Source organism: Blastopirellula marina (assembly GCF_002967715.1).
GTDB lineage: Bacteria > Planctomycetota > Planctomycetia > Pirellulales > Pirellulaceae > Bremerella > Bremerella marina_B.
Genome location: NZ_PUIA01000016.1, coordinates 288,358 through 346,028, shown reverse-complemented (window position 1 = coordinate 346,028; position 57,671 = coordinate 288,358). Strand labels below are relative to the sequence as shown.

At 55.3% G+C, this 57,671-nt stretch carries 46 protein-coding genes and 1 tRNA gene (2 of these 47 only partly in view); 20 read left to right on the top strand and 27 right to left on the bottom strand.

The annotated features are described in order from the left end of the window. The 15 genes from C5Y96_RS03275 to C5Y96_RS03205 form a co-directional block, all read right to left on the bottom strand. Positions 1–804, bottom strand: partial view of a DUF1552 domain-containing protein gene (locus C5Y96_RS03275; protein WP_105350106.1) — the 5' portion only. Its footprint begins 558 nt before the window's first position; the window shows 804 of its 1,362 coding nt (coding positions 1–804); it begins with the start codon at positions 802–804; its stop codon lies beyond the left edge, outside the window. Between the two features lie 4 nt (positions 805–808). Next, a complete protein-coding gene (locus tag C5Y96_RS03270; protein WP_105350105.1) occupies positions 809–3,172 on the bottom strand; it encodes a DUF1592 domain-containing protein in 2,364 nt (787 codons plus the stop codon). Positions 3,173–3,517: 345 nt separating this feature from the next. Next, positions 3,518–4,984: a sulfatase gene (locus C5Y96_RS03265; protein WP_105350104.1), complete on the bottom strand. Its 1,467-nt coding sequence runs from the start codon at positions 4,982–4,984 to the stop codon at positions 3,518–3,520. Between the two features lie 90 nt (positions 4,985–5,074). Then, complete coding sequence (locus tag C5Y96_RS03260) at positions 5,075–6,259, bottom strand: alpha/beta fold hydrolase (protein ID WP_105350103.1); 1,185 nt, start codon at positions 6,257–6,259, stop codon at positions 5,075–5,077. Between the two features lie 381 nt (positions 6,260–6,640). Continuing rightward, positions 6,641–6,901, bottom strand: a complete 261-nt coding sequence (locus tag C5Y96_RS03255) for a hypothetical protein (RefSeq protein ID WP_105350102.1) — start codon at positions 6,899–6,901, stop codon at positions 6,641–6,643. 12 nt (positions 6,902–6,913) lie between these two features. Continuing rightward, entirely contained in the window at positions 6,914–7,942 is a 1,029-nt protein-coding gene (locus tag C5Y96_RS03250) for an FAD:protein FMN transferase (protein WP_233198750.1), read from the bottom strand. 36 nt (positions 7,943–7,978) lie between these two features. Further along, positions 7,979–9,202, bottom strand: a complete 1,224-nt coding sequence (gene nqrF / locus C5Y96_RS03245; RefSeq protein ID WP_105350101.1) for an NADH:ubiquinone reductase (Na(+)-transporting) subunit F — start codon at positions 9,200–9,202, stop codon at positions 7,979–7,981. 64 nt (positions 9,203–9,266) lie between these two features. Next, the gene (nqrE, locus tag C5Y96_RS03240; RefSeq protein WP_105350100.1) at positions 9,267–9,881 is read right to left on the bottom strand and encodes an NADH:ubiquinone reductase (Na(+)-transporting) subunit E; all 615 of its coding nucleotides are present in this window, start codon (positions 9,879–9,881) and stop codon (positions 9,267–9,269) included. A 3-nt stretch (positions 9,882–9,884) separates the two neighbouring features. Further along, on the bottom strand, positions 9,885–10,517 hold the full coding sequence (locus C5Y96_RS03235; protein WP_105350099.1) for an NADH:ubiquinone reductase (Na(+)-transporting) subunit D: 633 nt from the start codon (positions 10,515–10,517) through the stop codon (positions 9,885–9,887). Next, on the bottom strand, positions 10,510–11,304 hold the full coding sequence (locus C5Y96_RS03230) for a Na(+)-translocating NADH-quinone reductase subunit C (RefSeq protein WP_105350098.1): 795 nt from the start codon (positions 11,302–11,304) through the stop codon (positions 10,510–10,512). Before C5Y96_RS03230 ends, C5Y96_RS03235 begins: the two co-directional genes overlap by 8 nt. Further along, complete coding sequence (locus tag C5Y96_RS03225; protein ID WP_105350097.1) at positions 11,294–12,529, bottom strand: NADH:ubiquinone reductase (Na(+)-transporting) subunit B; 1,236 nt, start codon at positions 12,527–12,529, stop codon at positions 11,294–11,296. The genes C5Y96_RS03230 and C5Y96_RS03225 overlap by 11 nt, the downstream gene beginning before the upstream one ends. A gap of 2 nt (positions 12,530–12,531) precedes the next feature. Beyond that, the gene (locus tag C5Y96_RS03220) at positions 12,532–13,881 is read right to left on the bottom strand and encodes a Na(+)-translocating NADH-quinone reductase subunit A (protein WP_105350096.1); all 1,350 of its coding nucleotides are present in this window, start codon (positions 13,879–13,881) and stop codon (positions 12,532–12,534) included. Positions 13,882–14,457: 576 nt separating this feature from the next. After that, entirely contained in the window at positions 14,458–15,222 is a 765-nt protein-coding gene (locus C5Y96_RS03215) for a HisA/HisF-related TIM barrel protein (protein ID WP_158261073.1), read from the bottom strand. Continuing rightward, on the bottom strand, positions 15,206–16,702 hold the full coding sequence (locus C5Y96_RS03210; RefSeq protein ID WP_105350094.1) for a prenyltransferase/squalene oxidase repeat-containing protein: 1,497 nt from the start codon (positions 16,700–16,702) through the stop codon (positions 15,206–15,208). The genes C5Y96_RS03215 and C5Y96_RS03210 overlap by 17 nt, the downstream gene beginning before the upstream one ends. Before the next feature lie 179 nt (positions 16,703–16,881). Next, positions 16,882–18,399, bottom strand: coding sequence for a prenyltransferase/squalene oxidase repeat-containing protein (locus C5Y96_RS03205; RefSeq protein WP_105350093.1), 1,518 nt, complete (start codon positions 18,397–18,399; stop codon positions 16,882–16,884). A 513-nt stretch (positions 18,400–18,912) separates the two neighbouring features. Between C5Y96_RS03205 and rpmG the strand changes: the two genes are divergently transcribed. The 6 genes from rpmG to C5Y96_RS03170 all read left to right on the top strand — a co-directional run bounded on the left by rpmG (position 18,913) and on the right by C5Y96_RS03170 (position 25,525). After that, entirely contained in the window at positions 18,913–19,077 is a 165-nt protein-coding gene (gene rpmG, locus C5Y96_RS03200; RefSeq protein WP_105350092.1) for a 50S ribosomal protein L33, read from the top strand. 216 nt (positions 19,078–19,293) lie between these two features. Beyond that, entirely contained in the window at positions 19,294–21,063 is a 1,770-nt protein-coding gene (gene recJ, locus C5Y96_RS03195; RefSeq protein WP_105350091.1) for a single-stranded-DNA-specific exonuclease RecJ, read from the top strand. Between the two features lie 76 nt (positions 21,064–21,139). After that, positions 21,140–21,213: transfer RNA gene (locus tag C5Y96_RS03190), tRNA-Pro, on the top strand. A gap of 153 nt (positions 21,214–21,366) precedes the next feature. Then, a complete protein-coding gene (locus tag C5Y96_RS03185) occupies positions 21,367–22,893 on the top strand; it encodes a tyrosine-type recombinase/integrase (protein ID WP_105350090.1) in 1,527 nt (508 codons plus the stop codon). Between the two features lie 984 nt (positions 22,894–23,877). Next, complete coding sequence (locus tag C5Y96_RS03175; RefSeq protein WP_105350088.1) at positions 23,878–24,903, top strand: hypothetical protein; 1,026 nt, start codon at positions 23,878–23,880, stop codon at positions 24,901–24,903. Between the two features lie 73 nt (positions 24,904–24,976). Beyond that, positions 24,977–25,525 (top strand): hypothetical protein, encoded by a 549-nt coding sequence (locus C5Y96_RS03170; RefSeq protein ID WP_105350087.1) that lies wholly within the window; start codon positions 24,977–24,979, stop codon positions 25,523–25,525. Between the two features lie 105 nt (positions 25,526–25,630). Here C5Y96_RS03170 and C5Y96_RS03165 read toward each other — a convergent pair whose 3' ends face one another. From C5Y96_RS03165 to C5Y96_RS03155, 3 genes are all read right to left on the bottom strand, one after another. Next, positions 25,631–26,815 (bottom strand): DUF5131 family protein, encoded by a 1,185-nt coding sequence (locus tag C5Y96_RS03165; RefSeq protein WP_105350086.1) that lies wholly within the window; start codon positions 26,813–26,815, stop codon positions 25,631–25,633. 198 nt (positions 26,816–27,013) lie between these two features. Next, on the bottom strand, positions 27,014–27,433 hold the full coding sequence (locus C5Y96_RS03160; RefSeq protein ID WP_105350085.1) for a hypothetical protein: 420 nt from the start codon (positions 27,431–27,433) through the stop codon (positions 27,014–27,016). Between the two features lie 484 nt (positions 27,434–27,917). After that, positions 27,918–28,739 carry a hypothetical protein gene (locus C5Y96_RS03155; protein ID WP_105350084.1) on the bottom strand — a complete coding sequence of 274 codons (822 nt, stop codon included), beginning with the start codon at positions 28,737–28,739 and terminating at the stop codon, positions 27,918–27,920. Positions 28,740–28,872: 133 nt separating this feature from the next. On the opposite strand from C5Y96_RS03155, the gene C5Y96_RS03150 reads away from it, so the two are divergent. The 8 genes from C5Y96_RS03150 (at position 28,873) to C5Y96_RS03115 (ending at position 37,642) form a co-directional block, all read left to right on the top strand. After that, positions 28,873–29,097 carry a helix-turn-helix domain-containing protein gene (locus C5Y96_RS03150; RefSeq protein WP_105350083.1) on the top strand — a complete coding sequence of 75 codons (225 nt, stop codon included), beginning with the start codon at positions 28,873–28,875 and terminating at the stop codon, positions 29,095–29,097. 199 nt (positions 29,098–29,296) lie between these two features. Continuing rightward, positions 29,297–30,523, top strand: coding sequence for a winged helix-turn-helix domain-containing protein (locus C5Y96_RS03145; RefSeq protein WP_105350082.1), 1,227 nt, complete (start codon positions 29,297–29,299; stop codon positions 30,521–30,523). A gap of 802 nt (positions 30,524–31,325) precedes the next feature. After that, complete coding sequence (locus C5Y96_RS03140; protein WP_105350081.1) at positions 31,326–32,138, top strand: hypothetical protein; 813 nt, start codon at positions 31,326–31,328, stop codon at positions 32,136–32,138. Between the two features lie 87 nt (positions 32,139–32,225). Beyond that, a complete protein-coding gene (locus C5Y96_RS03135) occupies positions 32,226–32,549 on the top strand; it encodes a hypothetical protein (protein WP_146115499.1) in 324 nt (107 codons plus the stop codon). Continuing rightward, entirely contained in the window at positions 32,542–33,063 is a 522-nt protein-coding gene (locus tag C5Y96_RS03130; RefSeq protein WP_105350079.1) for a hypothetical protein, read from the top strand. Before C5Y96_RS03135 ends, C5Y96_RS03130 begins: the two co-directional genes overlap by 8 nt. 447 nt (positions 33,064–33,510) lie before the next feature. Next, positions 33,511–34,899: a PrsW family glutamic-type intramembrane protease gene (locus tag C5Y96_RS03125; protein WP_158261072.1), complete on the top strand. Its 1,389-nt coding sequence runs from the start codon at positions 33,511–33,513 to the stop codon at positions 34,897–34,899. Further along, positions 34,892–36,070 (top strand): DUF4339 domain-containing protein, encoded by a 1,179-nt coding sequence (locus C5Y96_RS03120; protein WP_105350077.1) that lies wholly within the window; start codon positions 34,892–34,894, stop codon positions 36,068–36,070. The genes C5Y96_RS03125 and C5Y96_RS03120 overlap by 8 nt, the downstream gene beginning before the upstream one ends. A 165-nt stretch (positions 36,071–36,235) precedes the next feature. Then, positions 36,236–37,642, top strand: coding sequence for an IS4 family transposase (locus C5Y96_RS03115; RefSeq protein WP_409994410.1), 1,407 nt, complete (start codon positions 36,236–36,238; stop codon positions 37,640–37,642). A gap of 298 nt (positions 37,643–37,940) precedes the next feature. Here the strand turns inward: C5Y96_RS03115 and C5Y96_RS03110 are convergent, their stop codons facing one another. Together C5Y96_RS03110 and C5Y96_RS03105 are read right to left on the bottom strand one after the other, a co-directional pair. Continuing rightward, the gene (locus C5Y96_RS03110; RefSeq protein WP_105350075.1) at positions 37,941–38,609 is read right to left on the bottom strand and encodes a DUF429 domain-containing protein; all 669 of its coding nucleotides are present in this window, start codon (positions 38,607–38,609) and stop codon (positions 37,941–37,943) included. Between the two features lie 121 nt (positions 38,610–38,730). Next, the gene (locus C5Y96_RS03105) at positions 38,731–39,168 is read right to left on the bottom strand and encodes a hypothetical protein (protein WP_105350074.1); all 438 of its coding nucleotides are present in this window, start codon (positions 39,166–39,168) and stop codon (positions 38,731–38,733) included. Positions 39,169–39,284: 116 nt separating this feature from the next. Here C5Y96_RS03105 and C5Y96_RS03100 point away from each other — a divergent pair, with 116 nt between their 5' ends. Together C5Y96_RS03100 and C5Y96_RS03095 are read left to right on the top strand one after the other, a co-directional pair. Further along, positions 39,285–39,740, top strand: a complete 456-nt coding sequence (locus C5Y96_RS03100) for a transposase (protein ID WP_105350073.1) — start codon at positions 39,285–39,287, stop codon at positions 39,738–39,740. Next, a complete protein-coding gene (locus C5Y96_RS03095; RefSeq protein WP_233198749.1) occupies positions 39,671–40,069 on the top strand; it encodes an IS5 family transposase in 399 nt (132 codons plus the stop codon). Before C5Y96_RS03100 ends, C5Y96_RS03095 begins: the two co-directional genes overlap by 70 nt. Before the next feature lie 411 nt (positions 40,070–40,480). Here C5Y96_RS03095 and C5Y96_RS27240 read toward each other — a convergent pair whose 3' ends face one another. The 7 genes from C5Y96_RS27240 to C5Y96_RS03060 all read right to left on the bottom strand — a co-directional run bounded on the left by C5Y96_RS27240 (position 40,481) and on the right by C5Y96_RS03060 (position 45,741). Further along, positions 40,481–40,645, bottom strand: coding sequence for a hypothetical protein (locus C5Y96_RS27240; protein WP_158261068.1), 165 nt, complete (start codon positions 40,643–40,645; stop codon positions 40,481–40,483). A gap of 60 nt (positions 40,646–40,705) precedes the next feature. Then, a complete protein-coding gene (locus tag C5Y96_RS03085) occupies positions 40,706–42,016 on the bottom strand; it encodes a hypothetical protein (RefSeq protein WP_105350071.1) in 1,311 nt (436 codons plus the stop codon). A gap of 94 nt (positions 42,017–42,110) precedes the next feature. Next, positions 42,111–42,281, bottom strand: coding sequence for a hypothetical protein (locus tag C5Y96_RS27235; RefSeq protein ID WP_158261067.1), 171 nt, complete (start codon positions 42,279–42,281; stop codon positions 42,111–42,113). Between the two features lie 360 nt (positions 42,282–42,641). Next, on the bottom strand, positions 42,642–43,577 hold the full coding sequence (locus tag C5Y96_RS03075) for a hypothetical protein (protein ID WP_105350069.1): 936 nt from the start codon (positions 43,575–43,577) through the stop codon (positions 42,642–42,644). An 81-nt stretch (positions 43,578–43,658) separates the two neighbouring features. After that, positions 43,659–45,140: an AAA family ATPase gene (locus C5Y96_RS03070; RefSeq protein WP_105350068.1), complete on the bottom strand. Its 1,482-nt coding sequence runs from the start codon at positions 45,138–45,140 to the stop codon at positions 43,659–43,661. A 41-nt stretch (positions 45,141–45,181) separates the two neighbouring features. Then, positions 45,182–45,370: a DUF2997 domain-containing protein gene (locus C5Y96_RS03065; RefSeq protein WP_105350067.1), complete on the bottom strand. Its 189-nt coding sequence runs from the start codon at positions 45,368–45,370 to the stop codon at positions 45,182–45,184. Between the two features lie 2 nt (positions 45,371–45,372). Beyond that, the gene (locus C5Y96_RS03060; protein WP_105350066.1) at positions 45,373–45,741 is read right to left on the bottom strand and encodes a DUF1257 domain-containing protein; all 369 of its coding nucleotides are present in this window, start codon (positions 45,739–45,741) and stop codon (positions 45,373–45,375) included. Positions 45,742–46,151: 410 nt separating this feature from the next. Here C5Y96_RS03060 and drmD point away from each other — a divergent pair, with 410 nt between their 5' ends. The 4 genes in view from drmD to drmA are tightly spaced (at most 29 nt apart) and all read left to right on the top strand, a layout consistent with a single transcriptional unit that may run on beyond the window. Beyond that, positions 46,152–49,415 (top strand): DISARM system SNF2-like helicase DrmD, encoded by a 3,264-nt coding sequence (drmD, locus tag C5Y96_RS03055; protein WP_105350065.1) that lies wholly within the window; start codon positions 46,152–46,154, stop codon positions 49,413–49,415. A gap of 6 nt (positions 49,416–49,421) precedes the next feature. Beyond that, positions 49,422–53,990, top strand: a complete 4,569-nt coding sequence (locus tag C5Y96_RS03050; protein WP_105350064.1) for an Eco57I restriction-modification methylase domain-containing protein — start codon at positions 49,422–49,424, stop codon at positions 53,988–53,990. Beyond that, the gene (locus C5Y96_RS03045) at positions 53,959–55,899 is read left to right on the top strand and encodes a hypothetical protein (protein ID WP_105350063.1); all 1,941 of its coding nucleotides are present in this window, start codon (positions 53,959–53,961) and stop codon (positions 55,897–55,899) included. Before C5Y96_RS03050 ends, C5Y96_RS03045 begins: the two co-directional genes overlap by 32 nt. Positions 55,900–55,928: 29 nt before the next feature. Next, positions 55,929–57,671 carry the 5' portion of a DISARM system helicase DrmA gene (drmA, locus tag C5Y96_RS03040; RefSeq protein ID WP_105350062.1) on the top strand. The gene runs 1,656 nt beyond the window's last position, so the window shows 1,743 of its 3,399 coding nt (coding positions 1–1,743); the start codon lies at positions 55,929–55,931; the stop codon falls past the right edge of the window.

Sequence of the window (57,671 nt, the reverse complement as noted above, 5' to 3'; positions counted from 1 at the left end):
CGGAATCGCGTGATCGAGTTCGGCTCGCTCGTCGCCGGACTGCTCAGCTTCCTGCTTCTTCTGCTGAGCCATTTCGGCCTGCAGTTCAAGCTCGACCTTCCGCACCATTTGCATGTGCGTATCAAGTAGCTGGCGGTCTTCGACGCTGATCAGCTTCTCGACCTTTTTGAAGTCGTCGGTCAGGTCATCGAGCACGCTGGCCAGCATGGCCCGGTTCTTGGCCTGGCCGTACATCTTGTCGAACATCTGGTACGGATCGTCGATCGGAGCGACCGGCTGGTTCGGCCCGGCGTACGACCAACGAGTCCAGGTATCGGCGCGGTCGGGAACCATCACGCCAAACTCAAGCGAACCGAATCGGGTGGCCGTGTCGGCGTTGGCTTGCAGTTGGTTTTTCAGGTACTGATCGACCGAGATCCCCATCGCCCAACCGGCCGGCGTATCGGAACCACCCTGGACGTCGCCGGGGAACAGTTCGATCCCCGTCAGCAGACATCCCATGCCGCGCATGTGACCGTCGCCGTCCCCCTTGATCAAGTTGCCGATGCCCTTGATGGTCATCGTCTTTTGCTTGAAGGGTTCCAACGGCTTCAGGATCCGCTGCATATCGTAGTCGGAGCCGAGCGTCTTGGGCCAGAAGTGATCTGGAATCACGCCGTTGGGGCTGAAGATGAACACCAGACGCTTCTTCGGCGCAGCTTGGGATGCCCAGCCGAGGCTTGGCAGACCCGCCAGCAGATTGGCAGCGGCAAAGCTAATGCCGGTCTTCTGCAGAAAGTCACGTCGTGATAGTTGATGCACCATTACTTCATCCTGCGATCTTGGTGTTGTGGGGTTCCATGGCCGCGATCACTGCGATCTCGACCAAGAGGGCGCGGATGTTATATCCACTATTTTTGAACTTCTCGGTCAGTTCGTCCAGCTTTTCAGGCCCGTAAGCGGCCACCGGCTGTTTGACGAAATGTTGAAAAGCTCGACTGACGAACGCTCGGTGGGCGTCGTCACTTTCGGCCAGAAACTTGGCCAACTCTTGTTCGTTTTGGAAAGTCACTTCGCGGCCGTCCCGCGTGGTGTATGTTCCCTGGGCGTTCACCTGGCGTTCCCGTTCGGTGTCGCGGAAACGTCCGACCGCGTCAAAGCGTTCGAGCGTGAACCCAAGTCCATTGATCCGCGAGTGACACACCTGGCAGCTTTCCGGACTGGTTTGCAGCGAGACTCGCTCGCGCGTCGTCAGGTCGGGATGCAGGTCAGGGCTCAGTGGCGAGAACGCTGCATTCGGCGGACGGAGCGTACGACCGAGCATGTACCGAATCAGGAACACGCCGCGGTGAATCGGAGACGAAGCATCCGTATAGGCCAGCCCACTCATCAGGTAAGGATGCGTGAGCACACCCAGGCGATGCGCGTCACCACCGGCAGTCTTACGCAGCTGCTGTGGGCCTGGGCCGCGCGGCAGCTTGTCGGCTTCCGGCTTGGCAGCTTCCTCAGGCTTCCACTGGTCGCCGTAGAACTCGGCCATGCGGTCGGTCGTGTAGGCCCAATCGGCGGTGAACAGTTGGCGGTAGTCGCTCTTCTCGCTCCAGACGATGTCGTCGAGGAACTGGTCGAGCGAGGCCCGCATGTCGGCGATCAGCTCAGGCTCGAACCCCGGGAAGCGGGCTTCGTCCTTGGTGATCTCGCCGAAGTGACCGATGTTGAGCCACTCGTGCAGCATCTCGCGGGTTTTGCCGCGGGTACGGAAGTCGTTGACCATCCGCCAGGCCGCTTCGCGAATCTGTTGTTCGTTTTGCAGCTGATCGCGCTGAATCTTTTCCAGCAGCCACTTATCCGACGGAATCGAATCGTAGAAGGTCAGCGACAGACGGTTGGCTACCTGCTGCGAGAGGGAATCGGTCGCATCGGCTTGCGGATACAGGAAACGTGGCGACTTGAGGGTCATCAGCACGACGCGGCGAATGGCTTCATGGTCGTCAGGGCATTCGGCAACCTGCTGATCGATGTACAACTGCTTCGTTTCGTCGGAGAGCTTCGTACGGAAGGCCGTTTCGATGAACTCCGTCAGGAACGCCTTCAAGCGAGCACGATTCTCTTCGGGAATCTTTTTATTGCGTTGGCTGTAGTGGGGCCACAATTCGTCGGCGGCAACAATGCCGAATTCGATCGCGGCTGCCGTGGTCGAGTCGTCCCACTGGCGATCAACCGCAATCCCGCGTTCGAAGCCGTAGCTGCGATCGTCCGGGGGCAACTTGGTTTGCAGCGAGTAGGTCGGCTCGACCGTCCAGGGAATGATGTTTCGCTGTGGGATCAGCTCTTCGACCCCGTGGGGTGGTACCCACGAAAGCGAGATGCTGGCCGGCGGCTGTTCGGTTTTCCGCTTCCGCTGGATGTAATCGATTTTGAACGGATAGGCACGGCCAGCCGTCAGACGCACGACCTCGCGGAACTCGGTCTTGTCGCCCGACTGAACGTGGTTGTCGATCAGCGTGCGGCCCATCTTGCCGAAGTCCATGGTGAACGAGACGGTGCTGCGGACAACGATTTCGTAGTCGCCGGTTTCCTCAGCGATGATGCTGCCGTTCCAATGAATGAAGAAGTCTTCCTTGGTGATCCCTTCGCCAGGGCTTTCTCGGCCGAAGTCGAAGTCGATCGTAGGATCGACGCGTTCGATCTTTTTGTTTTCGTTCTTCCAGCGCGATCCGGTGAAGTAGACCCCCTTCACGCCGCGGTCGTCGGTGTAGCCGGGGCTGCCGTGAAAGTGGCTGTACAGGTCGGCCAGGCTTTGGCGAAGCTGGTTGCCGGTCAGACGGGCCAGCGAGATTTGTGGCGGACGATTCCGAATGCGGGCCGCTTCACTGTAAAACGCATAGTGCATGAACGCGGCGACCGCTTCGGCATCGGGGCCCACACATGCTTCGGCGTCCCCTTCAGGCATCGTTTTGGTGATCTGGTGGGTCAGCTCGCCCAAGCTGGCATCGCCAATCAATGGGGTTTCGTACGCACCGACAACTCCTTCCCCTTTGTCGCCGTGGCATTCAGCACACATCGAGGTGTAAATCTGTCGCCCCTTTTCGCGCGTAGCGTCCTCGTCGGCCAAACAAGTTTGGCCATATCCAACAAGTGCCAACAGCGCAAGCGGCAGGTAGGTACGAACGAACTGTGGATGGAAGGTCATAGGCTCGTAGAGCGTGCTTTGCAGACTTACAGGAATTTCCCGTCCGACGTTCCTTCGCGGAATCAAACGTCGTGGTTCTACAATAGCTAGCAGGTGGGGAAGTAACGGTAGGCGGGATGTTACCCACGGCAGGTCGACTAGGTTCTTACATCGTCGCCCAATGCCAAGGGGTTTTCCTGAAATGTTTCAGGTCGTTTTATTTTACACGAGAGCAGCGGGGCAAGTCCAATAGGAAAACCCTTTGATAGCCATAACTTGCGGCCACTCACCTGCACCCCCAGTGGGTGGCATGGTGCAGGTTTCGCTGGATATCAAGCCGATTCGCAGGCCGTAGAGTAGTCAAGCTTACTTTTTCTTCTTACCCTTCCCCATTTTAGCAGGGCCTGGAGCGTACTTCGGATTCGGCTCGGTCGGGATCAAAGCCCCGACACTTTTGTGCCAGCGAAGCACATCGGCCAACAGTTCGTCGCGCTTCTCGGGGCTGGAAGCGGCCAGATCGTGACGTTCGCCGATGTCGTTCCGCAGATCGTACAGTTCGACAGCCCCATTGCCGGGCAGCTTATCGGCACCACCATCCAGCACCCACTCTTCGTGAAACAGATGCAGCTTCCAGTGGTCTTTGTTGATGACGGTTACCGGTCGCGAACGAAATCCAGTACGAACATCGAGTGGACGTCCCCGCGTGACCGGTCGATCCAAGTAGCCAGGAAAGTGCCAGAAGATCGCCGTCCGGTCGAGTTGCCCTTCGCCGGTCAGCAGCGGTAAGAGACTTTCGCCATCGAGGACCTTCCCCTGGGGTACGTCGATACCGGCAGCGGCGAGGATCGTGGGATAAATATCAACTTGAATGACCGGCACGTCACACGTGCTGCCTGGCTTCACCTTGCCGGGCCAGCGAATGATGAACGGCTCGCGAATGCCTCCTTCGTAGTAGCCACCTTTATTGCCTCGCAGCGGTTCCTGCAGCGACTGGGGCGTTGCGCCGTTGTCGCTGGTGAAGATGACCATCGTTTTGTCGGCCAGCTTCAACTCGTCGAGCTTGGCCAGCAGTCGTCCGACACTTTCGTCGAGGTCATAGGTACAGGCCGCGTACATGGCCGACTTGTGGTTTTCCCCTTTGGGCTTCGCTTCAAAATGAGCGACCGTTTTCGGCTGACCTTGCAGCGGGCCATGGATCGCATGGTGCGGCAGATAACAGAAGAAAGGACGATCGCGATTCTTCTCGATGAACGCACACGCTTTGTCGGTCAAGGTGAAGACCCCCTTAGGATCGCTCGGCGGACCGGCCTTATTGGTTTCGGTTCCTTCCTTCAACTCGCCGTCGCCGAACGAGTCGTACGATTCGTCGAAGCCTTGCTCGGTCGGATCGGCACCGTCCTTGCCTGAGAGATGCCACTTGCCGAAATGACCTGTCACGTAGCCAGCCCCTTTGAGGGCTTCGGCCAGCGTGAGGTTATCAGCACTCAGACCATCGTGGTTAGGAATCGGATTCAACCGCATCTCGTTCTTCGCGCCACGGTTGGTGCTGCCGACGGCATACAGATGATGCCGCGGAGTGTACTGCCCCGAAAGCAAACAGGCCCGGCTCGGGGCACAGTTGCCAGCACACGCGTAGCCAGCGGTAAAGGTCATCCCTTGCTTGGCCAGCGAGTCGATCACAGGCGTTTCGTAGAAGTCGCTTCCTTGATAGCCGACATCCTTCCAGCCGAGGTCGTCGGCGTAGATCAACACGAAGTTGGGGCGGTCGTCTGCATACGAAGGGGAGGCAACCGCGCAGGAAATCAGCAAGGCGAAAAGTATCAGGCGAAGCATAGCAAACTCTACGAAAAGGGCCGACGTGTCAGGTCTGACTGCGTCGGCCCAGTATAGTTCATCCGTCGTACGATTGCACGCAAGATCGGGTTATTCGTTACCGCGGCGCTGCATGGGGCGTTGTTGCGGACGACGCTGCTGTCCCTGCGCACTTTTGATCGGGGCATCGCTTACCTCGACCTCCTTGCCCAGCAGAATCTTGCCGAGGAACGCCTCGACGCGCTCGTTCACTTCCTGCCCGGCAAAGCCGTGACCGGCACCTTCGACAGGGACAAAGGTCGAGTCGACGCCCGCCTTGGTGAGAGCTTCGTGGAAATCGACCGACTGCTGAAACGGAACCGTACCGTCCTTGGTGCCGTGCAGGATCAAGATCGGAGCATCCCCTTTCGAGACATGGAACTGCGGCGAAGCAGACTTGGCGACTTCGACGTTCTCTTTCGCCGTACCGCCGAGCAGCTTGCTCTCAGGCGAGTCAGGGCTGTTATGTCGTTCGAAGCCAGGACCATCCCCCATCGTCAGCATGTTAGCCGGGCCAAAGAAATCGATCACGCCAGCGACCTTCAGCGATTGATCGGCATGCGGTCCCAGCTTGCCGTCGAGTTCCGGCACGTCGGCCGAAACACCGAGCATTGCCACGAGATGACCACCGGCGGAGCTCCCCCAGATCACGATCTTATCGGGGTCCCAATTGTACTTTTCCGCATTGGCCTTCACCCACCGCAGACCGGCCTGACAGTCGTGAATTTGCGTCGGCCAGCTGGCCACGTCGGTCAAGCGATAGCCAATCGAAACCGCAGCGAAGTCGCCAGTGCGGACCAGCGGAATGGCTCGGCTGAGAAACGGACCGTGCGTTCCTCCTTGCCAGCCGCCGCCGTGAATCAGCACGATCACCGGCAACGGCTTGTCGGTCGAAGGCTTCTCAGGCACGGCGATGTCGAGCTTCTGGCGTGGGATGTTTTCATCGGCGTAAGGAATGTCGCGGGTGATTTTCACGCCGTCGACATTGTCGCCTAGCTGCGGTCGTTGGCCATCGCGTTGGCGTTGCATTTGTGCCCGTCGTTTTTCAAAGGCATCGAATTCTTCCTTGGTGACACTCCCATCCGAATCGGCATCGAGCCGACCGAACAGTTGCTGAACACGCTCCGGCAGTTCGTCCTTTTCAATCTTGCCATCGCTATTGCGATCGAGCCGATCGAAGGAAGGTGCCTGGGCGAGTGCCCCGGACACAAGAAATAAAGACGTGAACAAAGCAAAAAGCCGCGCTGAGCATTTCATGGCCAGACCCTTGGGATGCCGGGTTGCGAAAAGTAAAGGTTCCTACGTTTAACCCCCAGGGTCAACGTAAAGTTTCGCAATCGCCGAGAAATTGGGCTCCGAAACGGATGGAGCCATCGATGGGTGGAGGTCGCCGGGGGAAGGGTTTTTAACCGCGGATTACGCGGATGATCGCGGATAAGAATCCAAGTGCCCAGGTGCCGGGTGCCACGCCCAAGTCTTCTTGGGCGTGCAAATCGGGTTCCCATGATCTAGGGCGCTCGCGCGAGGCCCTAAATCAACTTCACACGCCCAAGCAGACTTGGGCGTGGCACCCGGATTTCTTTCTCATCCGTGGTTGCCTTCGCTTCCTCTCGACTGGGTGTGCTCTGTGGCTAGATCTTAGCGGTGCGAGACTTCGTCTTGGGCTGCGTGGTCGCTGCAGTCGGTCGGTTCCTGGCAGCGTTCTTCTTCGGGAATGCGGCTGCACGATGGCGAGGGGTTGCTACAGGCATCGCAGATGGGGTTGCCGACTGAGTCCTTGAACTTGTTGAGCCCGCCGCAGCTTCCTTTGATTTCGCGATTGCTGAGGATCACACCAATTGCCATCCCAACCAACACAAGCGAAAAGACGCCGATGGTAATCAGCAAAATCATAAACATGGCGGATGTCCTCTAATTCGATTGGTACTTTTGCCAGGCAGTGGTGGCCTTGGTCTCAACGGTGCCGTCCTCTTTCCTCATCTGGAAGAAAACGGCCATGTTGTGCTCTTGTGCGAAATTATATCCTTCGATCGGCCCCAAGACCAAAAATGCGGTCGCGTAGCCGTCGGCCAGCATGCAGTTTTCAAACAGCACGCTCGCCGAAGCCAGGTCGTGCGTGACGGGGCGGCCTGTCTTCGGGTCGATGGTATGCGAGTAGCGTTGGCCATCGTGCTGGAAGAAATTGCGGTAGTCGCCGGAGGTCGCCAACGCACGATCGTGCAGGCCCACGACCAGATCGTACTGGCGAACCTCATCGGCAGGCGTTTCGATCCCGATCTTCCACGGATCGCCGTTGGGCTTCAGCCCTGTCGCGCGGACCTCGCCACCGATCTCGACCATGAAGTCGGTGAAGCCTTCTTCGCGAATCAAATCGAAGACGGCATCCACGCCGTACCCTTTGGCTATCGCCGACAGATCGACGTAGACGTTGTCTTGTGACTTGCGAAGGGCGGGCGGATCGGATTGGATTTCGACCTGCTGGTAACCGACTAGCTGGCGGGCCTCGTTCACCTCGTCGTCGGTCGGGAACGCTTTGCGTTTCTTGTCGGGACCGAACCGCCACAAGTTCACCGCCGGTCCGACCGTGACGTCGAACGCACCGTCGGTGGCATCACTGATTTGTTTGGCCGCATGCACGACCTTCAGCAGTTGCGGCGAGACCGGGAACCACTCGCCGGCCGGAGACTTGTTGAAGCGCGACAACTCTGACTCGGGGTCGTAGGTCGACATCTGCTGGTTGACCTCGGCCAGTAGCGCATCGACTTTCGTTTGCAGCCTGGTCAGCCGCCGCGGCCCCTCAGGCCCGGACACCGCGGCGATGTGATACGTGGTGCCCATCGTCCGACCTTGGATCTTCGCGACGGGGTCTGGCGGGGCAGCTTGCTGGCATCCAAGGAAAACGGCCAGCCATAAAAGGCTGGCCGTGATGTAGTTTTGCATGATCTTCGCGAGCCGCACCGGCTCGCCACTGGGGGCTTAGCCGCCGAAGTCGTCGAAGCGGATGTTTTCTGGTTCGACACCCAGATCGTCCAGCATCTTGAAGACGGCCTGGTTCATCATCGGAGGACCGCACATGTAGTATTCGATGTCTTCGGGTGCGGGGTGATCCTTCAGGTAGTTTTCCAACAGCACCTGGTGGATGAAGCCCTTGTACCCGGTCCAGTTGTCTTCCGGCAGCGGATCGGACAACGCAATGTTGAACTTGAAATTCGGGAACTGTTCTTCGATCTCGCGGAACTCTTCCACGTAGAACAATTCGCGAAGACTACGACCACCGTACCAGTAGGTCACCTTGCGGCCGGTCTTGATGTTCTTGAACAGCTCGAAGATATGACTTCGCAGCGGAGCCATACCGGCACCACCACCGATGTAAATCATTTCGGCGTCGCTGTCGTTGATGAAGAACTCGCCGTAAGGACCACTGATGGTCACCTTGTCGCCGGGCTTGCAGTTAAAGATATAACTGGAAACCTTGCCCGGCGGTGTCCCTTCCGGGGCACGCGGCGGTGGCGAAGCAACACGGACGTTGAGCATGATGATGCCCTTTTCGCCCGGGTAGTTGGCCATCGAGTAAGCACGAATCACGGGCTCGGTCACCTTGCTGGTGTAACGCCAGAGGTTGAACTTGTCCCAGTCTTCGTGGTATTCCTCTTCGATGTCGAAGTCTTTGTAGTTCAGTTCGTGCGGCGGAACTTCGATCTGAATGTAACCACCGGCCTTGAACGGAACCGATTCCCCATCAGGAATCTTCAGCTTGAATTCCTTGATGAACGTGGCGACGTTGCGATTCGAGATGACTTCGCATTCCCACTTCTTGGTTTCCAGGGCTTCGTGCGGGACTTCAATTTCCATGTCCTGCTTAACGGCAACCTGGCAGGAAAGGCGATAGCCTTCCCGGGCCTGACGCTTATTGATGTGCGAGCGTTCGGTCGGCAGGATGTCGCCGCCGCCACTCTTCACGCGGACGATACACTGAGCACAGGTACCACCGCCACCGCAGGCCGAGGAGACGAACACGCCCTGGTCGGCCAGTGCGTTGAGCAGCTTGCCGCCGGCGGGAACACAGATGTCCTTGGTGTGTTCGTTGATGTCGATCTGCACATCACCCGACGGCACCAAAGCCTTCTTGGCCAAGAGAATGATGACCACCAGGAGCAAAACCACCCCTGTGAACATGCCCACGCCGAGAATAATTGCCATGATTAACTTCTTCCTGATACCAGGATTTTGCTAAGTAAATTCGATGCGACGCCGCGGGGTGTTGTTACTTGATCATACCGCCGAAGGACATGAAGGCCATGGCCATCAAACCGGCGGTGATGAACGTGATTCCCAGGCCCTTGAGGCCATCCGGCACGTCGCTGTATTTCAGTTTCTCACGAATACCAGCCAGCGCGGCAATGGCCAACGCCCAGCCGAAGCCAGCGAAGATACCGTACACCACGCTTTGACCGAAGTTGTAATTACGTTCGACCATGAACAGCGAACCACCGAGGATGGCACAGTTCACGGTGATCAGCGGCAGGAAGATACCCAGGGCCGCGTACAAAGCGGGAACGTAGCGATCCAGCGCCATTTCCAGGATCTGCACGATGGCCGCGATCACGCCGATGTAGCTGATCAAACCGAGGAAGCTCAGGTCCATGTCGGCCAGGCTCGGGCTGATCCAAGCCATCGCACCCTTCTTCAGGAAGAAGGAGTACAGCAGCTGATTGACAGGAATGGTGATGGCCATAACGGCGATCACGGCAGCACCCAGCCCCAAAGCGGTTTTCACGTTCTTGGACACCGCCAGAAACGTGCACATCCCCAGGAAGAATGCGAGGGCCAGGTTTTCGCTGAAGACCGCCTTAAGGGCGATGGTCAAATAGCTTTCCATTGATTAACCCTCCGATTCAACTTGATCTGGGTTGAACGTACGTACGACCCAGATGATGAAACCGATGATAAAGAACGCACTGGGGGGCAGCAGCATCAAACCGTTGGGTTGATACCAGCCGTCGTTCTTGGTGAGCGTAAAAATGGTGATCCCGAACAGCGAGCCGTTACCGAACAGTTCGCGGAAGACACCGACGACCATCAGGATCATCGAGTAACCCAAACCGTTGCCGATACCGTCGAGGAAGCTGATCCCCGGCTTGTGTTTCATGGCGAACGCTTCGGCGCGACCCATCACGATACAGTTGGTAATGATCAGACCGACGAACACCGACAATTGCTTGCTGATGTCGTAGGCGAAGGCCTTGAGGAACTGATCGACCACGATCACCAGCGAGGCGATGATCGTCATCTGCACGATAATACGAATGCTGCTGGGAATGAACTTCCGCACCAGGCTGACGCCCAGGTTCGAGAACGCGGTCACCGCGGTCACCGAGAGGGCCATCACGAAGGCCGTTTTCAGGTTAGAGGTCACGGCCAACGCGGAGCAGATACCCAAGACCTGCAAAGCGATTGGGTTGTTATGCACGACAGGATCGAGCAAAACATCCTTCGGAGATTGCGAATCAGCCATCGGACTTCTCCTTCGATTCGAGGTTCTTGAGGTAAGGGCCGAAGCCTTCTTCACCTAGCCAGAAGCGGACGAAGTGATCGACGCCCTTGGTGGTAATGGTTGCACCTGAGAGGCCGTCGACTTGCGAGTCGCCGCTGCCAGCGCCTTTGACGACTTCGATCAGCACGTTGCCTTCGTCGTCGCGGACCTTCTTACCGGGCCACTGGGCTTTCCAGTTGGGGTTATCGACTTCACCACCCAGACCCGGCGTTTCGCCGTGCGAGTAGAAGGTGATCCCCTTGGCGGTCTTCAAATCGGCGTCGAGAGCCAAAAAGCCGTACATGGTCGACCACAGCCCTTTGCCGTAGATCGGTAGCACAATGCCTGTCAGCTTGCCGTCATCCGACTTCACCAGGTAGACGTCAACGAACTTTTCCGTCTTCACCAGCCCTGGCAAACCTTCGACCGAATGATTCAGCTTCGGGTTGTCGCGGGCTTCGGCTGGATCGTAGGTCGCAGGATCGACCACGCCAGCTTCTTTGAGTTGTTCATCCGAAACGACTTCGCCTGTTTCCAGGTTCACGAAGTGCTTCTCGAAGTTCTTTTTGAACTTGGCTTCGATGTCGGCCGTCGTATCCTCAGGCTTGAGGAGGTCGGCGGCGGCCAACACGTTACGCTGCTTGTCGAGCTTGGAATTGGCTTCCTGGAAGCTCTTCAGCCCAACGGCTGTTCCACTCACGATGACGGAGCAGACCACGCATAAAACTGCGGCAACCAAAATGGTTCCGGCAACACTATCACGTCGCATAGCGGGCCTTTCTCCGTTTGATGTTAGCTTGCAGAACAAAGTAGTCGATCAGCGGCGCCATGACGTTGCCGAACAAGATCGCCAACATGATCCCTTCCGGGAAGGCCGGGCTGACACCACGAATCAGAATGGTCACAACACCAATCAAGATGCCGTAAATCCATTTACCGGTGCGAGTCATTGCGGCGGAGACAGGGTCGGTCGCCATGAAGACGGTACCGAACGCGAAACCACCAACAACCAGGTGCCACCAAGGAGCCATGCCGTACAGGACGTCGGTGCTCATCATGTGGAAGATACCCGAGAGGCCCATCGCACCGATCAAGCAGCCAAGCATGATTCGCCACGAACCAATGCCAGTGGCGATCAGGAAGGCCGCACCGAGCAAACAAGCCAGCACCGAGGTTTCGCCCATCGAACCCTGCATCACGCCCAGGAAGGCTTGATTCCAGGTAATGCCGTGGCCGTCAACGTGCGAGAGCGCTTGTTCCATGGTCGTGCCGGCCGGAGCCGAAGCAACCACACCCAAGGTCGTAGGACCGCTGAAACCATCTGGCGAAACGGCCGACCAGATCTTATCGCCGGTCAGGTCGGTAGCGTACGAGAAGTACAAAAACGCACGAGCCGTGAGGGCCGGGTTCAGGAAGTTCTTACCGGTACCACCGAAGACTTCTTTACCCACCAGCACGCCGAAACCAATCCCCACGGCAACTTGCCACAGTGGAATCGTTGGCGGCAGGATCAATGGAAAGAGCATCCCTGTGACCAGGAAGCCTTCGTTGATCTCGTGCTTTCGCACGATGCTGAAGATCAGTTCGATCGTACCACCGACGGTCATCGTGACGATGTAGACCGGCAGGAAGAAGATCGCCCCAAGCACCACGTTGGCAATCCAGCTAGATGGGTCGTGGCTGAGACCGGTCATCTCGAAGATGGTCTCGTGCCAGTCCGCCATGGGCTGTGCGCCGTTGGAGATCTGCAGATTGGCCTGGTAGCCGGTGTTCCACAGGGCCATGTAAATACATGGCAGAAGCGACAGAACGACGAAGATCATCGTTCGCTTCAGGTCCAACCCGTCGCGCACGTGGGTCAACCCCTTGGCACGATCTGGTGGCGTGTACAAAAACGTATCCGCCGCTTCGTACAGCGGATAGAGCCGTTCCAACTTTCCCCCTTCGAGGAACATTGGTTCGACCTTATCGAGCATTCCGCGTAAAAATTTCATGGTTATCCTTCGGCTTCAATGCGGGTCAGGTTCTTCCGCAGAATGGTACCGAAATCGTGTTTCCCGGTGTCCACAAACGTACACAGGGCGATATCTTCTTCTTCCAATTCCAAGCAGCCCAACGCCTGAGCGGAATCGGTGTCCTCGACAATAAGTGACTTCAGCAGGGCCGTTGGTTCGATGTCCAGCGGCATGATGGTTTCGTAGGCTTCGATCGGCACGATCGCACGGTGGCTACCGTTAGCCGTGGTGGTCATGTTCAATTCGCTTGGCGAGATCAGCGAAGCAAAGACGCGCTTCACCGAGAACTTCTTGAAGCCAGGTGCGAGCCAACCGAACATTTCGCGGTGGAGCCCTTCTTCCAGCACCGATACCTGGGTGTGGTAACGGCCCAGGTAAGCTTCGACGCCGCCAGATTCGTAACCGCAAAGAACCGAGCCCGAAACCTTACGCATGGTGCCTTCTTTGAGTTGGCCCTTGGTCAGGTCTTCGATGCTCGAACCGAGCGGAGCCTTGATCAAACGCGGCTCTTTCACGCCAGGACCGGCCAGCGAGATCACCCGACGCGTATCGAGTTCGCCGGTGCGGAACAGGTTGCCGATGGCGATCACGTCTTGGTAACCGAGGTACCATACGACGCGGCCAGGGCCGGCTGGATCGAGGAAGTGAATATGCGTTCCGGCCAGACCAGCAGGATGCTTGCCGTCGAATTCGGCAGCGTTGACAAACGGAAGATCGCTGCCTGGCAGTGCGGCCCCAGGGGCCTGGCACAGGTGGACCTTACCTTCGGTCAGATTGCTGATCGCTTCCAAGCCGGCGATGAATTCGATCTCGTTCCCCTTGATGATCGGGGCCGGATCGGCGGCCAATGGATTGGTATCGATCGCAGTGACAAAGATCGACCGTGGCGATGTGCCCAGAGCCGGAACCTTGCCGAAAGGTCGCGTACGGAAAGCGGTCCACAGACCCGACTTGACCAGGTTGGCTTCGACCTTTTCGCGATCGAGACCTACCAGGTTGCCTTCGCTGAACGACTCGAAGGCGACCTTATCGTCCCCTGCGACTTCGATCACGACCGACAGAAACTTACGTTTGGCACCGCGGTTGACTTCAACCACTTTGCCAGCCGCAGGTGCGGTAAAAAGCACACCCGGCGACTTCTTGTCTTCAAACAGGGGCTGTCCGAGTTGGACGGTATCCCCTTCGGCAACGAGCATCGTCGGCTTCATGCCGACGTAATCGCGACCGATCAACGCAACTTTACGGACGTCTGCGATTTCTTCTACCGACTGTTTAGGCTTGCCTGCGATGGGCAGATTCAAGCCTTTGCTGATCGTGATCCGCTGTGGCATCTTGGGCCTCACTCCCGCTTGGGAGGCTATGGTTCAACACACTTGCCAGGAGGGCTTTGTGAAAACTATCACAATGTCTGTGTCGAATGTCCCCCGCGTGATGTAATTGTGGGAAAAATCTCGGAGTGACTGGGTGCGTGCTCTGCGTTAGTGTCCGAGTGAAAGATGGTCGCAACCAAGAGGTAGGCCTGCCAGGGTCGATGCGGCGTAGCCTGCCTGGGAATCTTTCCAGAACAATCAGTGCATGGTGGGGTAACCAGCTCGACAACAGAAATGATAATGCCTTCAGTTCGCGCAGCAAGGGGAGATTCCGCCACTTAAAATGACCTGCGGGAACTCCGCATCCCGGCGGCTGACTGGTCGACGGAAGATCGAATCGACAAGAAGTGACTTGTGGAAAACTGAGTTCCATTGGAAAGCCCTAAGGGAATCGGTCCGGCTAACAACTCCCTATCTTCCAGTTGACGGCTACCAATCGCGGTGTAACAGAGCTTCCAACTCAAGCAATTTTGCCCAGCTTTCCCCCAGAGGGCGGCAGAAAAAAATTGATCTTGCCCCCAAAAATTATACGACCAGCTACCCCAGATGCGGCGCGATCCGGCCATCGTGCAGCGCCGAGGCGACCAACACACGGGCAGCTCCGCACTGGGCGAGCGATTGGATATCGTCGGGCCAGTTCATTCCGCCCCCGCCCAACAACTGCACGCCTGGCAGTTCTTCTTTCAGCGACTGTATGAGGTGCTGCGTCTGACTCCCCTTCCCCTGGCCGACCGCCGCCAGATCGAGCAGGATCATCGACGTAATACCGAGCTCAGCAGCGTGCCGGGCAATTTGTTCTGGGGAGATCTGCTGAAAGTCTTCTCGCACGGTGAGCGGTACGCCTGCTTTCATGTCCAGGCTGAAGACGAGTCGCTCGGGCGAGATGTGCAAGCAAAGCTCCGCGAGGGCCTGCCAGCTCTCCAGCGATTCAAGCCCCACAACCCAGCGATACGGTGCCCAATCACGTAGCAGGGCCTGACACGCCTGCCACTGCGACACACTGCCGATACCGGCATCGAGCCAAACGCTCAGTCCCTGAACGGCGATTGCTTCCAGCGCAGCGACATCCAACTGCCCGTCGAGAATCGCATTCAGATCGGCCACGTAACAATCCTGAAAACCAAAATCCGCGGCATAAACATGGGCGATACTGCCGGGGCGTGAATCGCCACAGTAGCGGGACTCAATCGGCAGATACTCGTCGCGACGCCCTGCAACGCCACGCACGACCTGGCCAAATCGCAGGTCAATGACCGGCAATATGGCGTCGTACCAGGCAGGGCGATCAGAACGTGAAGTCAAGCGACTTCTCCGAGTACAAAGGCATATGGCGATAGTAAACTTCCAAGATCATCGCCGAGAGGCACGTCACGTACAATCGCCCACCAACACGCGAGTGCTTCTCGTCGAAGTACCAACTGCCGGTCGTGTATCCTTTGCGCGATTGGGTTTTGATAAGGTACGCCTTGAGTTCGTCGTTCCACCCTTCCCACTGCGACCCGCCGTAATGGCACAGCACGTTGGTGGCGTAGTAGTTGTAGTACATATCGAGCTTCGACGGCCCTTCGTCCGACACGAAGTCGACCCCCTTATGCATGCGAGGATCGTCCTTCGACCAGCCCAGGTACATGCGGCATAGCAGCCCGATCGATGTGGGCGAAATCATTTTACCGGGGTGCTGATAGCCGTAGTAAGCACCGTCGGCCTGCTGCACGCTATCCAACCAGAACTCGGCCATCCCGATCGTAGTGCTGTCGACTTTGATATCTCCCAGAAGTGCGCTCTTGAGCGCCATCAGTTGCCAGCCGAACACGCTGATGTCGCCTGGCTGCTTCGGCTGATAACGCCAGCCCCCTTGGTCGTGCTGGGCATATTCAATGAAACGAACCGCGTCGGTCGCTGCCGTTCGCAGGGCCGGGTCGCCGGTCATCGCGTACGCCTCGCACAGCGCCAGCGCGGCAAGACCATGCCCGTACATCGAGCCATCTTGCAAGTCTCCGCCGTTGGGACCGACGACCTGATTGCCTCGCAGGAAGTAAAGCCCCTGCTCGATTTGATCTCGATAGGGGTTCTCGTTCATGTGGGTATATCCCTTGCCGAGAAACGGCAGCAGGGCCAGCCCGGTTGCTCCGGTCCGTGTCAGGGGTTCGCCGGGGTTGGGACTCAGCTTGCCGACTTCGACTTCGTGATGATTAAAGCTCCACGAACCATCAGGCAGCTGATGCGCGGCAATCCACCGCAAAGCACGTTCGACGGCATCTTCGGTGGCAGGCGAACCGCCGCGAGCCGCGAGAAGCTGCTTCTGCAGTTCGCCACTTCGCCCTTGAAAACCGCCGCCACTCTTCGAAGGGACCGCCATCTGCCAAGGAAGATTCTTCTGCAGGTCGCTCATCGTTTCCAATGTGGCGGCCTGACTGCTGGTGGCGTACTGATTGGGGAGCGGCTCGGTCAACTTGGTCAGCTCACCAGCGGCGGCCGAATCGGTTTGCAGCTCTTGCTGCATGGTGTCGAGTGCCTGGCTGATCTCGATGGGAGTGACCGTTTGAATGATCGAGAGATCCTCTGGCGGCTGCTCGTACGGCAGCAAAGTGATCTCGCCGGTGCGGCCACCGGGGCCCGCCGGAGCGATCCAAAGGGCCATGATCACCAGCAACAGGAAGTGAACCGCGGCACTGGCAAAGAAGCTAATCCCCCCTTTGATGCGGTCCATCGACAGCAAGACCAGCTTCCGGAAACGAAAACGCACATGCGTACCGGGAGCCGCTGCCCCGTCGTGGGACATGGCCTCGTGATTCGCACTGGAAGTATTGGCTTGCAAGCGACCTGGGTGCCTATACAGGTAATCCGTAGAAACGGAAAACTATAGGCCAGAAACCTTTCCCAAATGCGCAACAAAAAACCTCGCGACGAATCCAGCTCCGACGCGAGGTTTTCCAGGTTCGATTGAATCGATCGTACCGATTACAGCGGGAAGTCTTCTTCGGAAGCGTTCGCCTTGTAGATCGGCAAGTGGCGGTAGTAGACCTCCAGGGTCAACAGCGACAGCGAGGTGTTGTACAAGCGGCCACCTTTGTCGGTGTGCGGACCATTGAAGTGCCAGCTGCCGGCTTCGGCCTGACCTTGAGGAACCTGCTGCTTGATGAGAAATTCTCGCATCTTCTCATTCCAGGTTTCCCACTCGGTACCACCATACTGACGCATGACCTGCGTCGCGTAGTAATTGTAGTACATGTCAGAGTTACCACCGAGGCTCGGACCGCGAGTACCCAGGTCTTTCACTCCTTGCTGGAGGGCCGGGTTTTCTTTCTTCCAACCGGTGTACATGCGGCACAGCAAACCGACGGCGTTCATCGACGGCTTGTTGCCGGCTTCAGCGTAACCGTAAGCGGCACCATTCTTGGTCTGGACTGAATCGAGGAACTTGATCGCCCCGGCGATCGTGTTCTTGTTGACGCCCAGGTAACCCATGTGACCACTCTTGAGCCCCATCAGCTGCCAGCCGACCACCGAAGTGTCGCCAGGCTGACGTGGCTGGTAACGCCAACCACCACCGACCGGGTCTTGGGCGGCTTGAATGAAGTTGATGGAGTACTGAGCAGGCCCCAGCAGGTTTTTGTCTTGCGTCATGGCATACGCTTCGCAGACGGCGATGGTCGCCAGGCCGTGCGAATACATGTTGCCTTCCTGCTCGCGGAAGCTGCCGGTGTCGCCGCGAACTTCCATCAGCTTGATGAGCGCGCCCAGACCACCTTCGACCTGCTTCTTGAACTTACCCTCTTTGTGCGTGATGCCGGAACCCAAGAATGGCAACAAAGCCATGGCAGTCGCAGCACGTGGCGAATCACCAAACTCGCCCCAGTCTTTGCTGCCGGGCTTCTTGGCACCACGGCGGTGATCGAAGCTCCAGGTACCATCTTTCAGCTGATGGTCGGCAATCCACTGGATACCCCACACCACAGCTTGTTCGCTGGCCCCAGTACCACCATTTTCACGCAGCATCTGCGTTCGCGAGGCCTGACCACGACCGGAAGTCGCGTTGCCATCGACGCCGGAGACTTCGCTCATAATGTCGGAGAACGGCATCGTCACATCGGCGAAGTCGCTCAGTTCGACCATCTGCGTGGCGGCCATCTCTTCCTGGAAGTCGGAGACGACAATCTCATCGCTGATAATGGCTTCTTCTGGCTGTTCAGGCGGGTCGTCGAATTCGAGCGTCTGTTCGTCGATTGGCTCGAACTCTTCCAGGACCAACTCTTCAATCTCTTCCGCGTCGGCGGAATCGTTGATGGTCAGGGTGCGTTTGTCCTTCTTCACTGGCGGCATAAAGATCGTCAGCAAGATCAGGAAGAACACCAGATGGACAACCAGGCTGATCAACCAAGAGGGAACAGCAGTGAACAGCATGAAGCGCGTGGCGATTTTCGGCTTCTGCTCTTCATGTTCTTCGTGCGATTCTTGATCAGCGTCAACTTGAGCCATTATCAATTCTCCGTGTAATTCGTCGCTTCACGCTAGAAGCGGAGACCAACAACTCATGACATGGTCACGCATTACGCGACACATGGATTCGGCCTTCAAGGAAAGAAAAGGGCCCTGAAGGTAGCCGATACCAGTTCACCGATGGGCGGTAAATTGGAAGAGATTCTTCACTAGATGCATTCTACGGTGAAGGATCCCCCGCAACACCCCCCAGCAAGGGTGGCAACTGTCCTGTCAGCAATGTGGCATGGATGAGTTTTCGTGTTCTCTATTTCATTCGCATCCATTACGGCAGTTTATTGCGAATCTTTACATCGAAAGGAACGAATTTGTCCTGCCAAAGTACTCTCTGCCGGTAAGATTTCCCCACTTTTTTCCCTGAGCCCGGGAAACTACCACGAAGTTCTCCGCCTGCATGTGCCTGGCCCTTCCCAGGACCGTGCCCGTTTGCTAAAAACTAGGGTTTCGACAAATCAATCTGTAGTCCGTATAGCAGGTAATTGGTCCAAAGCCATGGCCAAGAAGAATAAGAAAGCTGAAACTGTATTTCTCGTTTGCGAAGAAACGGGCGACTACAACTACTCGCTCCGCCGCAAGCCTGGTGGCGAAAAGCTGAAGCTGATGAAGTACTGCCCTCGTCTGCGTAAGCACACGATCCACAACGAAAAGAAGAAATAAGCCCGCCGGCCGGTGCCTGGCACTGGCTTGGTCGAGCGCTTTTTCTAGTGAACAAGCCGGACTCGATAGGGTCCGGCTTATTGCATGCGCCCAGGGTCTGCCGCATCGCCAAACGCCCAAACATTCCACATAGGGCTGGAAATCGTTGGCTATCTCTCGATAATTTGAGCTTTGACCCTAGTCTCGCGTCTCTACCGATGGAGCGATCCCTCATTCATGGATGCTACCTGGCGAATCCTTCCGCACGACATAGCCATCGTTCGCAGCTTAGAACGAGCCGCTAGCATTCCCCCTGTCGTTGCCCAATTATTGGTTTGCCGTGGCATTCGCGATGCCGAAACGGCCCGCGAGTTCCTCGACGCCAAGCTCTCTGGTCTCCGCGATCCCGAGCTTCTCCCAGGCGTCAAAGAGGCCGCAGCCGTCATTCATGCCGCAGCCAAAGCCGATAAGAAGATCACCATCTACGGCGACTACGACGCCGACGGCATCACATCGACTGCGATTCTGTACCGCTGCTTGAAGCTGCTGGGGGCATCCGTTTCATACTACGTCCCCAATCGCATCGACGAAGGGTACGGGCTGAACAACGAGGCCCTCGACAAGCTGGCCGAGCGCGAGACCGACCTGGTCATTACCGTCGACTGCGGCATTGCCAGCGTGGCCGAAGCCGCGCACGCCAAAATGCTGGGCCTGGAGCTGATCGTTACCGACCACCACGAGATGGGCGAGCAGCTTCCCGACGCGAAGGTACTGGTTCATCCGCGCTTGCCGGGGACGAACTACCCCTTCGGTGGACTGTGCGGGGCTGGCGTTGCCTTGAAACTGGCCTGGGCAATTTGCCAACTCGAATGCGATTCCAAGCGAGTTACCGATCGCTTCAAAAACTATTTGCTGTCGGCCGTCGGCCTGGCCTCGATCGGCACGGTTGCTGACGTGGTTCCGCTGACCGACGAAAACCGCCTGCTGGTCCGCCACGGCCTGAATTGCCTCCGCGAGTTTCCCGTCCCTGGCGTGAGCGCTTTGGCGAAGGTGACCGGCCTTAACGACAAGCCCAGCCTGGCCAGCGACGACATCGGCTTTACGCTGGCCCCACGACTCAATGCGGCAGGCCGCCTCGGTCAGGCTCAGCTGGCCATTGAACTGCTGACAACCGATTCCAATGAACGAGCAGCCGCGCTGGCCGACTACCTGCATCAGCTCAACGATAGTCGTTCGAGCCTGGAACGCAGCGTTCAGCTGGCCGCGACGAAGCAGATCAAAGACGAGTTCGATCCTGAGAACGATCCAGCCCTGGTCTTGGCTGGCCACGGCTGGCACCCCGGCATCATCGGGATCGTTGCCGGCCGGCTTTCCGACAAGTACAACCGCCCGGTAGTGATGATCGCGTTGGACGAAGCTGGCGTAAAACCTGGCGTTGGATCTTGTCGATCGGCCAACGGCTTGAACCTGCACGAAGCCCTGCAGGCCTGCGACCACCTTCTGCTGGGACACGGCGGCCATGCCGCGGCAGCTGGCCTGCAGATCGATGAAGCGCAGATCGAAAACTTCCGCCACGAGTTTTGCGAATACGCCGCCGCGAACGTTACCGACGAAGACCGCGTGGCGGAACTGGTAATCGACGCCGAGGCCCCGTTCACGCAATTGACTCGCCAGATTGTCGAGCAAATCGACCAGCTAGGCCCCTTCGGCCAAAGCAACCCGCGGCCGCTGATGTGTGCTACGGGAGCCAAGCTGGCAGCTCCCCCCAGAAAGATCGGCGGAGGCGAACGCCACCTGGCGATTCAGTTGGAACACCACGGCGTGAAAATCCGCGGTGTCGCGTTCGGCCGAGGAGAATGGGCCGACGAACTGGAAGCCACCGAAGGCCCGCTGGACATCGCCTATCACCCAGTGATCAACACGTTCCGCGGCCGCAGCAATGTCGAGTTGCAACTAGTTGCCTGGAAGCCGACCGAGTCGAAAATCCCGGCCCACCAGTCAGGTTGACCGAACCTTCCAGGACGGATTAAAATCTTAACCTTCGACGGACCTTCATGGCATTCTCCTAGAATTTCCGTCCCCCCGGGGTGTGGCTCAGCCTGGTAGAGCGCTGCGTTCGGGACGCAGAGGTCGCACGTTCAAATCGTGTCACCCCGACTTGCAAGTCTTCTTAAGATAATGACTTACGCGAAACCGCCTTCTTTGTCTAAAATGGTGTGTGATACCTTTTTGGGTCCCAAACTCGTCCCAAACTCGTCCAAAAGGTATCACAAAAGGTATCACCAGAATCGACGGCGAAGGAACTCTCCCATGCCTCGCAAGTGCATTCTCACATGGCAGCCCGGATCAGGCGATCGCCCTGGTCGTTGGCGGAAGAAGTATAAAGGCCGCGTTATCTATTGCGGCCATGGCAATTCCAAAAGCGACATCGAATCGTACAAGAAAGCCGTGAGCGTCTGGGAGGCCGAGAAGCGGCGAATCGACGCCGAGATCGCCTCCCAGCCCAAGGCGAACCACCAGGAGTACGAGGACGCCCTCCGCGACTGGGACCGCGTTCTTCAGTGGTGCCAGATCCATGGCGACCTCGCCAATGCCGCATTGGCTCGCGAGAAGATCAGCCAGCTCCAGCAGCGGCTGGAAAGCGACTCCCCTCCCCCACTCGTCTATGGCGACCAGTTCTGGGACAGCTTTGACCTACCTGAGAAGTTCCTGGAAACAATCGCCGCGATGGTTTCATATCCTGGCTCAGCGACGCCCCCTAACCCTTCCAGCCGCTCCACCGTCAACCCGAAGGAACTCAATGGCGGCCGAGACATTTTTACTTCCTCAAATGAATCGAAACGAGAGATCTGGCGTGATCGCCTGAAGGTCCAAGCCGAGATTCCGGAAGAGCCGGAGAATACCGTCCAAGCTCACCTGGACGCCTACCTAAATCAGGAGCAACTTCGCGTCGACGCGGGCCGACTTTCCGCCAGCCGATTCACCTCGAAGCGAAACCACCTCTTAAGGTTCCGCGACTGGATCGGCAGCCGCACGCCCATCACTTCGATTGACGGCCGTCGCATTCAAGACTTCCACCAGCACCTACTGACCCAGATCGCTGAAAACTCTTTGGCCCAAGACACGGCACACGACCGCCTGGTCGACACCAAAAGCTTCGTACGCTGGCTCTGGCAGATGGACGTCCTGGAAAGCCTACCCCGAAACCTGGAACGTGGCTCCAACGCCCTAGTAATTGGAAAGAAAGTTTCCGCCCCTGATGCCTTCTCGATCCGAGAGATCAAATCGTTCCTCAAAGAAGCGACGGGCCGGCCTCGGCTTTACATCCTGTTGATGCTGAATTGTGGGATGTATCAAACCGACATTTCCAAGATTCGCCAAGACGAAGTCAACTGGAGGGCAGGCACTATCACGCGGAAGCGAAGCAAAACAAAAAAGCACGCCAGCGTACCAGTGGTCTGCTACAAACTCTGGAAGGAAACGCTTCAGCTCTTGAGAGAGTACCGTGAAAGGAAAGGCGAACAAGTGCTGCTCAACACAGACGGCAGCCCACTCGTTGTTCGCGGAATCAAGCCCAATGGCAAAGCTACTACGAACGACGCGATCGCAAACTCCCTAAAACCCGTTCGCGAAAAGATCAAGATCCACAAGCCAGCCAAGTTGTTTCGCAAGACAAGTTCCAGTCTCATCAGAAGCAACTCCGAGTTCCGCGGCCTCGAAGACCTGTTCCTTGGCCTGAGCCCGAACAGCATATCCGATCGACATTACGCCAAAGCGCCCACGGAATTGCTGGCTGAAGCGACAGCCTGGCTGGGGAAGCAGTATGGAGTAAAGTGAAAGAGCGAACTATTCGATCTGCTGAGGCTAGTACCGACGAGCTTGAGCAGTCTTCGACAAAAGGGAATCCGGACATCATGGCCATAGACTTCACCGCCGAATTGCTTTGACCTTAAGGTCCGGCATAAGCCAAATAGGAGTACCTCTCAGATCCCAGTGCCAAGGCGTTGCGAGTATGCCAGCGGGAGAAAGAAACGAGCGCGGTTTTCGTCGACTTGGCGAAGGTTGGACAGTTTCCGTGAAGAGAAGCTTATCAAGGATGGACGGAGCGTTTTAGATCTCGGCAACTAGATAGGTACGAAACACCTTGAGCGAGGAGGCCTCCAATCGCAGCAGCCAGCTTCCCTATGGGCGCTGACTGCTTTCGTTGCGACTGCCACTAATTGACAGCACTTGCGATTTGCGGCGACAATCCCCTCTGTGTGACCAGACGCATCAAATGGTTGCCATAGGCTCAAGAAATTACCAACCCTCTTTTACATGCAGTACGGGCGAAATCTGGACAAACATCGTTAGGAATTGGATAGATCAAGCAACGGGTTGGAATAGCAACCTGCACTCACAATGGGGCACTATGGAAATTCAAGATATTCAACCAGGACGATCGCTCCACAGGCTTGAGCCATCCAATCTTGCGTCTGTCCCCGCCGTCACCTCTGACCGTGATTGTGCCTTGCAAGTGCCTTCTCGCGCCGCTGGTGGAAGCGTCAACGAACGCCTCCCAACTACTGCCAACGAAACGGACATCTCTATCACCACCGCCGATAGCCCGTGTTCGTTCGCTGCCAACGGCTGCATATTTAAGCCAGCTGTCGAAGCCAAGCGAATTGATTTATCTTTTGTATTCGATCCGCTGAAGGCCGCTCACAGGTCGAACGTGGAATCACTCTCGCATCAGATCACTGTAGTTCCATGATTGAGCCACTTGCGGGGGACGAGAACCAGTCGCTGCGGAATTAAGCGACAACATTCCTGGAGGCAGAGATGAGCGAGGACAATGTATTGACAAAGGTGATTGCTGAGCAGTTCATCGCTGATGATGACACGGTGGATCTAGCTGAGTTTTCGGCGATTGAGGACACAGCAGCTAAGGTTCTTGCGACGTATGAGGGCACCCTATTCCTCGAAGGCCTAACCAGCCTGTCGGATACAGCTGCGGAGAGCCTCAGTAAACACAAGGGTGAACTGTGCCTCTGGGACCTAACCAGCCTGTCGGATGCAGCGGCAGAGAGTCTCAGCAAACACAAGGGAGGCCTGGAACTATGGAGCCTAACCAGCCTGTCGGACGCCGCGGCGGAGAGCCTCAGCAAACACAAAGGAGGACTGGAACTCTTGAACCTCACCAGCCTGTCGGATACGGCGGCGGAGAGCCTCAGCAGACACAAGGGCGATCTGTCCCTCAACGGCCTCACCAGCCTGTCGGAGACGGCGGTGGAGAGCCTCGGCAAACACAAGGGTGCCCTGTCCCTCAACGGCCTAGCCAGCCTGTCGGATGCAGCGGCGGAGATACTCAGCAAACACAATGGCGACCTGTCCCTCAACGGCCTAACCAGCCTGTCGAATGCGGCGGCGGAAAGCTTGGCGATTCGCAATTTCTGTTTACGAGTAAACCTCGATGAATGGCCTGAATCAGCGAAGGCTACCTTTCAGAGCACAAGCGGGATAATAACATTTGTCCAAGACCCCTCCCTATTCGATATCTCCGAACTTAGCGAGATCACGGCAGCGCACGCGAGAGTTCTAGCCAAAACGCATTGGTATTTGAATCTGACTGGCTTATCGAGCCTGGATGATGATATTGCCTGCCTTCTAGGCGATCACGTCGGCTCGCTGTCGTTAGTTAACGTTCGTTCGATTTCGGAGGCAGGAGCAGTAGGACTCGCACGACATCAGGGGCCTCTTTTCATGAATCTTGACCTGCTTCCCGATGCTGCAAGGGCTACCCTCCGAGATGTCGTCTCAAATGATGCGATCCGGCCTGTCAATTCAGACGACGACAAGCAGGAGTAATAGCTGCTCCAAATTTGTAGGCTTTTCGCAGTACGCAATAAAAACGAACAGCTTCTCAGGAGAGGATCTTACGATGGGTACTCATGCTTCATACGAATCGGCATTTTTGCTTCCACTTGAGCAGTTCCTGGCCATACTGAAACCTGAGCACTTGGCTGGCATTCAACACGATGCAATTAACCTAATGCAACACAGGGTTCGGAATCCAGAAACTTGCACAAACATCTATGATCTCGACGAGCTAGATCTTGTCGTGCCGCATTTGCAGCGTGCGGAGTCCATCGAGGATGTCCGGACATTTCTCAATGCCGCAGTCCAAGAGGCGCTCGATTCGTGCAATGACGACTCGCAGGAAGCCTATTACTCGTTTGAAGATCACTTTGTGCTGCAATTGACATTTCAATGTATTTGCCATGTGGTCCTGCCGATTCAGCCCAAATGCTTGGCGATTCTTAACGAAGAAGATGTCGACATGGGTGATTTTCCGCCAATCGGAGTGCCCCTATTGAAGTTCGATTTCTCGGATTGCTTTCTAGTCGAAATGTCAGAAGGCGGCCATCAGTTGGCGAGAACGCTCGGTGAGTCAACGATCAAGCCGACCGAGTGGACCTCGCTTGGTTAACTAACTGAAAAAGTCCACAGCACCTGGCTTCACGCGCCAAATACCATGGACATCGCTCTAGGCAAAGCTCATTCAAAAACTTTGCCGTGTTCTAGATATTTCGCCCTAACCCCAGTCTGAGTCGATGGCGGCGAGATGCTTAGCGTCCTGTGACCAGGCAGCGGAAGTCGAGCGGTAATCCCAGAAGCACTTCGGCATCTTGCGAATACGCAGCTCTTCGGGCCACTCACTCCAGTCACCGCCATGCGAATCCTTCAGCTTCAGCGGCTGGCCACCTTGCATTGGCCGGCTACCGAGCTGCTTAACGAAGAAGGCAACGCCTTGCTCTCGACAGCGATCTCTTAGCTCGATCGCCCACTCCAGGGCAAAGGGCTCGGACTTTCGCTTACGGTCGCTTTCGCCACCCACGATGACCCAGTCGATACCTGATAGGTCGATCTTATCCGCAATCGACTCCCAGAGTGGCTCTACGGACAACCCTCGCATGCCGGCATCAACCTGTCGCAATTTGTCGATACGGTACAACGACTTGGCAGACGTCACGGTTGTCATGGCACAAACATTTTCAGGAAACCCACCAAGCTGCTTCGCAAAGCTCGCCATCGCTTGAGGACGCTTCGTGAGCCACAGCCAAAGGTGTCGACGCCCTTTGGAACTGGCGATCCACTCTACCTCTTCTCTTAAGAAGTCGAAGTCATCCTGGCGAGAAAAGGCATCTCCCATATCACTCACAAAGATCAAGCGTGGCAAGTCATTCAGCCAAGGTTTGCCTGGTCGTTCTTGGCAGACCAAAGACTTCGAGCAAGCTGCCTTCTCCAGTCGGCCAGCAAACGGTGTCGGACTCTCAAACATCGGAGCGTAGCCGTTAATCATCTGACGTTCTGGCGAGAACAGATTGCGACCACGATTCAGGTGAAGGATTGCCGCATAGCAGGTTAATTGCCGTTCGATTGTCTCGACAACGAGCTTTGCAGCGTCTTCATCCAGCAACTTGGCGATCTCTTGGCCAACGACGTCGCGTGCGTGATAGATACTGGAAGTGGTCACCCCTGGCAGAAGCCCAAACTCAGGATCTCGTTGCTCTTCGCTCAATGCCTTCCATGCCATGTCGATGATGACGTCGAGCAGCTCATACGCTTTGCCACTTGGCCATTGATATCCCGCTTCCTGCAACTTGCGATCGATCGCGTTCGTAACCTTTACAGGTTTTGGAAATAATTCGCATCCCAAGCATCCCATGATTGGATTTGCCGTGTCATCGCACCATTGAATTTTCGTATTTTTAGCCATTTGATTTACCTTTTATGAAAAGGCACCTTGGCATCAATGAACAACTTGAAGTTTCACCGATGCCCTCAGATCCACTGATCTTCAATTCTGATTCAAGTGGAACTGTTAGCTCCCAAACACTGGGAGCCTCTCTCGCAAGATTAAAGAAGCTGGAGAAGCCGGAAGGCTCCTCCAGCCCATGGACAGTCGAGGCCTTTGCTAGGCCATGACCTTACCTTCGACCTGATTCCACACATGCAAGATTCCGTCGACGAATCCTCGCAAGTAGCCCGGGAAGAATTTACGATCTTCGGACTTACCATGCATAGCTTCGGCTCCGCCGTGGCTGTCATGGAAGGTCTGCTCATTCTTAATCTGACGAGCAATCCAACCGTAGAGATCATCCAGGGAATCCAAGAAGCTCCACCATTCCTTATCGGAATCGAATTCACCGTGCTTGGCCGCGAGTCGAACAAACAGCTCAAGCTCGCCGTGCATTTCGGCCCATGTCATTCCGTGATCATGCCCTTCTTCATAGTTGGACCGTTCAAAGGCCTCCTTTTCCGCTCGCAACCGAGCAGCCAGGGCGTTTTCTTTGGCTGCAAGTGATCTCAAGAATTCATTCATTTCGTCGTTCATATTCACTTTCCTATAAGTTGAATTCATCTCTTAAATACAGGACAGCGAAGGCGATTGGGGAAGCATCTCTTTAGAAGCTCGACCTAGCCACGATTCGTTAGGCAACGGATCTGCAAGCAGGCAAAATCGCCATCGCAAACTTCGGAGTACCGCATAGATTTGCGCCAAGCTAACGGAGCTTCAAACGCAATAAAAAGATCCACGTAAAGTGGTGTCAGAGTCTTAGCGGCCCGCGGCAGGGCCTGGGCCTCGTGCATACAACCGAGGCGGTCTACCCAACGTATCAGCAACCGGAAAAGTCCTCACACGAGGCACTGGTTGGGTGTATCTGTTTCCGGAAGCGTCGCGAGGAAGGAGAAACAATCTCTCTCTACCTCCAATTCATTCGCGGCTCAAGGCCGCATAACTACTTACGCATTTTACTGTGAAAGGATCGCCGAACAAGCAAAAAGAAATGCCACCACCAAGATTTTACCGTTTTTCGTCACTTGCAGTGGACCCAGCGTTCGACCGTATGGTGTTCCGAACCGATAACATCAGCAATTTGCTGAATTGTTTTACCAGCGGCAAACATTCCACGCGCCTTCTCCTGACGAGATCGATAAGACTTACTCTTGCAAGCGTCTGAGCAGTGAATTCTCGATTTCCGATTCTTTCCTCGGGTGACCTGGAACCATCTTTCACACGCCTCACACTCTCGGAAATCCTGATTCTCCGCCAAGGCCTGGGCAAACTGAATCCACATCGCACCCAGGAGGTTTCTAGGAAAGTAGGTAAGTCGATAACCAGATGGCGAGCTAATAGAAGACTCCAATTGCACATGGCACGCATGGGCCTGTATCGCTCGATTGACGCCGGCAACCAGCCTGGATTCGTCTGTCTTCTTTGCCGTACCCTTTTGAACTTGTGACCACAATTTAACACAAGACCGCATTTCTTTGATTGCATTTTGCCAGTGGTGCAGTGGGTCCCAAACAATACGATCCTGAATTATCTCTTCCTCCCACTGCCGACGCTGAGCGTCCGTCTTAACCTCCTCCCCTGGTTCCAGTTCGTCCTCCGGCTCGGCGAAATGCGTTCCTAAATGTCCATACTCGTCGGCGAATTGCAGCATCGGTTCCAGTTGCGGTTTTAGGTCGGCGAATATACGGAACAAGCCAGGGATGTCGAATGGGTGATACTTTCGATACGCATAAATGACAGGTTCCAGATACAGGCGTGGCTGGCCGCTGAATTCATCGATGCTCGATTGCCCCTCGCTCCACCGGTACCCGCGTTTCGCTACTCGCCAGCTGAATTGAGCCATACTTGCCCCTGAAAATGACACGCCAATCGTCACGATAACTGTTTGCTTATCGTGTTGTACGGCAAAATACCCCTTCGTACAATAACGAACAGCATCGCACGCATCTGAACAGCCAACCGGTAATGGAGCCCCAATGCAAAGTCAATCAGCAACGACAGGTCTAGCCAAAGTCACCGATGCGGTTCGCTTCCTACAGATTAGCCGCACGAAACTGTATGACATGATGAAGAGCGGTGAATTACCCTTCGTACTGATCGGACGCAACCGACGCATTCCCTGGGCGGCAATCCACTACTTGGCAGTACACGGGACGACAGAATCTTTGACTTCTGAGCCTAAACCAAGCGGCAACTCGTAAGGGTTGGCCCACTCCGCGAGCAGTTCTCGAAACTGCCTTTTAGATGTCGCACTCAACTATATGAGGCCACCCACTACTAAGCAATTAACCAACAAAAAAACATCGCTACAGGTCGAACCTGTAGCGATGTTTGAGACTTCGCCCATCCCAAGCCCGGTGCAATGAGTGCGGGATGGAACGTACATAAGACAGCATCCACATGATACCAAAAACCAAGAACAAGCGGCAAGTTGCACCTCGGAAAATCAGCTACTCAAACGAGATTCACGGCTTTCCTGAATCGGATAATTTCAGTACTGAAGAATTAAAGAGCAATCCATTCGCCCACGAAGACCTGATCGAAAGCAGGTCACTCGCCCATGAAGGCCGAAAAGGATTAGTACCGTCAAAGAATCCTTGGCATGAATCCCCGCAGTACCGCCTGCTTTCGCCGGAAGAGCCCAATACCGGTATCTGGATTCCTCGATGGCTGGGACACGGAATTGGCAATGCCAACCGCACTCGCATCCTAGCTTGGTTGCTCTGGTGGTTCGACGAAGAGTCGACGCGTTCTCGATTTGCTGATCGCGGAGTGGAACGATTTCCTGGATACGGACGTGAGCTTTGTCGTGCACGAGCAAAAAACGCCAACCACGACCGTTGCCTCGGCACAACTTACACACGACTCGCGCAGGAAGTGAATCTCAGCAAGACAACAGTAAAAGGGCAGTTGCAGGCTCTCGCAGAAAGAGGGCTTATTCAGATTTCACGAAACGACTCTCGCCAACACGACGGCGATCTCCTGATAACCATGTGCGGTCCCCAGCTTGCAGACCTCTACTACCAATTCAGTAAAGATAAGATCGCGAAGGATGAATTCGAGGAAAATGGGCCGCATGCCCAACGATTGTCCAGGTGGGAAAACGACGTAAAAGATTTGTGCAAGGCGAGAATTAAGCCTGGCTGGTTTGAAAGCAACACCCGACGACGTGCGTTAAATCGCGATTCCCAGGCAAATTTTCCAACATCAAAGGGAACGTGGGTCCCTGACTATCTCTTTCTCATTTGCGATAAAAAATCGGCCCCCGCGTGGGTATTGAGCCAAGTGCTTTGGTGGTTCAGCGATCGAGTCACCAGAGATGCCATTAGCCTAGGGCCACGAGCGTGCATTAAGCGACATCGCCATCTTTGGATCGCGAAATCTTCGCGTCAGCTTAACCAAGAAATCGGGCTACCGGAAAGCACGGTGCGAACGAGCCTAAACTATCTTATCGGCGAGCGTCAGCTTCTCACTTTCGACAAATGGATTTATGACCGTAAACGCGACCGGTCACAACCCATGACCCATTTGCGACCGAACGTACCAGTATTGGAACAACTGCTTTCCAATTCCGATATCCATGACGAGTTGCTAGACATGGAGATGACTCGATTGTATCCGTATTGATAATGATTTGTGGTCAATTTGACGACTGCTGCCAGTCCGTTTCTGCGCACCACACTTCAATAACAGAAGCCTTCAACAGGGCAATATTTCTGCGCACGAACAGCATGTTTCTGCGCACGATCGCCCAGAAGATCCTTTTTCTGCGCACCACATATGAACTAATCTATTCTTTTTCATAAATCTCAAGATAACTATGTCTTTAACGAGTTGATTCCACCGAAGACGGCGGAATCAACTCGTGTTTTGATCGCGTTACAATTTGAGTGATGCGATCTGCGCTAGGAACTGACTGCTCTGCTCAGTTCATGCGATGACGTAGATTATGTTGAATCCACTTGGCAATCTGAACTCAGCAGTCGCCCGATCAGATATCTCCGAAACGATCGAGCAGCTTGTCCAAGCGATGTGCGATCCGTTTGTCTACAGAAAGTATTGGATGAGGTGTTGCTGGCGATCCCAAGCAAGCAAGACTCGGCCGTCGCATCACATGAAATGCAGTGGCAGAGGCATGCTTGAGGTCGCTTAACGAGCTACTACTCCACCTGCGTCAATTGTTCGACAAGAATTCAGTCACCTTCCCTCAAAGCCGTCTCTTGAAAGACGATTGTTCATTTCCACTCTAAAGTTCTTTGCGATCAAAAACGATCGAAGATTTGGCGTAAATAGCTGGGCAGAGAATCCCATCTCACTTGCTCTTACCAAATTAGTCTCGGTGGCCGCGGGGTGCCTAAGGTAAAATTCAGGCACAGACTATTCATGAATCCAAAACCACTTTTGACATTCACAGGAAGGAGCCAACCCAATGCCAGTACTCTCGCTAAAAATTGCAGATGGTGCCCCCTCCCTCAAGCCATATTGGCGATGGGATGCAGCACGGGATGAAGTCGCCAGTGAAGGCCGTCGCATCGACTATGAAGATGCAGGGATAGCCCGACTCGTTCAATATCTGGAACAAACACCTGAAAGAACTGATGCCGTACTCGATGAAGCGCGGCGTATTTTTGAAGAAGACGGATTGGCCCGAGCAGAACTTGAAGCCCGGGTCGTGGCAAATCAGCCCCCCGCTAAAATTGCGAAACTCTGTGGTTTGAACATCGATGTGGTTAACGCGTACGAAGAGTACTTTTTCGTTGCTCGACGATACTTGCGTGCTTGCGACTGGTTGACTTGTAACGTATTCGGTGGTGTCCCAGGTCGAGGTCATGAGAATCATGAACTTCGCCAGGTCTGGGCCAAGCTGGCATACCAAGGGGGCCGAATCATCCTACAAAAGATGATCGACGTCTACCGGCAAGCTTCGCGGGGAATGGACATCTGTCTGCTTGACGTCTACTTACAGGACGACAAAGACATCGAACTTCCAATTCAGATGGAAATCGCGATGCAAGTAATTCCTACGAGCCGTGAGCATGACTGGTTTTCACTCGACCTGGCTTACTATTGGCGAAAAATGGAGGCGTGTCGTGATGAGGGCACTCGCGCGACAATGAAGGTGAAGATGCAGCAAGCGGTTGTCCGCTATGCCCGCGAATTGCTTAAGGGCAAGCAACCGAAATGGAAACGACTATCAATTCCTAAGAAAAAGCCCCAGCCGGCCCAGCGTCGCAAGAGCTGAAGGTATCAATCGGCCTCCTAGCTTACCCAAGCTTCTTGGTTGGGCTGGGGAAAGTGATTATTTGTAGTGCAATCTAAGGGACTGAAAATGAGCTGGGATCGCAAGGGGGCATCAGGGCAGTCGTACTACTATCGATCCGAGAGAGACGGGCCGAAAGTCACGAAGAAATACTACGGCCGCGGAGCCGAAGGGCAGGCAGTTGCCCAGCAAGACCTTGCGATACGTCGTCAAAGGCTCGCAGACAAAGCATATTGGGACCGAGTATTAAGCCAGGTGGAAAGAACTCGCGTCATGTCTGACCGCTATACCGACCTTACTAAGCAAATGCTGCACGTCATGCTGGTCGCCCACGGCTACTACTGTCACAAAGGCCACGAATGGCGTCGACGAGGCAAGATGTTCCATGGATAAGAACGAACAACAATACCTAACATCCGAAGACTGGAAAGTCCTTAAGGCCAAGCTGAAACAGGCAAACGGTGGAGATCAAGAGGCAATCTCCTGGCTGCGTCGCTTTCTCGACAAGCACCCACAAATTTGGCAATATATCGGCGATCTCTCGGTCATATCGGAAAATGCATGGATCTCCCTGATTTCCAATGACGATGCACTCGCCGCCGAGTCGATCCGACGTCAGCTCAATACTCTCAAGGCGGAACTGATGGAGGAATCCACCACGGCCATGGAAAAGCTGCTTGTTGATTCGATATTGGCAACTTGGCTTGAGATTCACTATCTACGCAGCGTCGACGCTGGTAGCCGATCGAGAACTGTCACGCAGGCAAGCCTGCTCACAAAGCGGCTGGAATCCGCTCAGCGACGGCATCACTCGGCCATGAAAGACCTGCTGATGTTTCGCAAATTGATGCCGAACCGAGGTGCCTTGCCTGAACTTCGTGTGTTCCGCGGACGGCAAACTGCTTAGCGGCTCTGCTGTTACAAGCTGCGCGTAGTCCAATGATCTTAAGTAACCCAAACGCCACTATGAACCCCCTCTTGGGCATGGAACCTCATGGTGGCTCTAGGTATCATATCCCAATGAGTTTCGCCAATTCGCGAACCGTTTTATTTCAAATGAAATCAATATGAATAGATAAATCCATCCAGCTTACGCTGGACGAACTTACATTTTGATCGACGCGCGAGCGTCAAGCCTGCTTCCTGCAAAAACCGCCAACCTGGGCTCACGCCCTTGAAACACCAGAAGCAGTACTTGAGCCGCGTCCCGAAAGGGACGCTGGCCATGTACTGTTCTGGTGTGCCCCTTGGCAGGGGTTGCAGGAGTGGTCGTGGTTCAGCGTCCTTTTTTCGTAGGGCAGGCCGGCCGCTCACCGAAGCAGACAACGACGCTCCTACAGGAGCTTTCGGGGGAATGAGCGATCCAAGTACTTTTAACGAATCCGGCGAACGCTGGTGGATCTCTATCGGCGGTCAGTCACGAGGCCCTTTTGCTGTCTCGGAGCTTGACGACCTACTGGCCTCCAAGGAAATCGACACGTCGACCTATGCCTGCCCAGTGGGAGCAACGACCTGGCAGCGGATTGGCAATCTAGGGCTTTTCGTTCAGCAAGATTCCCAGTGGCCTGCACCGCCACCTCCTCCAGACTCTATCTTCGCTCCCAAGCCAGGTGACGACACTTCGAGGCTTGTGAATACCGTAGAAAGTCCCGCAGGAACAGGATCACTCAAGGATGACGAGCCACAGGCTGTTGGCCAAACGAAGCCGTCTCCGGCCTCGGATGCAATCCAGCCCAAAGGGTCTTCCACGGAAACTCTGCGAGACTTGTTTTACACGAGTGAAGATAGGACGCGGATCTGGCCGCTACTACTTGCTGCTTTGGGGCCGCTCCTGCTGTGCTTCTTGTGGCCGATGGCCGGAGCGCCTCCTACGGGGATATGGATGCTCAGCATCTTCGGGTTTGGTGTTGGCGTTGCTCTGATTTGTTACTACGGCCAGCTAGATGAAGCGTCGATTGGGCTTGGTGCCGGCTCCTTTCTGTTCACTTTCTTTCTGGCACTGCCAATCCTCTTTACATTCCAAGCATGTGCCAATGCTGACCTAGGAGAACCGAAGGAATTCGCTCTCCATCCTACCCGTTTCATCCCCTTTCTTATCCAGCAAATCGGATATGGCTACGGTGCAGCGTTCGCTCCCCAACAAGGGGAAGACATTCCCGTCGTCTACCACTTGTTTGCCATGTTCATCAGCGTGGCTCTTTGCGAAGAAGCTCTGAAGCTCGTGCCAGTACTTTTCATCAGCAAGAACATCGCTTGCTCCAGCAAACAGCTTGTTTTCGCGGGTGCATGCTCCGGAATCGGGTTTGGAGCCACAGAAGCACTCTACTACCACAACGCGATCTACACCCCTGAAACGTCCTCCATGACGGTCTATCTGCTTCGATTCATATCCCTGCCGGTATTCCACGCCTGTTGGACGACAATTGCTGCCGCCATGTACGTGCAGACACGTGAGCATTTGAAGATGCAGGTCCAAGGCCCGATGATCGTATATGCGGTGGCTCTACCCGTGCTTGCAGCGATCTTCCCTTCGATGGTGCTCCACACGCTCTACAACGTGATGCTGACCCATTTCCAGCTTGCTTCTTTGATATCCGTTGTAGCGACCGTCGTGGTCACCTACTGGATCTTCCAGTTCGATGGCGACATAGATCGCCTATGGCGATCGTTTCGCGAGCACTTTGACGCATCCGGCATGGATATCTCTAACCCTAATCATTCTGAGGATGTCACCCGTGAATAATGAAACCTCTCCCTGGTGGCTATCGAATGCCGGCAAAGCCGATGGTCCGTTTACTTCGGACGTCCTGGTAGAACGAATTCGCACCCGTGAATTGTCTCCGGATGCCTATGTGTGCAAAGCAGGAACTGATGCTTGGCAACGACTAGCAGATTGTCCGGAGTTCGCCGGGGAGTTCGCTGACACACCTCCTCCACCCCCGCCTCCAGATTCCGCTATACCATCGTCCGCACGACCGACCTCAAAGCAGGATCATGCCTGGAATCCATTTACGATCGCCCTGCTAGGGATCTTATTTACGCCCATTTGGTCTGGCATCCTGGCGGCGATCAATGCAAATCGCCTCGGAATCGCCCAGCCGCTTTGGAGACCATTGACGGTCGGTATCGGTTCTCAACTCATATCTCTGGCTGCCGACTGTGGTGGCCTCGACATGGGCTTTCTTTGGGGCGAGGTGATTTTTACGCTTGTTCCCCTGGTGCTTCTTTGGAGTTTCGACCTCTCGCCCCAGTACCCTGAATACGAACGGAAAGGGGAAGAGAACGCTGAGAAGTGGTTCGTCCCGCTACTGGCGGGAAGCCCCTTGGCCCTGATGACGATTGTTTACTGGGGAATTGTGCTGTTTGCGCCACTAGAGCCGGCCGAAACCGTACACCGATTCATAAACGCGTCGAGTACAAGTGAAGCACGAAAGTACTGCACATCGAACATGCACACCATTCTCGATGGATTTGACGAATTGGACAAAATCACGGGCAACATACCTGTGGACGACAATTTCGAGTTCGAGTTACTCGATGAATATTACGGCGAGTACAGCGACAATGAATCTCGCGTCGACTACCGGATGAAGACCGCGCCGACAGAGCATGATCCAGCTTCCACGATGCATGGGTACTTTTACCTTCGATGGCTGGAAGGACGCTGGCAGATCGACGACTGGATCATCACGGCCCACAGTCAACACCCTGGCGGGATCGAACCGGTATCGTTCTCAACTCTGCTTCCGGAAATGCTGGAAGAGGCCAGAAGAGAGTATCCTCAAGGGCAAACACCAAGCCTTGGCCAGCGATTCAATGACGGCATGGAGTTTCTGCGCCGAAACTGGTATCTCGTCATGGGAGGGGTGATGCTAATTGCTGCTATGCTCAAGTCGCTTGGGAGTCGTTTGTAAAAGGCTCTCCAACGCGAAGGGAAAAGTGACAAGGTGCTAAGGACACGCCCTCGAATGGCACGTAGTTCTCGTGTAACGTGCTGCTCTGAATCGACATAGATCAAAAAGGCCTCGCTTGCGTAGATGGAGTTGTCACACACCCATCTTTGGCAAGGAGGCCTCATGATGTCATTTTCTAACGACGGACGATTTCGTCAGCAAGTCCGGTTTCTGCAGCAACAGTTTGCGCAAGACGGCGAGCTGCCATTCACGGATGTGCTGTCTGAGGCAACGATATCGCAAGCTTTGGAAGCACTGGAAATTGTTTGGCTAGATCGGATCTACACGCCGCTGGTGACTCTTTGGGTTTTTCTCGGCCAGGCATTGAGTCAGGATCACTCCTGCCGGGCAGCCGTCGCCCGCCTGATTGCTCATCGTGTTTCACGCGGCCAACGTCGTTGCTCAGCAGAGACGAGTGCTTACTGCCAAGCCAGAAAACGACTGCCAGAAGAACTCTTCGCAACGGTCGCCCGCAAGACAGGGCAAGCGTTAGATGACCATGCCGATCAGCGTTGGCTTTGGAAAGACCGCCGCGTCCTGGCATACGATGGCTCGACCGTGTCGATGCCGGATACGGCTGACAATCAGCAAGCTTATCCACAACCTCCTCAACAGGCGGAAGGTCTTGGCTTTCCCCTGGCTCGTATCGCGGTCTTCTTCTCACTCTCCTGTGGAGCCGCAATCGACCTGGCCATCTGCAGCTATTCAGGTAAGGGGCACAGCGAATTGGGAATGCTTCGCAAATTGTGGGAGGTGCTGCGTCCAGGCGATATTATGCTTGCCGATCGCTATATGTGTTCGTGGTACGAAATCTTTCAACTCCAGCAGCGTGGGATCGACACGGTGACTCGCCTCCATCATTGTCGCAAGGCAGACTTCCGAAGAGGGAAACGTTTGGGCAAAGGAGACCATCTCGTCGAATGGTCGAGGCCGCATATCCGCAAGATTGACAATCGCACGCGTAAGGGACTTCCCGATCAACTCACGATTCGCGAAACCCGAGTGCTGATTCAGCAGCCGGGGTTCCGCAGCCGCAGCATCATCGTGGTTACTACGTTGCTGGATGCCGAAGAAGTGACTGCCAGCGACCTGGCTGATCTTTATCGTGCGCGTTGGAACGCCGAACTCGATCTGCGATCGTTGAAGCAAACGCTGCAGATGGACATCTTGCGATGCAAGACGCCTGAGTTGGTCCGGAAGGAAATCTGGACACACATTCTGGCCTACAACCTTGTTCGGACCGTCATGGCCCAGGCCGCTTCCAAGAAGAACATCCAGCCTCGCACTATCAGCTTCAAAGGAACCGTTCAAACCCTGGAAGCATTTCAACCGGCGATGGCTACGCAAGGCCAGCAAGGCTTGCACCGATCACATATCTACGACCAGCTGCTGGAAGCGATTGTCACCCATCGTGTCGGCGACCGCCCCGATCGCTTTGAACCCAGGCAGCGGAAACGAAGACAGAAGAAGTACGACCGCATGATGAAGTCCAGGAACGAGGTCAAACGTGAAATCCTGGAAAGACTTGGGTAGAACTACGTGCCATTCGACACGCCCTCCTTACGCATCTTTGTCTGAAGGACTTTTGGTTCGACCGAAGAATGTACGGGCCCTGGTCTAAAGTCGATGGACGAAAATACTCGGGGGCGGATGTCCTTCGCTTGAACCGTGGATCATCGAAATTGTCGACGTCGCGTTGTGGTTGGATGAAAAATCCGTCGCTGCAACCGGAATTCTGAGACTTTCAGCATAACGGCAGGGGTCAGCGGAGACCGGGAGTTGAGCATCCATTCGCGAAAACTGACCACCGGTGCTCCGTTGCATCCGATGGTTACATGCCCTGCTTCGGACGAGCGGCAGGGGAAAGAACGTAAAATGGACCGTGCCCAACACGTGCCGGAGCGTTGTGTCGCAAGCGGTACAGCTGAGCGGGACTAGTATGGCACAAGTATGCGACCGTTGCACAGATGATTGAGTCAAGTGATCCGTCTGTGATCGTTACGAGTTCACCGTCGATACGGTATCGTGCTGACCAGTCGTCCCAAAGTCGTCGAGTACATTCCGCTGCATTAGGCCCGCCTTTGTAATTCGCGATTGAGTTTTGGAGTTCTTCGGGTGTGCCGAAGTAAAGCGACGCGCGCGGGTGCGTTTCGATAATGGTCGCCACGCTAGCGGTTATCGAATCAGCAAGAAGTCGGCCACGAACGGGGACGGCCATAAGTGAATTGATCGACGCAACCCAATTCTGGAATTCGTTTGGTAGTAGGCTTCGCAATTCCGTGTCAGCCGATCGAAAACCAGTGTTGTCTGACGGTGCGATTGTCAGTTGAGCGTCAATGCAAGCCGCAACGACATCATGATCGTCAACGAAGGTGATGATCTCGGTGAGCGCCGCGATGTGCGGGGAAACAGCAATTGAAAGGCCATCATCCGTTGGTGTAAGCGAAGTGAACCACGTGTTACTCGCGCCAGCTATATCGACGCCGATGTAGTGAGTCATGTTGGGCCGATTTCATGCATGTAACGACGGCGGTAACGGGGCCGCCGCCAAAACACTATGATTTTAAAATCTGTGCCATCGGTGGCTCCCGTTCACCGCATGGTTAGTCAGTTGAAGTGGTTCAATTGATGCCAAAGCCTTGTTTCCGTTTCATTGCAATGACGCCATTGAGCTTGACGACCTCACCAATGACCGTGTTGTCGAAATCCGTAACGAGCACTCGATCACCATTGTCGAGCAACTGTTCAAGACCAGAAGGCAAATTCACCGCATCCGGCATTTGCGATGCGGAATCTTGAATGGTTTGTAGATCGACGGTTATTGTTTCCGGATCACCAGTCCAGTCATCTGGAACGGCGTGCTTCTTTGATTTGTCCACGACGCGTTTGTCACCGTCAATCAGATACGCGTAAAGAAAGCGGTTGCCCTTGCGGTCCATGTGGAGCAGCCAATACGTGTTAGTAGCGGTGCAATGGTAAATTGTGGCATCCCACTGCGCACCGCGTTTGGTCAGCGTTGCGTTTGCTTTTGCTGGAGATGGCAGTCGGTAGTGCGGCATGTCAGTAGCTTGGTTGCTGAATAACTTGTTTATAGAGGCCGTTTCAAAACCCTGACGTTATAAGCTTGCGCCAGGTAACGATTTGCGTTACACCTACCATCGAAAGGAGTCCTTCGATGGCTGGTAAACGTGAAGTGTTACTCACCGACGAGCAGTGGGAAATGGTGAAACCGTTCATTCCTGAGGTCCCGACAACACGTCGTGGCGGCAGGCCTCGGGCGAACGATCGGGCCTGTTTTGAAGGCATTTTATGGGTTCTTCGCAGCGGAGCACGCTGGAAGGATCTGCCAGATTGGTATCCTTCGCCAAGTACCTGTTGGCGACGATTGGCCGAGTGGGAGGAAGCAGGTGTCTTCGTCGATATGTGGCATGCGTTCATCGATGAACTCGATGAGCAAGGACGTATCAACTGGGACGAAGTGTTTATGGACGGCAGCTTTGCTCCGGCAAAAAAGGGGGCCACGACGTGGGCAAAACCAAACGTGGAAAAGGTACAAAGTGGATGGTGGTGGCAGATGGCCAAGGAGTACCTCTGGCATGTTCCGTCCACTCGGCGTCGAAAGCGGAAGTGAGGCTGGCCGAAGAGACGCTGCAAAAAGCAAAGTTCCCCGAAAAGCCGACGCCAGTGGTTGCTGACAAGGCATACGACAGTGACAAGTTGCGAGACGAATTGGCCGAACAGAACTGGGAACTGGTGTGCCCACACCGTAAGAACCGAAAACGAAAGCCTCGGCAGGACGGCCGCAAACTGCGAAGATACCGCCGCCGCTGGATCGTCGAACGAACGATCTCGTGGATCGGCAACTTCCGTCGACTTGTCGTGCGGTATGAACATCACTCGTGGATTTATCAGGCCTTCATGCACGTCGCGTGCGGGCTCATTTGTTTACGTAGGTTTTGAAACAGCCTCTAGGATGATCAGCGTATCACCTGTAGGCTGCAACTTTGCCAGCCTAACGCGCGGGACGCCAATCGTTGCAAGGATCTTCATACTCGGTGGTTGCATCTTTTTCAAGACTTTCGCTGCGTGATAGTATGTTTCATCATATCACGCACCGTGACCACGAGTTAGACCGTCAGCCGGGCAGCGGACACCACGTCCGCCTTGGTTCAAGACGTGTGTGAAGATCATTATCGTCGTAACGCCACTGTCACCAAGGAGTTCCTGCACCGTGCGGATGTCATAGCACGCCTCGCAATGAGCTGAGGCCTCGAGCACGAGTTCTTGCGTGCAAAGGACGAACCGTCCTGTGAATTTGTCTTACGTCCTGTCATACGTCCACAAGGCACTCCATTGGGACGATACCGGCGATTAATCCAAACGGATCTGTCCGGTCCAAACACCAGCCGCAATCAAGGCAGCAGCAACTAAAACGAATAGCAGGCTGCTGCTGGTTAATACCGCGACGATAGCAGCAACACCAAGGCTGCCCATGATGTGAAACGCGTTCAACTTGGTACGAGCATCAAATGTCATGGTTATTCCAAATCTGGTAAATGAAGTCAAAACTTAGAAGGAATCACAGCAAACCCAATCTCAGCCGTCGATCGCGCGTAGTTGGTTGGGAGAGAGGCCCGAGTGGCCGGTTGAGTCCTCCAGTTCATTAAGTAAACGGGACATCATGTCTGTAGAGTTGCGTAGGGCTTCGATGATCTTCTCCAGGCGTGGGGACGCACGTTTCGACTGCCGCACCGATCGCGAACTAGATGACCGGATCGCCGTTGACACAGAGGACCTCGGGGATTCGATTCGCTGAGCATCCGGCGAAGGTGGAATCACGCTGGAGGCCGTTAAATTGGCCCACAGAAACGTGCGGTTTGCTTCCTGAGCAATGACGGGAGATTCCGGCTTGCCAACTTGAAATGTCCGAAATCCAAGTTCGATGGCCCGAGCAACGTACTTTCGATTTGCGGCGAAACGGACCTCCTGACCATCGCGATTCGAGTTGGCTAGCGTCACCTCGGTAACCTGGTCCAAATCGCCGGCCCTGCAGCGCACTGCAACGCGACCGTTTAGATCAAACGTTAATGGGGAGTTGTGCTCAGCTTTGCCCGGAAGATGCCTGAAGGTACGCTGGAGGAATTGAGCATCCGATTCTTCAAGCGTCAACACCGTGGTAGCTTGAGGCGATCCACGGAGCATCGAATCGATCTCGGGAAAGCGTCTTGCCCGATCGATCTTGAGGCGAACCGTCCACGGTCCCGTCCGGACGCATACCCATTCTCCGTCCTGAGCGACCTCGACCTTTTCGTATCCACAGAGGTCGGCACAATCGAATACCTTGCTGGCCGGCACAAGGACCTCGTCATTCCAGGGAAAGTCAAAACCCTTGACGGCGAGTAACTGCCGACCATCGGTCGCAGCAATCTGACCATCGCTCCCGCGAAGGCGAATATGGCTCAAGGCGTAGCGCGCGGATTCACTATCCGTCGTACCACAGGCATCGCGGATGGCGGTTAGAAGGTCGCTTGGGTTAGAACACCAGGCTTGTGGCGTCATGGGCATGTCGGCTTGTTCACGAACAGGCTGGCAAGTCATCTGAGGAATGCCGGCCTCGGTCCAGGACGCCACAAGCTCATCATCCTTAATGTGTAGTGAAACATCCGTTGACTTGCCGGCCGAGCACTCCCGAAATAGGTCAAACGCGATGGCAAGGCTCGTGGTCAGCGTACCCTGGGATGGGCTCAAGTACTCGACAATGACCTCTTCCGTTTGAACACACATGCGAAGCCCATTCTGGGTCGACTGCAAGTTGACCATAGGGGCAGGCTGTCGTTTGGTGATCCCGAGCCCCTTTCGGACAACCGTCCGAAACTGCTGGATTACCAATCCAGGTATCGTAAACATGCAAAACATTCCTTTTCTAGAAAGAAAACGCCACCGCCCCATACAGCGGCGCGGTGACTTCAATTCGATTGATGAGTGGTGAGGGTCCGATCTGTTAGCTACGGCGAGAACGATCAACCTCGTCCCAATCAAGAGCCTGCGGAGACATCTCCTCATCCAGATCGAATTCGTTCACGCCAACGAGACTGAATCCCAAGCGGCGAACTTCTCCCAAGTCATCACCTGTTACGGCAGCGACAAGTGCGTTGATTTCAGATTGCGTCATAGCGTCTACTCCAGAACATGAGAAAACGCCGCCCCGAAACCGAGGCAGCGTGATAAATACACCGCCCCATGTGGGGCACAAGAAGTTGAAAAGACGAACCGTTTTAGGACGACCTTGGGAGCCAGTGCTCTTCGAGCCAGTTCCTCTCGGCGTTCAGTGCCTCGCTTCGATTTGAAAATGGTCCGAGAATGGGACCGTTCACCGGCCCCAAATCCGCGGTCCACTGGCCATCGATAGTAGGCTCCACGTGGCTGCCCCGCGCGATCGCCAGCTTGCCTAGAGTCCGAAGATCTACGAACTCACTGTAGAGGCAGTGAGAATTCCCATCTGGCTTGACAACGATTTGCATAGCTGGCTCCTTTACCGGGGCCGGCGCAAGATGTTGCGGCGAGGGCGATCTATGAGCAATTGGTCCAAGTTGGCCTGGACTGCCGACATTTGACCAGCGACCCGTTGTCGTAGCGTCTGGTCATCTCGAAGCTGTTGTGGCTCGATCCCGCGGACCGCGTCTTGGGCTTGCTCTACCAACTCATCGAGCTGCTCGTTCGATCGGACATTCAGCTGACGGAACCTGGTGAAGAACTCGTCGAGGTTAGTCACCACCGAATCGCGAAAAACCTTGGGTTTGCCATCAACCTGGCCGCTAAGTCGCTCCGTCACATGTTCGACCAGCTTTGCCAGTTCCTCTGTGAATGCCTGCTCGGCCAGCTCCACCGCTTCCTCAAACCGGGCCTGCATGCGACGGCACTCTGCCTCGTACAGCTCCGGATTGATCTGCCGCAAATAGCTTGGTGCCTCCACAGACGGATAGTCCTTCTCGATCGCAAAGGCCCCCGCCAGGGTAGGCGGATAGTCGCTGCTGTCAAAGAGATCGCCCAGGCGATCGCGGGCCGCACTGCGCAACTCATCGTAGTGCTGGTCCAGCTCTAAGACGGCTTCGTTCAGCTCTTGCCGGAAGCGATCAATCTGGTTGTCGAACTCGTTGATCATGTCCTGCCGGATCAGGCGAATTCCGGCCTCTGGAAAAGGCAGGGAAACACCTTTCCAGTAGGAGATGGCCCGCCCACGAATCGCAGTGACCTCCTTGAATTTGGGATGATTCGTATCGAGCATCTTCTTCGCAGCCGATACAAACTTGCCTTCGGCCCCAAAGGAGTCGGCAGCCTGGTCACGTTGTTGGGCATTAAGGGATTTGCGAACACCCAGCCAAGTAAAGCTGAGACGGGCAGCTGCCATGGACGCGCGCAGGCGTTCCTGAGCCGGCTGCGTCCGTTGTTCATCAAGCATGGTGGTCATAGATGGTTCTCCATGAAAAAAGCCGGCGAATGTCTCCAAGGAGGCACTGCCGGCTTATTGATAGTGTTGATTCGTACTGAGTTAGTTCGTCGATGGATCGCGATTGACGCGACGTCTCGACTTCGTAGCGGTCTTTCCGTGCTGGAAAATGCCAGATTGACTCGCAGAAAGGCAGCGGCTGCTGGCCCATGATCGAAGCTTTTCGATTGATTCTGAAGCGGTAACCGCGACCGGGACGACATTCTCGGCAGCTTGGACTAACGGAATATCCAACAAGGTTGCCAGGCGACAACAGGCCTTTATCTCCGCCCCCGTCCAGTTTGTGTCATCTGGACGACCTTGCTCGGGGTCGATTTCGTAGACACCTCGGTAAATGCTCCAGATGGCCTCTTTTTCTTCCCGGCTCGGCAGATCGAGAAAGAAGACCCCGTCGAAACGTTCGCTGCGTGCAAACTCAGGTGGCAGCTTCGAGACGTCGTTCGCAGTGCAAACGACAAAGACGTCCGACTCGTGATCGTTCAGCCACGACAAAAACGTGCCAAACATCCTCGACGCAACGCCGGAATCACCGCTTCCGTTGACGCCCGCAAATGCCTTTTCGACTTCATCGATCATGAGCACGCAAGGTGCCATCGCATCGATGATTTTTAAGGCTTGCCGAGTTCTTTCCTCTGACACCCCCACAAGGGACCCCATGAGGCTACCGACATCCAAAATCAAAACAGGCCGGCCAATCTCTTTGCCCAGGGCCTTACAGAACTCGGACTTGCCACAGCCAGGTGGCGACAGCAACAGAACACCCCTAGCCCGCTTCCGTGCATCGTCACGGCTTGGCTGCCGCAACGCCCTCTTGGTAAAGGCCTTCAACGCTGCCATGCCGCCCAGACCGTCGAAGTCTTGTGTCCCACGATGAAGCGACACTAGGCCACTCTTCTTGAGCAACTGACTTTTCTGCTCCCAGAGCGTGGTGGCGTTCAGACGCCCCTCTCGGACTAAAGACAAGCTACATGCAGCCTCCGCCTCGTATCGCGTGAGCCCCGACATGGCATCTAAGATCCGCTCTCGTTCCTTCCCTTCTGGAAACTCTCCATCCTCAGTCGCAATTCCCTCGGCAATCTCCACTATCTGTTCGTGATTGGGCATTTCGTGCTCGACTACGACAAACAGCTTTTCGAGTTCGACCGGCAATTGAACAATCGGGGCGAGCACCACGAGGATGGATCGCGTCTGTTTGCCGCTAGTAATCTGTCGGCTCATAGCCTGGATCACCTCGGCGGAATTAACGAACCGATGAAAGTTCTCAAGGATGATCAAGTTTGTTTGGTCTGGACTCGAAAGTGACCCCGCTGCACGAACTGCGGCCAATGGATCAGCCGCGGTCTCCGTGGGTGCTTGATTCGGGGACTGGAGCCCTGAATCAATATTCCAGGCCGACAATTCCCAGCCCTCCTCACGGCAGAGCTGTGCGATCTCAGCTAGGGCATCCTGATGTTCATGTGACTCGATCCAGATCGCGGTGAAGCAGGCCCGGACATACTCAGAAAGTCGATCTTTTAGATTCAATGGACTAATCCTTATCAAAAGTACTTTTTAGAATTGCAGTACTAACGATCCCACTGCTGGACGTGTTGGCTGGCGGTCTGCTGGTGAAACTCTGGCGTTAGCTCTTCACCAACGCGTTTGCCCAACGCGGACTCGATGAACTGGCTGGCTTCACGACAACTTGAGCCGGCAAAACCTTTCGTCTCGACCCGGGATTCACCATTCGGGCTGACGATGATTTCGATGGACATGCTCACGCGGCACCTCCGATCTGAACGGTCAGCTTGATTGAGCCGTCTTCCAGTGGCTGTTCGACGACGGTATGGCCCTTTCGTCGTGCCTCGATCGAAGCCTTCTCGAGCGCGTACCTCTGCAAAAAGGCATCCAGGCGGGACTGCTCGCCCCAGCGGCCTCCGTAGTTGTCGAAATGAATTTGCCCGCTGGCCGTGTCGCAGACGACCGGATAACGCCAACCTGGCAACTCAACGCCCAGGCCTACTGCCTTGGCTGAGAACAACTTGAATTCGCCCTGCGTTGGCTGGGGCAGCTTAAGACGGTCACATGCAGAACGGACCGCTAGGGGATCGCGGACCTCGGTTTGGATTTGAACGATGTGGGACATGAGAATCTCCTTTGGAAGCTTGAGGATGGACAAGAAATAGAAGAGCCCTGAAGTGGCCTACATTGGCTATCTCAGGGCTTTAGAGCGAAGTCCAACAGCTAATGCCGTGGCCTTCAAGTTTCTTGACACGAATACACCGATAATTTAGGCCGACCTTGAGCATTTTCTGGGATCTAACGATATTCCCGATTGCTACCGACCAACCGTGTCCTACCGACCCGTTTTATTGGGGGATCATGCCCCCCGGTTTGTTCCGAAGTGGTTTTAACTCTGTTAGACTCTGGAGTTTGAACGAATCTTTGCCTCTGAACACTGTCCTGGGACGGCCCGGGCATGTTCGTCGGCGAATCCAGATTTTGATACCGCTGCCCCAATCGCCAGCCAGCAGAAGAATTGAAAGTAGCGAGCCTATGAATCAGGCTGTTGAGGAATTGAAGCCGGGCCAGATCGCTCGTATCCGGCAACGAACTTATCTCATCGAACAAATCATCAAGCCGCAGCGGAAGTCTGACAGTACGCTCGTGAAGCTGTCGTGTGTCGATGACGACAATCAAGGTCAGCCTCTGGAAGTTCTTTGGGAAAAAGAGCTTGACCCTCAAGTCCTCACCGAAGAGGCGTGGAAATCCATTGCCTCCAAGGGCTTCGACGACTCACGACTCTTCGCTGCCTACCTCAACACGCTCAAGTGGAACTGCGTTACCTCAACCGATCCAAAGCTCTTTCAGTCACCATTCCGCGCCGGCATTCGGCTCGATGCTTATCAGCTGGAGCCGCTTCGCAAAGCTTTGCGTCTTCCCCGAGTCAACCTGTTCATTGCCGACGACGTCGGCCTCGGCAAAACAATTGAGGCCGGCCTGATCGCTCGTGAGCTTCTGCTTCGAAAAAAGGTACGGGAGATCGTCGTCTCCTGCCCGCCTTCAATGCTTCTGCAATGGAAGGAAGAGTTGGAGGCTCGGTTTGGGCTGACGTTTGAGATTCTCGACAAGGAATACATGAAGCGAGTGCGACGCGAGCGTGGTTTCAGCGTCAATCCTTGGAGTACCCATACTCGGTTCCTGGTTTCACACCGGTTGTTGATCGACGAGGCTTACGCCGGCCCCTTACGCGATCACCTGGGCACGTTCAGCAGTGGCTCGCTCTTTATCCTTGATGAAGCCCACCATGCTGCCCCCGCAAGCGGGCAGAAATACGCGATCGACTCGCAGATCACCCGGGCCGTCCGAGATCTGGCTCCTCGGTTCGAGCACCGCCTCTTTCTTTCAGCGACACCCCATAACGGTCACTCGAACAGTTTCTCGGCTCTATTGGAGATTCTCGATCCCCAGCGATTCTGTCGCGGGGTTTCGGTGACCGCAAAGCACCGCGATGAGGTAATTGTCCGCCGAATCAAGGAAGACATTCGTGAAATCCAAGGCGGTTTTCCTAAGCGGGAAGTCGTCCAGGTAACAATCGACAGCCTTCCCGATGACGCTCCCGAGCTAAAGCTGTCGCGGCTACTGGACGAGTACCGCCAAACCCGGGAAGAACGCCTCAAAAACGAAACCAAACGCAAACAGGCCGCTTCAAGCTTGCTGATCGTGGGTCTTCAGCAACGACTCTTATCGTCGATTGAGGCCTTCGCCCGCACGTTGAAGGTGCATCGCAACACAGTCAAGCGGCAATGGGAGAAGATGCAGGCGGAAACCCTCCAGGAGGAAGAATCGTCGTCAGCTCAGGACCTGCTTACCGGCAGCGTCGACTACGACGATGATCGAGCCACACTCGAAGAAGAGCAACTGCGTGCCGAAGAAGACGCTCAGTTTGAAGCGGCATCGGCAGCATCTCTTGGTTCACTCGAAGATCTGAACGCGCAGCAGCTGTTCGCACACGAACAGAAACTGCTCGATGACATGACTGACGTCGCCGAACAGGCACGCGGCCGTTCCGATGGCCGCACCGAAAAGCTCATCGAGTGGATTCGAGAGAAGATGTGTCCGAACCTTGGCAAGGCAGGTGCCCAGTGGAACGACACCCGAGTCCTGATTTTCACCGAGTACGACGATACCAAACGATATCTCGTCGGTCGCCTGGAAGCTGCGATCCAAGGGAGTGATCGGGCTGAACAGCGGATTCAAATCTTCCATGGTCCGACGCCGCCTCCCAAACGCGAAGAGATCAAGCAGGCATTCAATACCGACCCTCGCAAGCATCCCGTCCGCATCCTAATCGCCACCGACGCTGCCCGAGAAGGTCTAAACCTTCAAGCCTATTGCCACAACCTATTCCACTACGATGTGCCGTGGAATCCCAGTCGGATGGAGCAGCGTAACGGCCGTATCGACCGCAAGCTCCAACCCAAGGACGAGGTCTTCTGCCATTACTTCGTCTACAAACAACGCCCTGAAGATCGCATCCTTCAGGTACTCGTTCGTAAAACCAAGACCATCAAAGACGAACTCGGTAGCCTTTCCCAAGTTATCGACGCTCGGCTAGCGAAGTCTATGAGCCAGGGTATTCGTCACCGCTCTATCGATACGCTCGAAAGCGAATTGGAGACGGCTGACCTGGACGATTATCGGCGTGCCGCGATCGAGGACGAACTGGAAGCCTCTCGGGAACGTCAGCACAATCTCCGCGAACAAATCGATCGCTTGCGAACACTGCTGGAGAATTCCCGCAAGAGCATTGGCCTGGACGATACGCACTTCCGTTCCGCAATCTCGTGCTCACTGCAACTGATGGGGGCTGATCAACTATCGCCGGCCAAAGACGAAAATGGGATCGACTGCTTCGAGTTTCCCGCTCTCGACGAGCGTTCCGGGGCTGACCCCACGTGGGCGGAAACGATGGATACCCTCCGTGCCCCTCGCAAACGTGATCAGAAGCTCTGGGAGTGGCGTAGATCATCACCGATCCGTCCGGTCGTTTTTGAAGACCCAGGCATCGTCGGCGACGACGTCGTTCACCTCCATCTCGAACAGCGGGCCGTCCAGCGACTGCTGGGAAGATTCACCGCCCAAGGGTTCGTCCATCACGACCTTTCCCGTGCCTGCTTCGCCCAGGCCTCCGATTCCATCCCCCGCGTCATCCTACTGGGCCGCCTGGCACTCTATGGCGAAGGTGCTGCCCGCCTTCACGAGGAGTTAATTCCCGTTACGGCCCGCTGGACCGATCCGGAGATTCGCAAAGGTCCCCTCGCTCCCTATGCGAAGGACACCGAGGCAAAGACCCTTGCCTTGCTGGAAGACTCGCTGCTCACCGCTGGCGGTATCAAGCTCACGCCTGAAGTCGTCAGCCAACTGCAAGCCGCTGCTCCGAACGATATCCATGAACTCCTCCCTCAGCTCACCACGCGTGGTGAAGAATACGCGGCCGAGGCGATCAAAAAGCTCGCTGCCCGGGGTGCCGCCGAAGCCAAGGCCATGAAAGAGATCCTCGAAACCCAGCGCAAGCACATTTCGGAAACGATCAAGAGTATTTCAAAGTTCAGCCCTGCTCAGTTGCTCATCGACTTTGGGGATGAGCAGAACGAACTGGAGCAACTAAATGCCAACAAGAGGTACTGGACCAAGCGTCTTGAGGAACTACGAGAAGAATTGAAAACGGAACCCGCCCGCATTGAAGATCTGTACACCGTCAAAGCGACGCGTGTGGAACCGGTCGGACTCGTATATCTCTGGCCGGTGACGGGGTAAGCAGCTATGGCAAAATCACCAGAAGAACTCGCGCATCAGGAATGGATCGGCTACGTTCAGCCAGTCGGACTCGTCGTATCGGTCCCAGCCATGCTGGAGGCTCAATGCTACGTCAATAAAAACATCATGGCCGAGCATGCCCGGTTTCTGAGCTGCCTGCCACGCGAGAACGAACAACCCGTCCCGGAAATCCGCGACCTGGCCGAGTTCACCCAGAAAGTACTCGACTGGGAAGCGGCGGACCTTGTCGACATCCCCGCACGCGGTCCGCTCCCAGGTAACATGGCCTCCCTCGAAGTCATTCTGCCGCAGTACAACGAAACCCTGCGTCCTACTCAGGCCGTTCCGGCCTTCAAGCCGGAAGAAGGGCAAAGTCCTTGGATGATGCTGATCCAGGAACTGCCCGCAGGCACCGATTTCGATGATTCCTCCGATGACGACACAGCCGGGCACTGGAATGCGGCTCCCCAGGCCAAGTTCGAGCGTCTCCTCCGCGAATCAGGCGTCCCGATCGGGATGATCTCCAATCGACGTCAGCTTCGCTTGGTCTACGCGCCAAAGGGCGAATCAAGCGGTCATGCGACGTTCATCGTCGATGAAATGACCCAGGTTGCCGGCCGGCCGATGTTCGCCGCCCTGCATATGCTGCTGTGTGCCGACCGCATGTTCACGCTGGGGGAAAAGCAGCGGCTCCCGGCCATCCTCGAGAACAGCCGCAAATACCAGAACACCGTTTCCACGAAGCTGGCCGAACAAGTTCTCGCAGCCCTGTACGAGCTGATGCGAGGCTTCCAGGCTGCCGACGATGTCCGCCAGGGGGATCTCCTGCGCGAGGTGCTCACCAACGCCCCCAACCACGTCTATTCCGGCCTGCTGACCGTGTTGATGCGGTTGGTGTTTGTGATGTATGCCGAGGACCGCGATCTGTTGTCCAGCGATCCGGTTTACTCCAACTATTACTCAGTCACCGGTCTGTTCAACCGACTGCGGGAAGATGCCGGCCGGCATCCTGACACGATGAACCAGCGGTTCGGGGCGTGGTCACAGCTCATCACTCTGTTCCGTCTCATCTACGAAGGGGGGCAACACGGCGACTTCAAACTTCCCGGCCGCAAAGGCTACCTGTTTGATCCTGAGCGGTATCCCTTCCTGGAAGGTCGACAGAGAAAGTCAAGTCCAATGGACGAAGCTCCTCCGATTCCGCGTGTCAGCGATGGTATCGTCTACAACGTGCTGCGGAACCTTCTGATCCTTGATGGCGAACGGCTCAGCTATCGGAGCCTGGACGTCGAGCAGATCGGCTCGGTCTACGAAACGGTGATGGGATTCAACCTAGAAGTGGCTCAGGGGAAATCGATCGCCATCAAGCCAGTGAAGACTCACGGTGCGCCGGCAACGATCAACTTGGAAGAGCTACTTGCCACAAAGGGCAAAGACCGAGCCAAGTGGCTCAAAGAGCAGAGTGATCAGTCACTTGGAAAGGAAGGAGCCAAGCTGCTCAAAGATGCGGAAACCATTGAGGAGCTATTAAAAGCCCTCGACAAGAAGGTTCAGAAGAAGGTTACTCCGCGGATCGTGCCTCAGGGAGCGATCGTTCTGCAACCCTCGGATGAACGTCGGCGGAGTGGCTCGCACTACACGCCTAGATCGCTCACCGAGCCAATCGTGCGGACGACACTGGAACCGATTCTGAACCAGCTTTGCGATCCTGAGGCGGACCTGCCCGAGGTTTATCAGCCGTCGCGTGAAGACAAAAAACGCTATACGACCGGCGAGATCCAAGCCCGTGTGGTGCAGTCGCAGAGGGCAATCGAATACGCTCAGCTGGCACGCGAGATAGGTATACCCCATCCGGCCCAGATTCTTGACTTGAAGATCTGTGACCCCGCAATGGGCTCCGGAGCGTTTCTCGTGGAAACCTGTCGACAGTTGGGAGATCACTTGATCGATGCTTGGGCGGCTCATGGTCTCACGCCAACGGACATTCCTCCCGATGAAGACGAAGTACTGTATGCTCGGCGATTGGTCGCGCAGAGGTGCCTTTATGGTGTTGACAAGAACATCATGGCGGTCGACCTGGCAAAGCTCTCTCTCTGGCTAGTCACCCTCGCCAAGGATCATCCGTTTACCTTTCTTGATCACTCGCTACGGCACGGTGATTCGCTTGTTGGACTTACTCGAAAGCAAATCATCGGTTTTCATTGGGAACCAAAACAGCAAAAGCAGTTTGGCGAAGAACTGATTCAAAAGCGACTGGATAAGGCCACCGAGGCCCGGGCCAAGATTTTGAATGCCCGCGAAGATGTACCGTACCGCGATCAGGAACAGCGTTTGGCTGTGGCCAACGAGGCATTGGACGTCATCCGTCTAACAGGCGACGCATGCGTGAGTGCGTTTTTTGCCGGGTCGAAGAAGAAGCAGCGGGAAGAACGCTGCGAAGAGCTATTTGAGGATGTATCGCTTTACTATAAGAAACTGAAGGATGGCGGGCTGGATATTAGCATTAGCGATCGTATCGCTGAGGCTGCTGCCAGTTTAAGGGCCGGTGAGTTTCCGATTCCGCCCTTTCATTGGGAGATTGAGTTTCCCGAAGTGTTTTCACGGGAGAAGAGTGGATTCGACGCGTTTCTTGGGAATCCTCCATTTCTAGGTGGGGCACGCATTTCGTCAAATTATGGGATGGTGTACTTCGACTACGTTAAGACGGCATTTTCCCCAGCTGGGCACCAATGTGATCTAGTGGGTTACTTTTTTAGACAGCTATACAGCAGGCTCGCACCGGGAGGGTGCCTAGGACTTATTGCAACCAATACGATTGCACAAGGTGACACAAAAGACGGCGCACTTGTTCCAATCCTTGAAGACGGCGGTTGCATCTATCATGCGACGAAGCGTTTTGCTTGGCCTGGCGTAGCTGCCGTTGTGGCCAGTCGGCTAAACATCGCGAAACATTTCTCACATAAGCCTTGCGTCTTAAATGGAAAACATGTGCGACGCATTAGTGCCTATTTAATGCCAGGAACAGCCGACCACTCCCCAAGCAAGCTTAAAGATGTTCCGTATTTTTCAAAAGGTAGCCAAATATACGGACAAGGCTTCTTATTCGATGATAGCGACTCCAAAGCGACGCCCCTCTCAGTAATGGAACAGATTGTTCGTGACCATCCCAATTGTCGCGAGAGAATATTCCCCTATATCGGTGGTGCAGAAGTAAATTCTAGCCCTAACCCAGATCCGATTCGCTTTGCGATTTACCTAAGTGATCTTCACGCAGAAGCGGAACTAGCAAAGTGGCAGCCTTTAGCATCCCTCATTGAGGAAACTGTAAAACCCGAACGACTTGCACTAGGGAACAATCCCAATAATAGGCCCTTAAAAAAGAAATGGTGGGCATATCAAGCTCATCGTCCTGAACTCTACGCAGCAATCAGCAGTCGATCGCGAGTCCTGGTTTGCTCCCAGGTAACGGCGCACCTGTCATTCGTCTTTCTTCCATCAACCTGGATCTATTCCCAAAAATTATGCGTATTCGACATCGAAGATTTTGCTCGATTCTGCGTGATGCAATGCCGCGTACATGACCATTGGGCATGGTTCCTGTGCTCCACGATGAAGGACGATTTGAACTATAGCTCGTCAGATTGTTTCGCGACGTTTCCTTTCCCAACAATGGTTGAGAACAATGCCCAATTGCACGAGAGTGGTTTGAAGTATTACCAATATCGTTTGAGCCTAATGAAAAGGAATAACGAAGGACCTACTTCAACATATAACCGCTTCCACAGCCCACTCGAGAAGTCGCAGGAAATTGAACAGTTACGTGATCTTCATGCGGCGATGGACCAGGCGGTGCTCAAGGCCTACGGCTGGCATGACCTCGCCGAACGTGCAAGCTGCGAGTTCCTCCTCGATTACGTAGAGGAGGATGACGAAGACAGCGGAAAGAAAACGAAAAAGAAAAAGCCCTGGCGTCTCCGCTGGTCCGACGAGTTCCGCGACGAAGTCCTTGCCCGCCTTCTCGAACTTAACGAGCAGCGACACAAGGAGGAATTGATGACCGGCAAGCAGGTCACAAAGCCAGCCAAGGCCGAGGACAAACCCAAGCCTGCTAAGAGAAAGAAAGCCAAACGCCAGGAGCAGAAACCAACGCCAGAACTGTTCGCAACTACCCTGGAACGCGAGCATCACTATCTGCTGATGATCCTCCACCATTGGGAGGGACGTAACGTTACCCGACGAGTTCTGAATGAGTGTATGATCCTGATGCTCGACGACGCACTCCGCGCAGCACTTCTAGGTAAGACGGCGGCTTCCGCCGCAAACCGGAAAGAGGTAGGCGTTAATCAGATTCTTAACGATCTGGATATCGACGGATTTATCGAGCAAGCGGGCACCACCCATCAGCAAGCATGGCGAATCACCTCATCCGCACCTAAGACCGTCGAGATGTCTGCGGATGACCAGAAGCGACTGGACGAAGTATTAGAATTCTTGCGAAGGGAGCAGGAAGCAGGCAAGGTTACCGTGACCGAGGAGATTGTCGATGCAGACGTCGACCTTATTCCCACTTCATGAGGAACCCTTAGCTCCAGCAGCCGGTCGACGCGGCCCCGTCCTGTGGCTGCAACGCGTCATCATCCTTTCGCAGCTCGACCCCACGGCCGTGATTCGCGACATCTCATTTCGTCTTGGTCTGAACATCATCAAGACGAAAAAGATGAAGGTCCGCGGAGGCCCGGTCGCCGGCCACAGCGTCGGCAAGACGCTCTTGATGCGGATGATCCGCTACACACTCGGCGAGCAGCACTTCGGGACACAGGATACTCAGGACAACCTGGCCTCTACACTTGGCCTGGAGAATGCCCACGTCGTCGCCCAGTGGAACGTCCAGGGCCAAGCCTGGACCGTCATCAGGCCTTTGAGAGTGGATCAAGCAGCCGATTCCTACGCGGTTGCTACTGACGACTGGCAAGCAGCCATCACGGCCCCTGACGAGAAGATTCCTCACAAAGACTTTGTTCTTCGTGTCCAGGATGCGATGCTTTCGGAGCTTCCCCAATTCTCACTCCCCCGCGGCCGAGAAGCCCGTTGGCTGGATATTCTGGCTTGGCTCTCTCGTGATTACCAATGCGGCTACCGCAAGGCCAACGAGTGGCGTCACGACGACGCCAACCCTGGAGCAACCCTCGATCGCGACGAGAACAGCCTGATCATGCAGTGGGTGATGGGACTCATGAACGCAGACGAAGTCGAACTGCGCCTGAAGCATGGCAAGCTCCTGAAGGACCGGGGGCACTTGAAGACTTCGGTAGAACAGCTTCAGCGAAGACTGGATACGCTGTGGGAGCCGCTTCGGGAAACAATTGAATTGGGTGATGAAGCCGAAATGGACGGCGACCAGCCTTCCTTCGACAGCGTGAACCCGGTGACTGTCGCCAACAAGAAAGTGAGATCGCTCACAGGCCTACGATCGGAACGAGTCGCTGAGTCTAAGATTGCTAAACTCCAAGAGGAGTATGCGATCGCCCAACAGGCCGTGACGGATGCGGCAGCTGCGGTCGGTGAATGCCAGGGCCGTATTAAGCTCATCACCCAACAGATTGCCGAGTACGAGATAGACCCCACCAAGCCCTTCGTCCGCTGCCAAGCCGAATCTTGCTGGATCAAGGAACGTGCTAAGCAGACCGCCAATGACCCTGCCAGGGATAGCCACCTAGATGATTTTCGAGAGAAGCTCGAAGCAGTTGAGAAGCAAATCAAAGTAGAACGGCAATCGAAGAAGGCTCTGGAAAGGTCCGCTGCCGCCGCCAGGGACGCACTGACAGATGAAGAGAAACGTCTGGCGAAGGAACTTTCGAGCATCAACCAAAAAATCGGGCAGTGGAAAGGTGTGGCCAAAGAGGCTCTGCGTCTCGATGCTCTGGCCAAGTCAGTCAGCCAAGCTGCCAAGAAGCTGAAGAAGGCAGACAGTGACGTCGAGAACTCGCTCAAGACGCTGGAAGAGCTGAGAAGGAAGTATCACCGAAAGCTCCGAAAGTTCTCCAGCGTCTATGACCAGGTGCTGAAGGAGATCTTTGGACCGACCGCGACAGGGGACATCCAGGTCGACGGAAATGGCCTGCACCCTGCCCCGGACAAACGACTTGCCCCAGCCGGCGCGGCCATGTCCGTGATGACGACAGTCTTAGCTTTCGACGTGAGCTGCCTAGCCGCCAGTGTCTACGGCATCGGCCACCATCCTCGGCTCCTGCTCCACGACAGCCCCCGAGAAGGAGACATGGAAGGCCCACTATTCGGCCGACTCTTTGAAATTGTCGAGGAGTTGGAATCCAAGTTTGATAGTAGTCATAATGTGTCCTTCCAATACATCGTTACAACAACATCTGAGCCTCCTAGGCACTTGGCCAGTTCCAAGGGGCCTTATGTTGTTGAGACGCTGGATGCCACGACGGACGATGGGCTGCTTATGCGGAAGCGGTTTTAATCAAGCTGTGCGACGGAAAGTTAGGAAAAATGACATCATTAGAAGTACGTCGAACGCTGGTTGACTCCTTGCTGCTTGACCTTATTGGGCCGACCGGACCATTAGGCGATCACAAAGAGCTGCTACCGCAATCCCCATCGAGATGGTATTTGACCGGTTTCCTGGTACCGACCGATGCGGACGAAGAGCAGCGATGCGATCCTACCAGCAATGATGAGTTAGATCAGGCCGCCGAACCTGCTGGGATAGACGACAGTGACTCGCCGGAGAAGACTGCGGCGCGGCGATCCTATTTGCCAAGCAGCATGGGCATCAGCGTTCTCGTCTCCAAATCGGTCACTGAGCTAGAAGCCGTCGTCCGGTACGGGGAATACTTGCGTGTCGAGCATGACGAAGGCTATTCCGGGCCTCAGCAATGGCAGCGAGTACCGAAAGAAGAAATCGTACCTGTCACAATCGGCACGAAGGTGCCAGACCATGGGGTGATCCCTGTTCCAAATAGCCGCGGGGTCGAGTTGGTTTGGTCAGTTCGTGGGGTCCCTGATTCCAACCTTGAGGGTGGACTCCCCAATGGGACGAGGAGCCTGTCGCTATTTGTCGTCAATCGCCGAAAAGCGGCTCCCGATGAAACTCGCGATGAAGGATTTATCTTCCAGGTCGAACTCGCACTTAGTAGCACGGAATCGTTTGTCGCCCGACCGAACCTTCGCAGCCTGGAAAGTGATGACTGGGATGAGCGGGTTGCGGATCTGCAATACCGAGAAGCATACGAATTTGCCGTAGGACACAGTGTGGCTACCGACAGCGTTGTCGAAGATGCCCAATGTCGAACTGTCAGAACGAGTTGGCTCCCTACGGCAGAAGTTGAAAAAGTCGCTCCCTCGAAGATTACCGGGGTGACGCTAGAAATGGAGTTACTTGCCAACCTGCAAGATGGAACTGACGCCCAGGATCAACTCGGGGCATTCGTCAGCAGTTACAAGACTTGGATCGACAAGCAAAGAGGATCACTGTCGAGCTTGTCGCAACATCGGCGAGATACTGCTGAGGAGCTATTACATCGGGCGAATATCGCTGCCAACCGAATCCAGTCCGGAATCGAACTGCTGGCTGATCCCCAGTGCCTGGATGCGTTTCGTCTCGCCAACAAGGCAATGGCCGCCCAGGGACGCCGTCGTCTTGCCTTGCAGCTCGGCAAAAGACCTGAAGAGATCGTTCCAGCGTGGCGGCCATTTCAGCTGGCATTCATCCTGATGAACCTTAAGGGAATTGCCGAGCCAAAGAGCAACGATCGAGAACTGGTCGACCTGCTGTTCTTTCCAACCGGTGGTGGTAAGACGGAAGCGTATCTTGGACTGGCTGCGTTTACTTTGGTCTTGAGAAGGCTGCGAAATCCTGGACTGTCGTCGGCCGGTCTCAGTGTTCTGATGCGATATACGCTGCGTCTATTGACACTGGATCAGCTGGGAAGAGCCGCGGCCTTGGTATGTGCCCTGGAGCTTGAGCGTCAGCAGGATGTCCAAAAGCTTGGTGAGTGGCCATTCGAGATCGGGTTGTGGGTTGGTATGGCAGCGACCCCTAATCGTATGGGTAGGAAGGGAGACACGGATTCTCATTCCGCTCGACGTAAGACGATCGCTTTCAAGAACGATGATCGCAAGCCATCACCAATTCCGCTGGAAGAATGTCCGTGGTGCGGCGAGAAGTTCAGGGCCAACTCATTTCAGCTTTTACCCAGTACCGATGACCCGACAGATCTTCGCGTCACTTGC

Bases quoted from the DNA above. Each gene is read 5' to 3' on its own strand.
- C5Y96_RS03185 (WP_105350090.1), top strand. From the start codon at position 21,367: ATGCCTCGCAAGTGCATTCTCACATGGCAGCCCGGATCAGGCGATCGC.
- C5Y96_RS03060 (WP_105350066.1), bottom strand. From the start codon at position 45,741: ATGTCCCACATCGTTCAAATCCAAACCGAGGTCCGCGATCCCCTAGCG.
- C5Y96_RS27240 (WP_158261068.1), bottom strand. From the start codon at position 40,645: ATGACATTTGATGCTCGTACCAAGTTGAACGCGTTTCACATCATGGGC.
- drmD (WP_105350065.1), top strand. From the start codon at position 46,152: ATGAATCAGGCTGTTGAGGAATTGAAGCCGGGCCAGATCGCTCGTATC.
- C5Y96_RS03155 (WP_105350084.1), bottom strand. From the start codon at position 28,739: ATGGCTCAATTCAGCTGGCGAGTAGCGAAACGCGGGTACCGGTGGAGC.
- C5Y96_RS03145 (WP_105350082.1), top strand. From the start codon at position 29,297: ATGATACCAAAAACCAAGAACAAGCGGCAAGTTGCACCTCGGAAAATC.
- C5Y96_RS03065 (WP_105350067.1), bottom strand. From the start codon at position 45,370: ATGTCCATCGAAATCATCGTCAGCCCGAATGGTGAATCCCGGGTCGAG.
- nqrF (WP_105350101.1), bottom strand. From the start codon at position 9,202: ATGGCAATTATTCTCGGCGTGGGCATGTTCACAGGGGTGGTTTTGCTC.
- C5Y96_RS03175 (WP_105350088.1), top strand. From the start codon at position 23,878: ATGAGCGAGGACAATGTATTGACAAAGGTGATTGCTGAGCAGTTCATC.
- C5Y96_RS03105 (WP_105350074.1), bottom strand. From the start codon at position 39,168: ATGCCGCACTACCGACTGCCATCTCCAGCAAAAGCAAACGCAACGCTG.
- C5Y96_RS03225 (WP_105350097.1), bottom strand. From the start codon at position 12,529: ATGAAATTTTTACGCGGAATGCTCGATAAGGTCGAACCAATGTTCCTC.
- C5Y96_RS03110 (WP_105350075.1), bottom strand. From the start codon at position 38,609: ATGACTCACTACATCGGCGTCGATATAGCTGGCGCGAGTAACACGTGG.
- C5Y96_RS03220 (WP_105350096.1), bottom strand. From the start codon at position 13,881: ATGCCACAGCGGATCACGATCAGCAAAGGCTTGAATCTGCCCATCGCA.
- recJ (WP_105350091.1), top strand. From the start codon at position 19,294: ATGGATGCTACCTGGCGAATCCTTCCGCACGACATAGCCATCGTTCGC.
- C5Y96_RS03075 (WP_105350069.1), bottom strand. From the start codon at position 43,577: ATGACCACCATGCTTGATGAACAACGGACGCAGCCGGCTCAGGAACGC.
- C5Y96_RS03050 (WP_105350064.1), top strand. From the start codon at position 49,422: ATGGCAAAATCACCAGAAGAACTCGCGCATCAGGAATGGATCGGCTAC.
- C5Y96_RS03250 (WP_233198750.1), bottom strand. From the start codon at position 7,942: ATGCAAAACTACATCACGGCCAGCCTTTTATGGCTGGCCGTTTTCCTT.
- C5Y96_RS03255 (WP_105350102.1), bottom strand. From the start codon at position 6,901: ATGTTTATGATTTTGCTGATTACCATCGGCGTCTTTTCGCTTGTGTTG.
- C5Y96_RS03085 (WP_105350071.1), bottom strand. From the start codon at position 42,016: ATGTTTACGATACCTGGATTGGTAATCCAGCAGTTTCGGACGGTTGTC.
- C5Y96_RS27235 (WP_158261067.1), bottom strand. From the start codon at position 42,281: ATGACGCAATCTGAAATCAACGCACTTGTCGCTGCCGTAACAGGTGAT.
- C5Y96_RS03100 (WP_105350073.1), top strand. From the start codon at position 39,285: ATGGCTGGTAAACGTGAAGTGTTACTCACCGACGAGCAGTGGGAAATG.
- C5Y96_RS03160 (WP_105350085.1), bottom strand. From the start codon at position 27,433: ATGAACGACGAAATGAATGAATTCTTGAGATCACTTGCAGCCAAAGAA.
- C5Y96_RS03260 (WP_105350103.1), bottom strand. From the start codon at position 6,259: ATGAAATGCTCAGCGCGGCTTTTTGCTTTGTTCACGTCTTTATTTCTT.
- nqrE (WP_105350100.1), bottom strand. From the start codon at position 9,881: ATGGAAAGCTATTTGACCATCGCCCTTAAGGCGGTCTTCAGCGAAAAC.
- C5Y96_RS03140 (WP_105350081.1), top strand. From the start codon at position 31,326: ATGCCAGTACTCTCGCTAAAAATTGCAGATGGTGCCCCCTCCCTCAAG.
- C5Y96_RS03265 (WP_105350104.1), bottom strand. From the start codon at position 4,984: ATGCTTCGCCTGATACTTTTCGCCTTGCTGATTTCCTGCGCGGTTGCC.
- rpmG (WP_105350092.1), top strand. From the start codon at position 18,913: ATGGCCAAGAAGAATAAGAAAGCTGAAACTGTATTTCTCGTTTGCGAA.
- C5Y96_RS03210 (WP_105350094.1), bottom strand. From the start codon at position 16,702: ATGTCCCACGACGGGGCAGCGGCTCCCGGTACGCATGTGCGTTTTCGT.
- C5Y96_RS03270 (WP_105350105.1), bottom strand. From the start codon at position 3,172: ATGACCTTCCATCCACAGTTCGTTCGTACCTACCTGCCGCTTGCGCTG.
- C5Y96_RS03170 (WP_105350087.1), top strand. From the start codon at position 24,977: ATGGGTACTCATGCTTCATACGAATCGGCATTTTTGCTTCCACTTGAG.
- C5Y96_RS03165 (WP_105350086.1), bottom strand. From the start codon at position 26,815: ATGGCTAAAAATACGAAAATTCAATGGTGCGATGACACGGCAAATCCA.
- C5Y96_RS03150 (WP_105350083.1), top strand. From the start codon at position 28,873: ATGCAAAGTCAATCAGCAACGACAGGTCTAGCCAAAGTCACCGATGCG.
- C5Y96_RS03115 (WP_409994410.1), top strand. From the start codon at position 36,236: ATGTCATTTTCTAACGACGGACGATTTCGTCAGCAAGTCCGGTTTCTG.
- C5Y96_RS03095 (WP_233198749.1), top strand. From the start codon at position 39,671: ATGGTGGTGGCAGATGGCCAAGGAGTACCTCTGGCATGTTCCGTCCAC.
- C5Y96_RS03235 (WP_105350099.1), bottom strand. From the start codon at position 10,517: ATGGCTGATTCGCAATCTCCGAAGGATGTTTTGCTCGATCCTGTCGTG.
- C5Y96_RS03205 (WP_105350093.1), bottom strand. From the start codon at position 18,399: ATGGCTCAAGTTGACGCTGATCAAGAATCGCACGAAGAACATGAAGAG.
- C5Y96_RS03045 (WP_105350063.1), top strand. From the start codon at position 53,959: ATGCAGACGTCGACCTTATTCCCACTTCATGAGGAACCCTTAGCTCCA.
- C5Y96_RS03125 (WP_158261072.1), top strand. From the start codon at position 33,511: ATGAGCGATCCAAGTACTTTTAACGAATCCGGCGAACGCTGGTGGATC.
- C5Y96_RS03135 (WP_146115499.1), top strand. From the start codon at position 32,226: ATGAGCTGGGATCGCAAGGGGGCATCAGGGCAGTCGTACTACTATCGA.
- C5Y96_RS03230 (WP_105350098.1), bottom strand. From the start codon at position 11,304: ATGCGACGTGATAGTGTTGCCGGAACCATTTTGGTTGCCGCAGTTTTA.
- C5Y96_RS03130 (WP_105350079.1), top strand. From the start codon at position 32,542: ATGGATAAGAACGAACAACAATACCTAACATCCGAAGACTGGAAAGTC.